This is a genomic window from Acidobacteriota bacterium (genome assembly GCA_020853395.1).
In the GTDB taxonomy this organism is placed as follows: domain Bacteria; phylum Acidobacteriota; class Vicinamibacteria; order Vicinamibacterales; family SCN-69-37; genus JADYYY01.
This window is the reverse complement of sequence record JADYYY010000009.1, coordinates 56,335-111,833: the sequence shown is the minus strand read 5'-3', so window position 1 is coordinate 111,833 and position 55,499 is coordinate 56,335. Positions and strand designations below refer to the sequence as shown.

Annotated in this window: 58 protein-coding genes and 2 tRNA genes (2 of these 60 only partly in view); 33 read left to right on the top strand and 27 right to left on the bottom strand. The window is 70.2% G+C overall.

The window, feature by feature from the left end; genetic code table 11:
* The 8 genes from IT184_08580 to gap all read right to left on the bottom strand — a co-directional run.
* Positions 1-608 carry the 5' portion of an ABC transporter ATP-binding protein gene (locus IT184_08580; GenBank protein ID MCC7008857.1) on the bottom strand. The gene continues 457 nt to the left of window position 1, outside the view, so 608 of the gene's 1,065 nt are visible here — the first part of the coding sequence; it begins with the start codon at positions 606-608; its stop codon lies off the left edge, out of view.
* Between the two features lie 13 nt (positions 609-621).
* Positions 622-1,776, bottom strand: coding sequence for an ABC transporter permease (locus IT184_08575; protein MCC7008856.1), 1,155 nt, complete (start codon positions 1,774-1,776; stop codon positions 622-624).
* A 1-nt stretch (position 1,777) separates the two neighbouring features.
* Positions 1,778-2,746: an ABC transporter permease gene (locus IT184_08570; GenBank protein MCC7008855.1), complete on the bottom strand. Its 969-nt coding sequence runs from the start codon at positions 2,744-2,746 to the stop codon at positions 1,778-1,780.
* 16 nt (positions 2,747-2,762) lie between these two features.
* The gene (locus IT184_08565; protein MCC7008854.1) at positions 2,763-4,274 is read right to left on the bottom strand and encodes an ABC transporter substrate-binding protein; all 1,512 of its coding nucleotides are present in this window, start codon (positions 4,272-4,274) and stop codon (positions 2,763-2,765) included.
* A 515-nt stretch (positions 4,275-4,789) separates the two neighbouring features.
* Positions 4,790-5,260, bottom strand: coding sequence for a preprotein translocase subunit SecG (gene secG, locus IT184_08560; protein ID MCC7008853.1), 471 nt, complete (start codon positions 5,258-5,260; stop codon positions 4,790-4,792).
* A gap of 157 nt (positions 5,261-5,417) precedes the next feature.
* Complete coding sequence (locus tag IT184_08555; protein MCC7008852.1) at positions 5,418-6,197, bottom strand: triose-phosphate isomerase; 780 nt, start codon at positions 6,195-6,197, stop codon at positions 5,418-5,420.
* Between the two features lie 154 nt (positions 6,198-6,351).
* The gene (locus IT184_08550) at positions 6,352-7,524 is read right to left on the bottom strand and encodes a phosphoglycerate kinase (protein ID MCC7008851.1); all 1,173 of its coding nucleotides are present in this window, start codon (positions 7,522-7,524) and stop codon (positions 6,352-6,354) included.
* A gap of 3 nt (positions 7,525-7,527) precedes the next feature.
* Complete coding sequence (gap, locus tag IT184_08545; GenBank protein MCC7008850.1) at positions 7,528-8,535, bottom strand: type I glyceraldehyde-3-phosphate dehydrogenase; 1,008 nt, start codon at positions 8,533-8,535, stop codon at positions 7,528-7,530.
* 74 nt (positions 8,536-8,609) lie between these two features.
* Between gap and IT184_08540 the strand changes: the two genes are divergently transcribed.
* From IT184_08540 to IT184_08500, 9 genes are all read left to right on the top strand, one after another.
* Positions 8,610-9,938: a 3-deoxy-D-manno-octulosonic acid transferase gene (locus IT184_08540; protein MCC7008849.1), complete on the top strand. Its 1,329-nt coding sequence runs from the start codon at positions 8,610-8,612 to the stop codon at positions 9,936-9,938.
* Positions 9,939-10,009: 71 nt separating this feature from the next.
* Positions 10,010-10,918 (top strand): tetraacyldisaccharide 4'-kinase, encoded by a 909-nt coding sequence (gene lpxK, locus IT184_08535; protein ID MCC7008848.1) that lies wholly within the window; start codon positions 10,010-10,012, stop codon positions 10,916-10,918.
* Complete coding sequence (locus IT184_08530) at positions 10,915-11,856, top strand: lysophospholipid acyltransferase family protein (GenBank protein ID MCC7008847.1); 942 nt, start codon at positions 10,915-10,917, stop codon at positions 11,854-11,856. Before lpxK ends, IT184_08530 begins: the two co-directional genes overlap by 4 nt.
* 218 nt (positions 11,857-12,074) lie before the next feature.
* A complete protein-coding gene (gene waaF, locus IT184_08525; protein MCC7008846.1) occupies positions 12,075-13,118 on the top strand; it encodes a lipopolysaccharide heptosyltransferase II in 1,044 nt (347 codons plus the stop codon).
* A 4-nt stretch (positions 13,119-13,122) separates the two neighbouring features.
* Positions 13,123-13,689, top strand: a complete 567-nt coding sequence (locus tag IT184_08520; GenBank protein MCC7008845.1) for an HAD family hydrolase — start codon at positions 13,123-13,125, stop codon at positions 13,687-13,689.
* Complete coding sequence (locus IT184_08515; GenBank protein MCC7008844.1) at positions 13,686-14,744, top strand: bifunctional hydroxymethylpyrimidine kinase/phosphomethylpyrimidine kinase; 1,059 nt, start codon at positions 13,686-13,688, stop codon at positions 14,742-14,744. The genes IT184_08520 and IT184_08515 overlap by 4 nt, the downstream gene beginning before the upstream one ends.
* Before the next feature lie 3 nt (positions 14,745-14,747).
* Positions 14,748-15,266: an adenylyltransferase/cytidyltransferase family protein gene (locus tag IT184_08510; protein MCC7008843.1), complete on the top strand. Its 519-nt coding sequence runs from the start codon at positions 14,748-14,750 to the stop codon at positions 15,264-15,266.
* Positions 15,263-16,273: a glycosyltransferase family 9 protein gene (locus IT184_08505; protein MCC7008842.1), complete on the top strand. Its 1,011-nt coding sequence runs from the start codon at positions 15,263-15,265 to the stop codon at positions 16,271-16,273. The genes IT184_08510 and IT184_08505 overlap by 4 nt, the downstream gene beginning before the upstream one ends.
* Positions 16,273-16,776, top strand: a complete 504-nt coding sequence (locus IT184_08500) for an isoprenylcysteine carboxylmethyltransferase family protein (GenBank protein ID MCC7008841.1) — start codon at positions 16,273-16,275, stop codon at positions 16,774-16,776. Before IT184_08505 ends, IT184_08500 begins: the two co-directional genes overlap by 1 nt.
* A gap of 21 nt (positions 16,777-16,797) precedes the next feature.
* On the opposite strand, the gene IT184_08495 is transcribed toward IT184_08500, so the two are convergent.
* Genes IT184_08495 through IT184_08475 form a run of 5 tightly spaced genes read right to left on the bottom strand, consistent with a single transcriptional unit; the run spans position 16,798 to position 22,851 of the window.
* On the bottom strand, positions 16,798-17,232 hold the full coding sequence (locus IT184_08495; GenBank protein MCC7008840.1) for a hypothetical protein: 435 nt from the start codon (positions 17,230-17,232) through the stop codon (positions 16,798-16,800).
* Positions 17,225-19,696, bottom strand: coding sequence for a hypothetical protein (locus tag IT184_08490; protein ID MCC7008839.1), 2,472 nt, complete (start codon positions 19,694-19,696; stop codon positions 17,225-17,227). Before IT184_08490 ends, IT184_08495 begins: the two co-directional genes overlap by 8 nt.
* A gap of 16 nt (positions 19,697-19,712) precedes the next feature.
* Entirely contained in the window at positions 19,713-20,450 is a 738-nt protein-coding gene (locus IT184_08485) for an SDR family NAD(P)-dependent oxidoreductase (GenBank protein ID MCC7008838.1), read from the bottom strand.
* Positions 20,447-22,141 (bottom strand): sodium:solute symporter, encoded by a 1,695-nt coding sequence (locus IT184_08480; GenBank protein MCC7008837.1) that lies wholly within the window; start codon positions 22,139-22,141, stop codon positions 20,447-20,449. Before IT184_08480 ends, IT184_08485 begins: the two co-directional genes overlap by 4 nt.
* Complete coding sequence (locus tag IT184_08475; GenBank protein ID MCC7008836.1) at positions 22,138-22,851, bottom strand: adenylate kinase; 714 nt, start codon at positions 22,849-22,851, stop codon at positions 22,138-22,140. Before IT184_08475 ends, IT184_08480 begins: the two co-directional genes overlap by 4 nt.
* 101 nt (positions 22,852-22,952) lie before the next feature.
* Between IT184_08475 and IT184_08470 the strand changes: the two genes are divergently transcribed.
* Genes IT184_08470 through IT184_08455 form a run of 4 tightly spaced genes read left to right on the top strand, consistent with a single transcriptional unit; the run spans position 22,953 to position 26,995 of the window.
* Positions 22,953-23,414 carry a RidA family protein gene (locus tag IT184_08470; GenBank protein MCC7008835.1) on the top strand — a complete coding sequence of 154 codons (462 nt, stop codon included), beginning with the start codon at positions 22,953-22,955 and terminating at the stop codon, positions 23,412-23,414.
* A 5-nt stretch (positions 23,415-23,419) separates the two neighbouring features.
* Positions 23,420-24,529, top strand: coding sequence for a D-TA family PLP-dependent enzyme (locus IT184_08465; protein MCC7008834.1), 1,110 nt, complete (start codon positions 23,420-23,422; stop codon positions 24,527-24,529).
* A gap of 15 nt (positions 24,530-24,544) precedes the next feature.
* Positions 24,545-25,888, top strand: coding sequence for a permease DsdX (locus IT184_08460; protein ID MCC7008833.1), 1,344 nt, complete (start codon positions 24,545-24,547; stop codon positions 25,886-25,888).
* Between the two features lie 36 nt (positions 25,889-25,924).
* Positions 25,925-26,995: a membrane dipeptidase gene (locus IT184_08455; GenBank protein MCC7008832.1), complete on the top strand. Its 1,071-nt coding sequence runs from the start codon at positions 25,925-25,927 to the stop codon at positions 26,993-26,995.
* A gap of 8 nt (positions 26,996-27,003) precedes the next feature.
* Here the strand turns inward: IT184_08455 and IT184_08450 are convergent, their stop codons facing one another.
* Together IT184_08450 and IT184_08445 are read right to left on the bottom strand one after the other, a co-directional pair.
* Complete coding sequence (locus IT184_08450) at positions 27,004-29,592, bottom strand: ABC transporter permease (protein MCC7008831.1); 2,589 nt, start codon at positions 29,590-29,592, stop codon at positions 27,004-27,006.
* A complete protein-coding gene (locus IT184_08445) occupies positions 29,589-29,942 on the bottom strand; it encodes a PadR family transcriptional regulator (protein MCC7008830.1) in 354 nt (117 codons plus the stop codon). The genes IT184_08450 and IT184_08445 overlap by 4 nt, the downstream gene beginning before the upstream one ends.
* Positions 29,943-30,145: 203 nt before the next feature.
* Between IT184_08445 and IT184_08440 the strand changes: the two genes are divergently transcribed.
* The 3 genes from IT184_08440 to IT184_08430 all read left to right on the top strand — a co-directional run bounded on the left by IT184_08440 (position 30,146) and on the right by IT184_08430 (position 32,601).
* The gene (locus tag IT184_08440) at positions 30,146-30,943 is read left to right on the top strand and encodes a class I SAM-dependent methyltransferase (protein MCC7008829.1); all 798 of its coding nucleotides are present in this window, start codon (positions 30,146-30,148) and stop codon (positions 30,941-30,943) included.
* Positions 30,944-31,021: 78 nt separating this feature from the next.
* Entirely contained in the window at positions 31,022-32,050 is a 1,029-nt protein-coding gene (locus IT184_08435) for a hypothetical protein (protein MCC7008828.1), read from the top strand.
* Positions 32,051-32,163: 113 nt separating this feature from the next.
* Positions 32,164-32,601, top strand: coding sequence for a pyridoxamine 5'-phosphate oxidase family protein (locus IT184_08430; protein MCC7008827.1), 438 nt, complete (start codon positions 32,164-32,166; stop codon positions 32,599-32,601).
* An 8-nt stretch (positions 32,602-32,609) separates the two neighbouring features.
* Here the strand turns inward: IT184_08430 and IT184_08425 are convergent, their stop codons facing one another.
* Both IT184_08425 and IT184_08420 read right to left on the bottom strand, forming a co-directional pair.
* A complete protein-coding gene (locus IT184_08425; protein ID MCC7008826.1) occupies positions 32,610-33,479 on the bottom strand; it encodes a hypothetical protein in 870 nt (289 codons plus the stop codon).
* On the bottom strand, positions 33,472-34,341 hold the full coding sequence (locus tag IT184_08420; GenBank protein MCC7008825.1) for a tRNA glutamyl-Q(34) synthetase GluQRS: 870 nt from the start codon (positions 34,339-34,341) through the stop codon (positions 33,472-33,474). Before IT184_08420 ends, IT184_08425 begins: the two co-directional genes overlap by 8 nt.
* A gap of 59 nt (positions 34,342-34,400) precedes the next feature.
* Here IT184_08420 and IT184_08415 point away from each other — a divergent pair, with 59 nt between their 5' ends.
* Entirely contained in the window at positions 34,401-34,796 is a 396-nt protein-coding gene (locus IT184_08415; protein ID MCC7008824.1) for a cupin domain-containing protein, read from the top strand.
* Between the two features lie 14 nt (positions 34,797-34,810).
* On the opposite strand, the gene IT184_08410 is transcribed toward IT184_08415, so the two are convergent.
* The 4 genes from IT184_08410 to IT184_08395 all read right to left on the bottom strand — a co-directional run bounded on the left by IT184_08410 (position 34,811) and on the right by IT184_08395 (position 37,425).
* Complete coding sequence (locus IT184_08410; protein MCC7008823.1) at positions 34,811-35,197, bottom strand: VOC family protein; 387 nt, start codon at positions 35,195-35,197, stop codon at positions 34,811-34,813.
* Between the two features lie 118 nt (positions 35,198-35,315).
* On the bottom strand, positions 35,316-36,305 hold the full coding sequence (locus IT184_08405) for a zinc-dependent alcohol dehydrogenase family protein (protein MCC7008822.1): 990 nt from the start codon (positions 36,303-36,305) through the stop codon (positions 35,316-35,318).
* 165 nt (positions 36,306-36,470) lie between these two features.
* Positions 36,471-36,875, bottom strand: coding sequence for a hypothetical protein (locus tag IT184_08400; protein ID MCC7008821.1), 405 nt, complete (start codon positions 36,873-36,875; stop codon positions 36,471-36,473).
* 67 nt (positions 36,876-36,942) lie between these two features.
* Positions 36,943-37,425: an HNH endonuclease gene (locus tag IT184_08395; GenBank protein ID MCC7008820.1), complete on the bottom strand. Its 483-nt coding sequence runs from the start codon at positions 37,423-37,425 to the stop codon at positions 36,943-36,945.
* An 83-nt stretch (positions 37,426-37,508) separates the two neighbouring features.
* Between IT184_08395 and IT184_08390 the strand changes: the two genes are divergently transcribed.
* Entirely contained in the window at positions 37,509-37,934 is a 426-nt protein-coding gene (locus IT184_08390) for a YjbQ family protein (GenBank protein ID MCC7008819.1), read from the top strand.
* Positions 37,935-38,274: 340 nt separating this feature from the next.
* Positions 38,275-38,604: a PilZ domain-containing protein gene (locus IT184_08385; GenBank protein ID MCC7008818.1), complete on the top strand. Its 330-nt coding sequence runs from the start codon at positions 38,275-38,277 to the stop codon at positions 38,602-38,604.
* 186 nt (positions 38,605-38,790) lie between these two features.
* On the opposite strand, the gene IT184_08380 is transcribed toward IT184_08385, so the two are convergent.
* Complete coding sequence (locus IT184_08380) at positions 38,791-39,264, bottom strand: low affinity iron permease family protein (GenBank protein ID MCC7008817.1); 474 nt, start codon at positions 39,262-39,264, stop codon at positions 38,791-38,793.
* 84 nt (positions 39,265-39,348) lie between these two features.
* On the opposite strand from IT184_08380, the gene IT184_08375 reads away from it, so the two are divergent.
* A complete protein-coding gene (locus tag IT184_08375; protein MCC7008816.1) occupies positions 39,349-40,230 on the top strand; it encodes a polyphosphate kinase 2 family protein in 882 nt (293 codons plus the stop codon).
* A gap of 88 nt (positions 40,231-40,318) precedes the next feature.
* Positions 40,319-42,133, top strand: a complete 1,815-nt coding sequence (locus IT184_08370) for an AI-2E family transporter (GenBank protein MCC7008815.1) — start codon at positions 40,319-40,321, stop codon at positions 42,131-42,133.
* Between the two features lie 107 nt (positions 42,134-42,240).
* Here the strand turns inward: IT184_08370 and IT184_08365 are convergent, their stop codons facing one another.
* Positions 42,241-43,104 (bottom strand): alpha/beta hydrolase, encoded by an 864-nt coding sequence (locus IT184_08365; protein ID MCC7008814.1) that lies wholly within the window; start codon positions 43,102-43,104, stop codon positions 42,241-42,243.
* 61 nt (positions 43,105-43,165) lie between these two features.
* Here IT184_08365 and IT184_08360 point away from each other — a divergent pair, with 61 nt between their 5' ends.
* Complete coding sequence (locus tag IT184_08360) at positions 43,166-43,963, top strand: TIGR00266 family protein (protein MCC7008813.1); 798 nt, start codon at positions 43,166-43,168, stop codon at positions 43,961-43,963.
* 64 nt (positions 43,964-44,027) lie between these two features.
* Here IT184_08360 and IT184_08355 read toward each other — a convergent pair whose 3' ends face one another.
* Complete coding sequence (locus tag IT184_08355; protein ID MCC7008812.1) at positions 44,028-45,122, bottom strand: PilT/PilU family type 4a pilus ATPase; 1,095 nt, start codon at positions 45,120-45,122, stop codon at positions 44,028-44,030.
* Positions 45,123-45,410: 288 nt separating this feature from the next.
* Between IT184_08355 and IT184_08350 the strand changes: the two genes are divergently transcribed.
* The 6 genes from IT184_08350 (at position 45,411) to IT184_08325 (ending at position 50,798) form a co-directional block, all read left to right on the top strand.
* Entirely contained in the window at positions 45,411-45,887 is a 477-nt protein-coding gene (locus IT184_08350; GenBank protein ID MCC7008811.1) for an MgtC/SapB family protein, read from the top strand.
* Between the two features lie 159 nt (positions 45,888-46,046).
* Positions 46,047-46,676 carry a hypothetical protein gene (locus IT184_08345; protein MCC7008810.1) on the top strand — a complete coding sequence of 210 codons (630 nt, stop codon included), beginning with the start codon at positions 46,047-46,049 and terminating at the stop codon, positions 46,674-46,676.
* Positions 46,673-47,941 (top strand): hypothetical protein, encoded by a 1,269-nt coding sequence (locus IT184_08340; protein ID MCC7008809.1) that lies wholly within the window; start codon positions 46,673-46,675, stop codon positions 47,939-47,941. Before IT184_08345 ends, IT184_08340 begins: the two co-directional genes overlap by 4 nt.
* Positions 47,942-48,007: 66 nt before the next feature.
* Positions 48,008-48,496 (top strand): CYTH domain-containing protein, encoded by a 489-nt coding sequence (locus IT184_08335; GenBank protein ID MCC7008808.1) that lies wholly within the window; start codon positions 48,008-48,010, stop codon positions 48,494-48,496.
* Positions 48,493-50,076 carry a DASS family sodium-coupled anion symporter gene (locus IT184_08330; GenBank protein MCC7008807.1) on the top strand — a complete coding sequence of 528 codons (1,584 nt, stop codon included), beginning with the start codon at positions 48,493-48,495 and terminating at the stop codon, positions 50,074-50,076. The genes IT184_08335 and IT184_08330 overlap by 4 nt, the downstream gene beginning before the upstream one ends.
* Positions 50,073-50,798 (top strand): hypothetical protein, encoded by a 726-nt coding sequence (locus tag IT184_08325; GenBank protein ID MCC7008806.1) that lies wholly within the window; start codon positions 50,073-50,075, stop codon positions 50,796-50,798. Before IT184_08330 ends, IT184_08325 begins: the two co-directional genes overlap by 4 nt.
* A gap of 22 nt (positions 50,799-50,820) precedes the next feature.
* On the opposite strand, the gene IT184_08320 is transcribed toward IT184_08325, so the two are convergent.
* Positions 50,821-51,486 carry a DUF2911 domain-containing protein gene (locus IT184_08320; GenBank protein MCC7008805.1) on the bottom strand — a complete coding sequence of 222 codons (666 nt, stop codon included), beginning with the start codon at positions 51,484-51,486 and terminating at the stop codon, positions 50,821-50,823.
* A gap of 318 nt (positions 51,487-51,804) precedes the next feature.
* Between IT184_08320 and IT184_08315 the strand changes: the two genes are divergently transcribed.
* The 3 genes from IT184_08315 (at position 51,805) to IT184_08305 (ending at position 53,803) form a co-directional block, all read left to right on the top strand.
* Positions 51,805-52,182 (top strand): hypothetical protein, encoded by a 378-nt coding sequence (locus IT184_08315; protein ID MCC7008804.1) that lies wholly within the window; start codon positions 51,805-51,807, stop codon positions 52,180-52,182.
* A 264-nt stretch (positions 52,183-52,446) separates the two neighbouring features.
* Positions 52,447-52,845, top strand: a complete 399-nt coding sequence (locus tag IT184_08310) for a hypothetical protein (GenBank protein MCC7008803.1) — start codon at positions 52,447-52,449, stop codon at positions 52,843-52,845.
* A 466-nt stretch (positions 52,846-53,311) separates the two neighbouring features.
* Complete coding sequence (locus tag IT184_08305) at positions 53,312-53,803, top strand: hypothetical protein (GenBank protein ID MCC7008802.1); 492 nt, start codon at positions 53,312-53,314, stop codon at positions 53,801-53,803.
* A gap of 6 nt (positions 53,804-53,809) precedes the next feature.
* On the opposite strand, the gene IT184_08300 is transcribed toward IT184_08305, so the two are convergent.
* Together IT184_08300 and IT184_08295 are read right to left on the bottom strand one after the other, a co-directional pair.
* Positions 53,810-53,886: transfer RNA gene (locus tag IT184_08300), tRNA-Asp, on the bottom strand.
* A 29-nt stretch (positions 53,887-53,915) separates the two neighbouring features.
* Positions 53,916-53,991, bottom strand: a tRNA-Val gene (locus IT184_08295).
* A 76-nt stretch (positions 53,992-54,067) separates the two neighbouring features.
* On the opposite strand from IT184_08295, the gene holB reads away from it, so the two are divergent.
* Both holB and pdxA read left to right on the top strand, forming a co-directional pair.
* Positions 54,068-55,063 (top strand): DNA polymerase III subunit delta', encoded by a 996-nt coding sequence (holB, locus tag IT184_08290; protein ID MCC7008801.1) that lies wholly within the window; start codon positions 54,068-54,070, stop codon positions 55,061-55,063.
* A 72-nt stretch (positions 55,064-55,135) separates the two neighbouring features.
* Positions 55,136-55,499: the start of a 4-hydroxythreonine-4-phosphate dehydrogenase PdxA gene (gene pdxA, locus IT184_08285; GenBank protein ID MCC7008800.1), read on the top strand. Its footprint extends 545 nt past the window's final position; 364 of the gene's 909 nt are visible here — the first part of the coding sequence; the start codon lies at positions 55,136-55,138; its stop codon lies off the right edge, out of view.

Below are 55,499 nucleotides of genomic sequence, written 5' to 3'. Positions count from 1 at the left end.
AGCAGCTCGAGGATCTGTGCCTGAATCGTCACGTCCAGCGCCGTCGTCGGCTCGTCGGCGATGAGAACCGACGGCCGGCAGGCGAGCGCCATCGCGATCATCACGCGCTGGCGCATGCCGCCCGAGAGCTGGTGCGGGTACTCGTCCACGCGCTGAGCGGCCGCCGGGATGCCGACCAGATCGAGCAGCGCGATGGCGCGCTCGCGGGCGCGCCGGCGATCTAGCCGCTCGTGCAGCACCAGAGTCTCGGCGATCTGATCGCCGCAGGTGAACACCGGGTTGAGCGACGTCATCGGCTCCTGGAAGATCATCGAGATCTCCTTGCCGCGGATGGCGCGCATCTCCGTCGCCTGAAGGCCGAGGAGATCGCGTCCGCGAAACAGGATCCGGCCGCCGACGATCCGGCCAGGCGGCTCGGGAACGAGCCGAAGGATCGAGAGCGCCGTCACGCTCTTCCCGCTGCCGGACTCGCCGACGACGGCCAGCGTCTCGCCGGCGTGGACCGCGTACGACACCCCGTCCACCGCGCGCACCACGGCATCGTCCGTGTAGAACCAGGTCTTGAGCTCCTCGAGGCGGAGCAGCGGCTCGTTCGGTCGATCGCTCATGACGTGCCGCCGTTCACGACTTGCCGCCCGTGACCCGGCGTGGATCGAGCGCGTCGCGCAGGCCGTCGCCGAGGAAGTTGAACGCCATGACGGTCAGGAAGATCGCCGCACCAGGGACGTAGAGCAGCCAGGGGAACGACGTCAGCGCGCGCAGGCTCCGGGCCTGGTTCAGCATGTTGCCCCAGGACGCGGCCGGTTCCTGCACGCCGACCCCGAGAAACGACAGCACCACCTCGCCCAGGATGTAGCCCGGCACCGACACGGTGGCGGCGACGATGACGAAGGACCAGGTGTTCGGAAGTATGTGCCGCGCGATGATCCGGAAACGGCTGACGCCGAGCGCCTCGGCCGCGGTGACGAACTCGTTGCGCCTGATGGAGAGCACCAGGCCGCGGATGATGCGGGCGAGGCCGGCCCATCCGATGAACGACAGGATCGCGACAATGCCCAAGTACACCTGCTGGCTGGGGAGGTCGATCGGAAACACGGCGCGCAGCGCGATGATGAGGTAGAGCGACGGGATGCTGAGCAGGAGCTCGCTCAGCCTCATGATGATCGTATCGATCCAGCCGCCGAAGTAGCCGGCGATGCCGCCGAGCAGCAGGCCGATCGTGAAGGAGATCGCGATGCCGACCAGGCCGACGGTGAGCGAGATGCGCGCGCCGTAGAGCAGGCGCGAGAACTGGTCGCGGCCGAACGAATCGGTGCCGAGCAGGTACACGCGCGCCGGGCCGTCGACGCCGAACAGCCGACGGCTCGCCGTCAGGCCGAGCAGGCGGTACGGCTCGCCGCGGACGAAGAACCGGATCGGCTGCTCGGCGCCCGGAACCTCCTCGTATCGGAACGTGCGCGCGTCGGCGAGGCGCGTCTGGTGTACCAGCGGACGCCAGATGAAGTGGCCGTCGTGGGTGACCCAGTGCGGCGGCTGCGGCGGGTGGAAGAACCGATCGCGATCCATCAGCTCGGGCGGATACGGCGCGATGAACGGGGCAACGGTGGCCAGCCCGTAGAACACGAGCAGCAGCACGCCGCCGGCGATGGCGAGCGGACTGCGCTTGAACTGGCGCCAGAAGATCCGCGCCGGCGATTGCGGCGGCAGCGCCGGAGCGGCTTCGGCTCGCGGAACGGCGGGATCCGCCGGCGGCACGGGAGCGGCGACGGGCGCCATGTCAGTCGTAGCTGATGCGCGGGTCGGCGATCGCGAGCAGCAGATCGGCGACGAGGTTGCCGAGGATCAGCACGACGGAGGCCATGAGCACCGAGCCCATGACGAGGTACTGGTCCTGCGAGAGGATCGCGTCGAGCGTCAGCCGGCCCAAGCCGGGCCAGGAGAAGATGATCTCGGCGATGAACGAGCCCGAGACGAGGGCGCCGAGCGTGTAGCCGAAGAGCGTGATCATCGGGTTGAGCGCGTTGCGCAGCGCGTGTTTGAACACCACCACGCGCTCGTCGAGGCCTTTCGCGCGCGCGGTCGTCACGAAGTCGAGGCGCAGCACGTCGAGCAGGCTCGCGCGCATCTGCCGCATGCGGCTCGCGAGCGGCACGAGCCCGACCGCGAGCGCCGGCAGCGCGAGATGCCAGAGCAGATCGAGCGCCTGACCCAGCGGCGTCAGGTCGTCGTAGTCGATCGATCGCATGCCGCCGACCGGAAACCAGCCCGTGCGCGCCGCGAGCATCAGCAGCAACAGGCCGGACAGGATCTCCGGGATCGACAGCCACACGAACGCGAACACCGACAGGAGCTTGTCCACCCACGAGTGCTGGCGCACGGCGGCGATCACGCCGAGCGGCACCGCGAGCGCCCAGGTGACGATTGCGGACGCCGCGGCCAGCATCAGCGTGTTGCCGAGCCCTTCGCTGATGACCGTGAAGACCGGCTGATGCCGCGAGAACGACTCGCCGAAGTCGAAGTCGAGCAGCAGGTTGCGGAGGTAGAGGCCGTACTGCACGTACCACGGCTGGTCGAGGCCGAACCGCCGGCGCATCGCCTCGATCGTCTCGGCCGAGATGGCCGGGTTCTCGGCCATCGTGTTCAGGAAGTCCCCCGGCGCGAGGTACAGCAGCAGGAAGCTCAGGAACGAGATGCCGAGGAGCAGCGGGATGGTCTGGAGCACCCGCCGCAGAACGTACGTCCGCATGCGCCGGCGCGAGCGATCAGGACCGCGGCTTCGCGAAGACGCGGTCGATGTTCCACAGCAGCCGGTGCGGGATCGGCGAGGGCTGCGTGTTCCCGAACCGGTTGCTCAACGGCAGCTTGATCTTCTGCGTCGGGAGCCAGAGGATCCATGCCTGCTCGTTGACCGTCTGCTCGACTTCCTTCCAGGCGGCCTGCCGCTTCGGCATGTCGGGCGTGCCGACGATGACGTCCATCAACTGGTCGATGCGGGCTTCCTGCGGCGTCTCCGGTTTCGGCTGGGCCATGTTCCAGTAGTGCGTGCGGCCGCTGGAGCGCCAGACGTTCTGGCCCATGCCCGGATCCGGCGGCACGCCGGTCTGCAACCCCAGCAGCGCCGCCTCGTACTGGAAGTCGTCGCGCAGGTTCGTGACGAGCGTGTTGAAGTCGATCGGCGTGAGGGTGACCCTGATCCCGACCTTCGCGAGGTCGTCGCGGATGAAGTTGGCCATCGAGACGCGCAGCCGGTTCTCGCTGTTCGTCTTGAGCGTGAAGGCGATCGGGTGGCCGGCCTTGTCCTCGAGGACGCCGTCGCCGTTGCGATCGGCGAACCCCAGGCTGGCCAAGAGCTTCTTCGACTCCGCGGGATTGTAGTCGTACTTCAGGACGTCCTCGGAGTACCACTGCTTGCTGCCGGCCGTCTGCTGCGACCAGTTCTTGACGGCTTCGCCGAAGAACACGCTGGGGATCATCGCGTCGCGATCCACGGCCATCGAGACGGCCTTGCGGAACGCCGCGCTGTTGAACCACGCGTACTTCGCGGGATCGACCACGGGATCGCCGACGCGCTTGCCGGCGGCCGGCTTGCGCACCTTGTTGAGGTTGAACCAGAAGAAGTTGGTGCTGAGCGCCGGCCCCGTGTCGTGGAGGGTGAAGTTGCCGGACTGCTGGTTCTGCTCGTACCAGACGTAGTTCTCCGGCTTGACGCTGTCCAGGCCGTCGAGCTCGCCCGCCCGGAACTTCAGGTCCGCCGCGTCGAGGTCGGGGACGACCACGAAGACGACCTCGTCCAGATAGGGCAGACGGTGGCGCTGCTCGTCGACGCCGAACCAGTACGGATTCCGCCCGAGCACGGTCTTCTCGCCCGCGACCTGCTGCTGCAGGCGGAACGGCCCGCTCGTGACGATCTGATCCGGCGGCGTGCTCACGCTGTAGGCTGACGCGAAATCGCCGTTCTTGAAGGCCGGCTCGAGCACGTGCTTCGGCATGATCGGCACCGAGCTGGCCAGCGACACCAGCATGGCGTTCGGCTGCGGCGTCTCGATGACGATGGTGTAGTCGTCGGGCGCCGTGATCTCGAAGCGCTGCCCGTTCATCACCAGCAGATCCTGCACCGACGGATGGAGCGTGGCGTCGTAGGCCACCTGGAAGTTGAACAGCACGTCGGCCGCCGTGATCGGCCGGCCGTCCGAGAACTTGGCACCCTTGCGCAGATGGAACGTCCAGGTGAGCCCGTCCTGGCTGACCTCCCACGACTTCGCGAGGCCCGGCACGGCTTCCTGCGTGCCGTTGTCGAACCCGGTGAGCCGATGAACATCAGGCCCGTGATGTCGGTGGACGAGGTCTCGTTGGCCATCAGCACGTTGAACGTCTTGGGCCCCGAGATCGTGCCGATGACGAACCGCCCGCCGTACGTGCCGACCTCGGGCACGTCGACGACCCACGGTTCCTCGGGCAGCGGGTGCTGGTCCACGAAGGTGGCCGCCTGCCGGCGCTCGCCGCGGCAGGCGGCGAGGCTCAGGAGAACGAGGATCGCGGCCGCGCTCCGCAGCGCACGCGTACGTGTCGGCGTGTCCATCATGCTGGTGGTCTCCGTCTGCTCATGGAGTTTAGTCAGGGCAAAGGGCAGAGGGCAAAGGGCAAAGGTAGAGGGGAAAGGGAAAAGGGAAGAGGAAGGGAAAAGGGAGAAAGGGAAAGGGAAGAGGAGGAAGGGAACCGGGACGGGACCGAACGGCTCGAGGGCCATGGGCGAACTTGCGTGTGCCCATGGCCTGGAGCCATGGACGGGCTATCGTCCTGACGGTCCGCCGGCCGGCGCCGGCTGCTGCACGGGTGCGTTCTGCGCGGGCGACTGCGGCGCGTTCGGCGCGGGTGTGGCGGGCGCCGCCGGCGTACCCTGTGCCGGTGTCTGGCTCGCGCCGCCGGCGGGCGGCGTCGCGGGCGGAGTCGACGGCAGCGTGGGCATCGGCAGCGCTGGGGCGGCCTGCTGCGCCGGGCCGCCGACGCCGCTCACCACCGATCCGCCGCCGCTGCGTCCCATCAACGTGAGCGCGAAGGCGCCCACCAAGAACAGCGATCCAAGGATCGTCGTCGCGCGCGTCAACACCGTGGCGCCCGCCCGGGCCCCGAAGGCGGTCTGGCTGCTCGCGCCGCCGAACGCCGCGGCGATGTCGCCGCCCTTCCCCTGCTGCAGCAGGATCACGACCAGCAGCAGCAACGACACCAGGACGTAGATGGCGACGACGAGGTAGTAGAGCATAGACGAATCAGTATACAGGCGCTTCGCATGGACGGCCGGGGACGTCAGCTCGTCACCGAACGGCATCCGCGGGCCTGGCGCCCGGGCGGGCGCCTACACAGCGGGCGCCCACGCACACGGTCGCCCGGGCGGGCCGGGCACCTACGCAGCCGGCGCCTCAGTGCGTCGCCGCGCGATGCCCGTCCCGGCCGTTCTGCACGATCTTGAAGAAGCTCGCGACCTCGAGGCTGGCGCCGCCGACCAGGGCGCCGTCGACGTCGGGGAGCGCCATCAGCTCCTTCACGTTGTCGGGCTTGACCGACCCGCCGTACAGCACGCGGCAGGCGGCCGCCGCGTCGGGGCTGAACCACTCGCGCAGCCGGCCGCGGACGTAGCGGTGCGCCTCGTCGGCTTCGGCCGGCGTGGCGTTCTTGCCGGTGCCGATGGCCCAGACCGGCTCGTAGGCGATGACGAGCCCGGCGAGCTCGGCCGGCGTGCAGCCGGCCAGCCCATCCTTGATCTGCCGGTCGAGGACCGCCGGCATCTGGCCAGCCTCGCGCTCTTCGAGCGTCTCGCCGATGCAGACGATAGGGATGAGCTCGGCCTCGAGCGCCGCGCGGAGCTTCCGGTTGACCCAGGCGTCCGTGTCGCCGAACATCCGGCGCCGCTCCGAGTGGCCGATGATGACGTAGCCGGCGCCGGCGTCCTTGATCATCGCCGCGCTCACCTCGCCGGTGAACGCGCCCTGCTTCTCGAAGTGCAGGTTCTGCGCGGCGATGCCGATCGACGTATTGCGCGCGGCCTCGACCGCCGTGGCGATCGACGTGAGCGGCGGCGCGACGACGATCTCGACGCCGTCGACGTGTTTGACGAGCGCGCTGAACTCCCGCAGGTAGGCGAGCGTCTCGCGGTTGGTCTTGAACATCTTCCAGTTGGCAGCCAGAACGGGAACACGCATCGTGGGGAGCCTGCCTTTCGGTACTGAAGCCGCGGGACTTTCAGCCCCGCAGGGCGCGCGGCGGGCTGAAGCCCGCCGCCTACTGCGGTTGCGGCCGCCTACTTCGGGTGCTCGGTGCGCGGGCGGGCCGACGCCCGCCCGCCACAGTCGCCGCTCATCCGAGCGCTTCGACGCCCGGCAGTTGCTGGCCGCCGAGGAACTCGAGCGAGGCGCCGCCGCCGGTCGAGATGTGCGTCATCTTGTCCGCGACGCCGGCCTGCGTCACCGCCGCGACCGAGTCGCCGCCGCCGATGATCGTCGTGCCGTGGACGTTGGCGACCGCCTTGGCGACGCCGATCGTCCCGTTGGCGAACGCCGGAATCTCGAACACGCCCATCGGCCCGTTCCAGACGACCGTCTTCGCCCGGCCGATGACGTCAGCGTAGCGCGCCACCGTCTCCGGGCCGATGTCGAGCCCCATGCGGTCGCCGATCGCCGGATCGCCCACGGCGAGCGTGGCCGCCGGCGCGCCCGCCTCGAGCTTCGGCGCGACCACGTGATCGACCGGCAGCTCGACCGTGATGCCGTGCGCGGCCGCGCGCGCGGTCAGCGTCCTCGCCGTGTCGATCAAGTTCTCCTCGACGAGCGACTTGCCGACCGGCTGGCCGGCCGCCTTCAGGAACGTGTAGGCCATCGCGCCGCCGATGACGAGCGCGTCGACCTTCGTGAGCAGGTTCTCGATCACCTCGAGCTTGTCCGACACCTTCGCGCCGCCGAGGATCGCGACGAACGGACGCTCGGGATCGTGGAGCGCCCGCCCGAGATACTCGACTTCGGCGGCCATCAGGAACCCGGCGGCCGATGTCGTCACGTGGTGCACGATCCCTTCGGTCGAGGCGTGCGCGCGGTGCGCCGACCCGAACGCGTCGTTGACGTACACGTCCGCCAGATCCGCGAGCGCCTTCGCGAACGCCGGGTCGTTCGCTTCTTCCTCGGCGTGGAAGCGCAGGTTCTCCAGCACGATCACGCCGCCCGGATGCGCCGCGATCGTCTCGGCCGCCGCCGGCCCGATGCAGTCGGGCGCGAAGGCCACCGGCCGCTCGAGGAGCGTGCCGAGGTGCTCGGCGACCGGTTTCAGGCTGAACTCGGGCTTCGGTTTGCCCTTCGGCCGGCCCAGGTGCGAGGCGAGAATCACGGTCGCCCCCTGCCCGAGCGCGTAGGTGATCGTCGGCAGCGCGGCGCGGATCCGCGTGTCGTCGGTGATGCGCCCGTGCTCGATGGGGACGTTGAAGTCGACCCGGACGAACACACGGCGCCCCTCGAGCGCGAGGTCGCGAATCGTGCGCATGGCCTAGAGCCCTTTCTTCGCCATGTAGAGCAGCAGGTCCACGCAGCGGCTCGAGTAGCCCCACTCGTTGTCGTACCAGGCGAGCACCTTCACGAAGTCGCCGTCCATGACCTTCGTGTAGGGCGCGTCGACGATCGACGAGTGCGGGTTGCCACGGAAGTCGATCGACACGAGCGGCGCGGTGACGTACTCGAGGATCCCCTTCAGCGGGCCGTCGGCCGCCGCCTTGAACCTGGCGTTCACCTCCTCGGCCGTGGTCTTGGTCTTCACCTCGACCGCGAGGTCGACGACCGAGACGTTCGGCGTCGGCACGCGCAGCGCGATGCCGTCGAGCTTGCCCTTGAGCTGCGGCAGCACTTCTCCCACCGCGGCCGCGGCGCCCGTCGTCGTCGGGATGATCGAGAGGGCCGCCGCGCGGGCGCGCCGCAGATCCTTGTGCGGCAGATCGAGCAACTGCTGGTCGTTGGTGTAGGCGTGGCAGGTCGTCATCCAGCCGCGCACGATGCCGAACCCCTCGTCGAGCACCTTGGCGAACGGCGCGAGGCAGTTCGTCGTGCACGACGCGTTCGAGATCACGTGATGCTTCGCCGGGTCGTAAGTCTCGTGGTTGACGCCCATGACGAACGTCGCGTCCGGCTTCTTGGCCGGCGCGGTGATGATGACGCGCTTGGCGCCGGCGGCCAGGTGCTTGCTCGCGCTGTCGCGATCCGTGAAGCGGCCCGTCCCCTCGAACACGACCTCGACGCCGAGGTCCTTCCACGGCAGTTGCGCCGGATCCTTCTGCGCCAGCACCTGGAACCGGTCCTGGTCGACCGTGATCGTGTCGCCGCTCGCCGTGATGTCGGCCTTCAGGTTGCCGAGGATCGAGTCGTACTTGAGCAGGTGGGCGAGAGTCGCGGCGTCGGTGAGGTCGTTGACCGCGACGATGTCGATCTGCTTGTGGGCCATCGCCGCGCGCATGATGTTCCGACCGATCCGGCCGAACCCGTTGATGCCTACCTTGATTGCCATGCTGAGCCACTCCTCTCGAATCGGGAAAACCAACCCACGAAATCGCTGATTCTATCAAGTATCATCGTCACGCCGTGCACGCGCTCTACACCGCCCTGATCCTGCTCCTCGCGGCCGGCCTGTCGCCCTGGTTCGTCTACCAGGCCCTGCGCTACCGGAAGTACATCGGGAGCCTCACGCAGCGCATGGGCCGGCTGCCGGTCGGGTTCAACCTCGACGGCGACGACTCGATCTGGATCCATGCCGTGTCGGTGGGCGAGGCGCTCGCCGCCCGCGCCCTCATCAGCGACCTCAGGGAGCGGTACCCCAAGTATCGCCTGTACCTCTCGACGACGACGCTCACGGGGCATCAGGTGGCGCGCACGCGGCTGCAGGGGCTCGACGGCGTCTTCTTCTTCCCGTTCGACCTGCCGCTCTTCGTCAACCGCACGCTCGCGCTCGTGCGCCCGCGCCTCTTCATCATGATGGAGACGGAGATCTGGCCCAACCTCCTGCGGGCGTGCCGGAAGAAGGGCGTCAAGACGATGCTCGTGAACGGCCGGATCTCGTCGCGGTCGTACCCGCGGTACCGCGTCGCGCGGGTGTTCTTCAGGCGCGTGCTGCTCGACGTCGATCGGCTCTGCATGCAGAGCGACGAGTCGGCTCGGCGGATCGTGGACATCGGCGCCGACCCTGCGCGCGTGCTCGTCACCGGCAGCCTCAAGTTCGACTCGCTCGAGGCGCCGGCCCTGGCGGCCGGGCGCGGCGCCGGCCGGGTCCTCCGCTTCTTCCGCGTGCCCGCCAGCCGGCCGGTGCTCATCGCGGCCAGCACCCTCAAGGGTGAGGAAGGGCCCGTGCTCGACGCCTTCGCCGCGATCCGCCGTGCGCAGCCGAATGCGCTGGCGATCATCGCGCCGCGGAAGCTCGAACGCGTCGCCGACGTCGAGGCGCTCGCCCGCGCCGAAGGCCTGCGCGTCGTCCGGCGGACCGCGCTGCCGATCGACAGCGAGCCGCGCGCCGACGTCGTGATCCTCGACACGATGGGCGAGCTGGCGCACCTGTTCCAAATCGCGACGGTGGTCTTCGTCGGCGGCAGCCTCGTCGCCAAGGGCGGACACAACATCCTCGAACCCGCCGTGTGCGGCCGCCCGATCGTCTTCGGTCCGCACATGCAGAACTTCGCGGAGATCGCCGACACGTTCCTGCGCAATCAGGCGGCCATTCAGGTCCATGGCGACGCCGAGCTGGTCGACGTCCTGCTGCGGCTGGCCGGCGACCCCGTCGAGCGCGCCAGGCTCGGTGCGGCCGCCCGGGCGCTCGTCGAAGCGAACCGCGGCGCGAACGCGCGCACGCTCGACGTCATCGCCGAGCTGCTGCCGCTACCCGGCCGCCGGGGCGTGGTGCGGCCGTTCACACGCAGGTGACGTACCCGGATCGCCCGCCGGATTCCGGCGCCCGTTCCCTCGGCACCCCGCGCCACTCGGCCCGTCCCGTCGTGTCGATCGGCAACATCGCGATGGGCGGGCGCGGCAAGACGCCGACGGTGGCGCACGTGGCCCGACTGCTCGTCGAGGCCGGCGAACGGCCGTCCATCCTCAGCCGCGGCTACGCGCGCGCGCAGCCGCAGGAGGGCGCGGTCGTCGTGAGCGACGGCCGGCACCTGCTGGCCGACGTCGCGCGGAGCGGCGACGAGCCGTTGATGCTCGCGCGCGAGCTGCCGGGCGTCGCGGTCGTCGTCTGCGACGTGCGCGCGATCGCGGCGGCGCTCTCGGCCGACGTGCTCGGCGCCACCGTCCATCTGCTCGACGACGGATTCCAGCACCGGGCCATCGCGCGCGATGCCGACATCGTCATCGTCACGCCCGCGGATCTCGACGGCCGGCGAGTGCCGTTCGGCCGGTTGCGATCGGCCGTCTCCTCGCTCGCCCGCGCCGACGCCGTCGTCGTCGACGCGGCTGCCGCCGACCCGGTCATGGCTCGCGTTCGAGCGCTCGCGCCATCCGCCGCGCTGTTCGCCCTGCACCGTCAGATCGGCGCTCCGGCGCCGCTCGAGCCGGCGCGAGCGGACGCCTTCACCGCGCCTGGCCCCATCGTGGCGCTGGCCGGCATCGCTCAGCCCGACCGATTCATGCACATGCTGAGGCAGGCCGGGTGGGACGTCGCCGAGACGATGGCCGTCGGCGACCACCATCGGTACGACGTCCGCGACCTCGCTCGGCTCACTCGCCTGGTCGAGCGCGCGGGGGCGGCTGGCGTGCTGACGACCACCAAGGACCTCATCCGGCTGCTGCCGCTTCGGCCCCTGCCGATCCCAATCGCGGCGGTGCCGCTCAGCGTGACGATCGAGCCGGCGGAGGCGTTTCGCGCCTGGCTCTTCGCGCGCATCGCGAGTGCGCGGGCGTGACGCTGACCGACGTGCGTCACCGCGCCGAGTACGTGCTCGTCCAGGTCGTGCGGGCGATCGCGGGGTGGTTGCCGGTGTCCGGCGCCCGCGCGCTCGGCACGGCCGTCGGGTGGACGGCGTACGTCGTGGATCGGCCGCACCGCCGGCTGGCCGCGCAGCAGTTGCAGGCGGCCTTTCCGGTGCGGCCGCCGCGCGAGTGCCGGCGCATCGCGCGACAGACCTTCGTGCACTTCGGACGTCTGCTGATCGAAGTGCTCCAGGCGAGCACGCTGCCACCCGCCGCGCTGCTCGAGCGCACGGAGTTCGTGGGCGACGACCACATCCGCGCGGCGCTCGCGCGCGGCAAGGGCGTCATCATGTTCGTGGGGCATTTCGGCTGCTGGGAGATGCAGGGCATCGTGCACCCGCTCCGGCTCCCGCGCATGGCGGTGCTGGCCCGTCCACTCGACAACCCCTATCTCGACGCGCTCCTCGAGCGGATCCGATGTTCGACCGGCAACCGCATCATCCACCGCCAGGGCGCCGTGCGGAAGGTTCTTCGGGCGCTCGCGGCGAACGAGGTGGTCGGCATCCCGATCGACCAGCACATCCAGGACGCCAACGCCGTCATCGTCGAGTTCTTCAACCGGCCGGCGGCGACGACGTCGGCGCTCGCTACGCTCGCGCTGCGCACCGGCGCGCCGATCGTGCCGGCGTTCGCCCTGCCGCTCCCTGGCGGACGCTACCGGTTGATCTACGAGCCGCCCATCGAGCCGCCGGCCGCCGGTGCCGACGATCCGGTGCGGGAGCTCACCCAGCGCTGCAGCGACGTGCTCGAGATGTACGTGCGGAAGTACCCGCACCTGTGGCTCTGGATGCACCGGCGTTGGCGGCCGGAAGGGGAAGCGCCAGACGCTCGTGCCGAGCACGGGTCGTCGCCGGTCGACGAGTCGAGCTGAGGCTGCGCGCGCGGCGGGCCCCGCCGGGTTCGCGCTTTCGCAGGAGCGTGTCCGCTCCGCCGGGTCATCCGTCGATCGCGGAAGCCACTGGAACTCATCGTCGCGCCCTGGACGGCCGCCGAGGCGCCCGCCGAGGACGGCGGCGCGACCTCGAACGGCGCCCTTGTCGTCGATTGTCAATTCAATTCGTGATTTGAAGATCGTAGATTGTCCCTGCCGTGTCCGAATCGATTCAGCGCCTCGTCGTCCGTCCGCCCAACTGGCTGGGCGATGCCGTGCTGGCGCTGCCGGCGCTCGGCGCGGTGCGGCGGCATTTCGCTTCGGCGCACCTGACGATCGCGGCGACGCCGTCGGTGGCGGCGCTGTTCCGCGAAGACACCAACGCGGCACCCGATCGGGTCGTCGAGCTGCCGGCGGGCACGCGGGACGCGGTCGCGGTCCTGGAGGGGGAGGGATTCGAGCTGGGGCTGCTGTTCCCGAACTCGTTCCGGTCGGCATGGCAGCTCTTCCGCGCGCGCATTCCTCAGCGATGGGGGTACGCCAGGTCGTGGCGCCGGCTCCTGCTCACGCACCGCAGCGCGCCGGCACGGCGTGAGGGCGTGACGCACCAGAGCGACTACTATCGCGACCTCGTGCGCGGGCTCGGCATCGAGTGTGCGCCCTCGGAAGCGCCGCGCGTCGAGGCGCGGCTTCCGAGCATCGCGCGCGCCGACGCGCTGCTCGCGCAGATGAAGGTCGCGCCCGAGGCGCGCTTCGTCGGGTTCGCGCCCGGCGCCGCCTACGGCCAGGCCAAGCAGTGGCCGCCCGACCGGGTCGCGGCGGTCATCGCGGCGCTCGTCCGCCAGGCGCGCGTGACGCCCGTGCTCGTCGGCGCGTCGCACGATCGCGATGCGGCCCTTGCGGTAGAATCCTGGCTCCGCGCGCACGCGGCCGACGTCGTGCCGGCGGTGGTGAATCTCACCGGCCGCACGAGCCTCGGCGCTCTGGCCGGCGTCGTGCAGCGCATGTCGGCGTTCGTGTCCAACGACTCTGGCGCGATGCATCTGGCGGCCGCGATCGGCCTGCCGGTGGTCGCGATTTTCGGACCGACGGATGAGCGGGCCACGAGTCCGATTGGAGACCACGACGTGATCACCGAGCCGGTGTTCTGCCGCCCCTGCCACCTGCGCGATTGCCCCATCGATCACCGGTGCATGAAGCGGATCGACGTCGACGTCGTCTACCGGGCGGTCGTCGCGCGCCTCGCCGCGGCGGGTCGCTGATCGCATGCGGCGCGCGGTGTTCCTCGATCGCGACGGTACGATGCTCCGCGACGTCGGCTATCTCAGCCGGCACGAGGAGGTGCACTGGTTCTCGTGGAGCATCGACGCCATTCGGCTGCTCAACCGCGCCGGCTTCCTCGTCTGCGTGACGACGAACCAGGGCGGCATCGGCTTGAAGCTGTACGCCGAGTCGTTCGTCCATGAGGTCCACGCGCGGCTCGCGCAGGACCTCGAGGCGGGCGGCGCGCACGTGGACGGCTGGTTCCACTGCCCGCACCATCCGGCCGCGCTCCTGCCGGCGCTGCGCCTCGACTGCGACTGCCGCAAGCCGAGGCCCGGCATGATTCGGCAGGCGGCCGAACGGCTGGACATCGACGTCGCGCGGTCGTTCGTGATCGGCGACAAGCAGTCCGACGTCGGATTGGCCGTGAGCGCTGGCGCCACCGGCATCCTCGTGCGGACCGGCGCCGGCGACAGCGTCGCGCGCGCGCACGGTGGCGTCGTGCCGGGGGCCGCCTGCATCGCCGCGGATCTGATGGAGGCCACCTCGTGGGTGCTGCTCAGACGATGAGGACGCCGCGGCCTCGCGACACGGCCAGCGGTCGCACCGCCGGCGCGTCGGGCGTTCGAGAGCTCATCCGGCGGTTCTCGCGCGTGCGCATGCTCGTCGCCGGCGATCTCATCGCCGACGAGTTCATCTACGGCAAGATCGACCGCGTCTCCCGCGAGGCGCCGGTGCTGATCCTGAGCTACGACTCGACCGAGATCGTGCCGGGGGGCGCCGGCAATGCGGCCAACAACGCCGCCGCGCTCGGCGCCGGCGTCGATCTCGTCGGCCTCGTCGGCCGCGATGACGCCGGCGCACGGCTGCTGGCCGCGCTGCCGGCCCGCGTGAACACGGCGGGCGTCGCGCGCGCGGCCCGGTACAGCACGCCCGTGAAGACGCGGATTCTCGCCGGCGGCGTCCATTCCGCCAAGCAGCAGGTCGTGCGCATCGATCGCGCGCCGGCGCCGGTGACCGGCGCGCTCGGCGCGCGCGTCGAACGCGCGCTCGCCCGTGCGATCGCGCGGGCCGACGTCGTCGTCCTCTCCGACTACGGCAGCGGTCTCGTCACGCCGCAGCGCTGGCGGCGCGCGCTCGCCGCGGCGCGCCGGCCGGCGCCGCTCGTGCTCGTGGACTCGCGCTACGACCTGGCCGGTTTCCACGGCATGACCGCCTGCACGCCGAACGAGCCCGAGGTCGAAGCGCTGCTCGGCACGACCCTCGACGACGATCGGCAGGCGCTCGAGCGCGCCGGCCGAACGCTGCTCGATCGGCTGCGGTGCCGCGCCGTGCTGATCACGCGCGGCAGCCGGGGCATGGCACTCTTCGAGCCCGGCAGGCCGACGGACCACATTCCGATCGCCGGCTCCGATCAGGTCACCGACGTCACGGGAGCCGGCGACACGGTGATCGTCGTGTTCGCGCTCTCGCTCGCCGCCGGGGCGTCGTTCGCCGAGGCGGCGCGGATCGCGAACCATGCCGGCGGCCTGGTCGTCATGAAACGCGGCACCGCAACGGTCGGCGCCGAGGAGTTGATTGCCGCGTGCGAGGCCGGTGAGCCCGGCGCGCCGGCGGCACGCTGAGCCATGGGGCGGGTCGTGACCGACGAGGATCTCGTCGCGCTGGTCGAAGCGGACCGCCGTGCGGGGCGCACGATCGCGTTTGCGAACGGCTGCTTCGACGTCCTGCACGTCGGGCACGTCCGGTACCTCGAAGGCGCGCGGCGGGAAGCCGATCGGCTCGTCGTCGCCGTCAACGACGACGCGTCGGTGCGCGGGCTGAAGGGCGAGGGGCGGCCCATCGTGCCGGCCGCCGCGCGCGCCGAGATCGTCGCGGCGCTCCGCGCCGTCGACTACGTCGTGACCTTCCCCGAGGCGACCGTCGAACGGCTGCTGCGGGCGCTGCGGCCCGACGTCCACTGCAAGGGGACCGACTACCGCACCGACACCGTGCCGGAACGGGACGTCGTCCGCAGCTACGGCGGCCGCATCGCCATCGTCGGCGATCCGAAGGATCACTCGACGCGCGACCTCTTCGCGAGGATCGACGCGGCCGGCGCGGCGGATTCGCCTGCGCCGGGGGCCGAGCCGCCGAACGATCGATGAGGATCCTGGTCGTCCGCCTCGGCTCGCTGGGCGACCTCGTCCACACTCTGCCGGCGGTCGACGCGATCCGCCGGGCGCACCCCTCGGCGGAGGTCGACTGGCTCGTCGACGCGCCGCACGTCGAGTTCTTGGAGCTCGTGCCGATCCTGACGCAGGTCGTCGCGCTTGCTGGCCGGAACGTTCTCGCCTGGCTCGACGTCCGGCGGCGCCTCCGCGCTCGCCGCTACGACGTCGCGCTCGATTTCCAGGGTCTCGTCAAGTCCGCCGCGCTCGCCAGGCTGTCCGGCGCAACGCGCGTCGTCGGCTTCGACCGCCCGGCGCTGCGCGAGCGCGCGGCCGCGCCGTTCTACTCCGAGCGCATGCCGATCGAGGAAGGCCGCCACGTCATCGACAAGAACCTGCTGCTCGCGACAGCCGTGGGCGCGGTTGCCGGCGAGCCGCGCTTTCCGCTGGCCGACGTCGCGTCAGAGGCGCTGGATCAGGTTCGCGCGCGCACGCCGCGATTCGCCCTCGTGAATCCCGGCGCCGCGTGGCCGAACAAGCGGTGGCCGCCCGATCGCTTCGGCCACGTCGCGCGGTGGCTGCTCGACGCGCATCGGCTGCCGTCGATCGTGCTCTGGGGCCCGGGTGAGGCGCCGCTCGCTCAGCAGGTCGTGTCGGCGTCCGACGGAGCCGCCACCCTGGCGCCGCCCACGCGCGTGGCCGATCTCGTCGCGGTGTCGCGGGCGGCCGCGCTCATGCTGTCGGGCGACACCGGGCCGACGCACGTCGCCGCCGCCGTCGGCACGCCGGTCGTCGCGCTCTTCGGCCCGACGACGCCGCGGCGCAACGGGCCCTGGCACGTCGACGACGTCAGCGTCTCGCGGTACGATGACTGCGCGTGCCACTACGAGCGCCGCTGCCGGCGCGGCGCCGAGCGGTGGTGCCTCGGCGGGATCACCGAGGCCGACGTGCGCGCGGCCATCGACACGCGTCTCGCTCGAGTGGCGGCCGCGCCCCTGCCCTGATGCTCACCCGCCTCGCCCGACTTCGCGTTCCGTTGGGCTTCCTTGCCGCCGCCGTCGCGTTCGGGCTCGCCCGACCGTCATGGCGATCCTGGGCCGCCGGGCTTGCGGTCGCCGTCGTGGGCGAGGGGCTCAGGCTCTGGGCCGCGGGGCACATCGAGAAGGGGAAAGAGATCACGCGTTCGGGCCCCTACCGGCTGGTTCGCCATCCGCTGTACGTCGGCTCGAGCGTGCTGGGCACCGGGTTCGCGATCGCCGCGCAGAGCCTCGTCGTGTCGGTGCTCGTCGTGCTGTACCTCGGCATCACGCTCACGGCTGCCGTGCGGGTGGAGGAAGCGTCGCTCGACGAGAAGTTCGACGGCGCGTACAGCGATTACCGGGCGGGCGCGATCGGCGGGGTCGATCGTCCGTTCAGTTGGCGGCGCGTGGCCGTGAATCGGGAGTACCGCGCCGTGCTCGGTCTGGCGGCGGCGTTCGTCGTGCTGGTGCTGCGGATCGGGCGCTAGGCCGAGGCCGTCCGCCAGACGTCACGGCTTGGGCACGAGATCCGGATGTTTCGATCGGAACTCGGCGGTGGCACGGACCGCCTCCCGCATGGTGTCGATCGCGCCGGCCTTCGACGTGCCGGTGCTGCGCGCGGCGGCGAAGGCGCGCACGAAGTCCGCGACGGCTCGGCCATCGACGCGCCCGCCGGCGCACAGGCCTCCGGCGCGGCCCAGTCCTTCGGTCGGTTCCTCGAACATCGTGTCGAGCGCCTGCAGCGCCGCGACGGTCTCGTCCACCGCGGCGCCCGCCCAGACCGCGTGCAGCGATGCGATGCCGCGGGCTCGCTCGTCGCGGAGCGCCTGCAGCTCCCCGCGCGCCTGACGAATCGCGCGCGCCTCGACGATGGCCACGATCGCCAGCACGAAGGCGATCAGCGCGAGCGAGCGAATCCCCCAGGCCCAGTGCCGGTCAGACATCGCGACCTCCCTCCCGAGCGCCGATCTCGACCGTATAGCTCGACGCGCCGATCCGGCCGTCGGGCGTCTCGAACCAGAGGATCATCCGGTAGCGGCCAGGCCGCGCGTACTGGTGCTCGATCGTCCGCCGGCCGTTCACGCCCTGCCAGCCGGTTGCCTCGCCGTCGCCGTACTCCACCCGCGCGCGAAGGAAGGCCGGTTCGCCGGCCTCACCGTCGGTGACGACGTCGAGCCGCAGCGTGCGCTGCGTCACGCCGAACACCGCGTGGGCGCCATGAGCTGTGTTCGGCACGATGTGTTTCCAGTCGATTTGCGCGCGACGGGTCGAGAAGCAGATCCGGCAGCGCGGCCGATCCAGCAGCCCGTCGACCGCGCGCGCGACCGACGCGTTCTCGCGGAGCAGGTAGGCGTCGGACGTCCAGTCGCCGATCGCGGCGGTGGCCAGCCAGGCGGCCGCGACACCGGCCAGGATCCCGGACGCGCCGCCAGCGGGCAGCCTCGCGGACGGCGGCTGACCGGCGTCGGCTGCTGGTCCGGCCCGCCGCCAGGCGAGCGCGCCGCCGGCGGCCAGCGCGACGAGCGCCGCGGCGAATGCGGCCGTGTTGCCGCTCGCATGGCTCCACACGTCGCCGCGGACGATCGGAAACGCGAGGTTCGGACGCCATCCGCTCGCGCCGGCCGCGATCAGCGGTCCCTTCGTGTGCCACCAGTCGTACGTGAACGCGGCCTCGAACGACAGGACGAGCGCGGCGCAGGTGGCCGCGCGCACCGCGGCGTGCGGCCACCATCGTCGCACCAGCACGGCGGCCGGCCAGATGAGCAGCGGGACTACCGCGACGATGAGCCGGCCGGGCGTCGTGCCAGCGGCGCTGAGCGTGTGGCCGGCGGCCGGCACGACGAGCGCGAGCACGAGGGTCGCGACGAGCCACGCGTGCGCGGGGGCCGAACGCGCGAGCAGCACCAGGCCGGGCAGCCCAGCGCTCAGGATCAAGGCATGTGGCAGCGCCCCCCAGGTGCGATCGATCGCGTAGCCCAGCAGGTTCAGCACGAACCCGACGCGGAGGAACGACACGCTCTGGTCGTTCGCTTCCCACAGCGCGGTCGGCAGGAACGATCCCGAGACGTGATAGGCGAAGACCATCAACGAGAACACCGCCGCGGCGGACGCGGTCACGAACGCGGCGCGCGGCCGGCCCTGGAGGCGCCACGCGCCGGCCGCCGTGAGACACGCCGCGACGAGCAGAAACCTCGGATGGAACCAGGCGAGCGCGCCGATGGCGCCGCCCATCGCGATCCGGCGGCCGAGCGCGGCGTGACGCACGAACAGGACGTGTCGCGTTCCGGTCAGGACGATCCAGAGCGCCGGCAGTTCCGGATACAACTGAAACGCGAAGGCGGCAGCCGGCAGCGTGCACAGGCCGACGAGCGCCCAGACCCACGCGAGGCTCTCGGCGCAGAGCGCGTCGGCGAGCAGCCGGAACAGCGCAACCGCGCAGGCGCCGGCCCAGAGCCACATGGTCAGGGTCGTCAACGGAAACTCGCGCGGGAACTTGCCATCGTCGGTCGAGGTCGTCGCCACGAGGTAGCGATCGAGGACGTAGCCGGGCATCAACGTGAGCGACACGCCAGGCTGGTGCACCTGGTAGATGCCGCCGTGCTTCCCCCGGACGAACCCGTGATCGGCCGTGACGCGGCTCCATCGAAACGTCGCGGGCTGCGTCACGAACGCCGGCAGGTCGGCCGCGAGGTCGCGAACCACTTCGGGCAGCACGGCGGCGGCGTGGCCGAGGTTGCGGAGTAGGCGCGGCGGCGCGTCGATCGGCTGCTCCGAGACGAGCGTCAGCCGGGAGATGTCGAGCCCGCCGCCCTGATACCAGAGCTCACAGAACCGCAAGTACTTCGGCTCGTCGCCGACGACGGTGCCGTGAAGCCGCAGGAGGGGCGTGGAGAAGAACGTCCACGCGAGCACGCCGGCGAACAGCGTGCCTTCGAGGAGCAGGCGCCGCGACGGCGTGGGCCAGTTCCGGATCCCTTCGATGCGTCGGCGCATCGGCGAGCCGAGCAGTCGATCCGCCCGCGTGGCGAGCCACGCGAGCAGCGCGGCACACCACCACCAGCGCAGGTCGTAACCGAGATACGACAGCAGCGCCGCGCGCTCGCCGACTCCCGGCGCGGCCGGCAGGATGCCGAGCGGCGCCAGCGCGACCAGCGTCGCGGGCGCGAGCCAGCGGCCCCCTCGCGCCGCGCGCTCGGCTTCCGGGCGGCCGCGGGCGAGGCGACGCACGCCGGCGTAGGCGCCGATCATCGCGATCGTCGCCGCCGTGCCGGCACACAGGAACGGTGTGGTCTCGGGCCAGACGTAGAGGTACTCGAGCTCGTCCGGATGGCGGAGCGGCACGAAGGTGCCGGCGGCGATCGCCGCGAACAGCCAGGAGGACGCGCAGGCGGCGAGCAGCCAGGCCATCAGGAGGGCGGATGCGTCACGTGCTCAGCGCCCGGTAGTACGCGAGCACGCGGTCGAGCGCGCCCGGCTGCGTGTAGACGTCCTTCTGCTTCGTGTCGATCACCGAGGCGATGATCGCGGCGACGTCCTCCGCGCTCTGCGAGTTCGGGATCAGGCGCGAGTCGGCGCCACCGTGGCGGGCGCGCACGCCGAACTCGGTCCGGACGACGCCGGGCGAGACGATCGAGAAGTGGATGGCCGGATGGCCCGCCTGCACTTCATCCCGGAAGTTCGCCGTGAGCGCGTTGAGGTAGTGCTTAGCGCCGCTGTAGGCCGCCCGCACGGGGACGTACGGCATGCGGCCCAGCTCGGACGAGATGTTGATGACGTGGCCGGCGCCGCGCGCCTTGAAGTGCGGCAGGACCTCCTGCATGCCGTACAGCGCGGACTTCACGTTCGCGCGCATCATCTCGTCGATGTCGTCGTCGGTCAGCTCCGAGGGCAGGCGGCTGATGCCCTGTCCCGCGTTGTTGATCCACACGTCGATCCCGCCGAAGCGGCGCAGCGCCTGGTCGACCACGTGGCGGACCTGGGTGCGATCGGTGACGTCGGCCCCGACCGCCAGCGTGTCGGGGCCGCAGTCGGCCGCCACGGCCTCGAGCTCCGGCCGGCGGCGGCCGACGAGCGTCAGGCGCGCGCCCGCGGGCGCCAGGTGCCTGGCGAGCGCCGCGCCGATGCCGGCGCTGGCGCCCGTGATGACGATCGATCGACTCATGCCTTGACCTTCTCAGGCGTGCCGACGGCCGACAGCATCGTCGCCGTCGCGACGACGACGACGCAGCCGATCACGTTGTACCAGAGGAACGCGATGCTGGTGAAATACCAGCACGCGAAGATGGCGGCCTGGCCGGCCAGCGCGCCCACGAACGCGCTCCGCGCGTTGACGCGCTTGAAGAAGAAGGCGACCACGAACACGCCGAGCATCGTCCCGTAGAAGAGCGAGCCGAGCACGTTGACCGCCTCGACGAGCGAGCCGAGGCGTTTGGCGTACTGGGCGCTCGCCATCGCGTAGAGGCCCCAGAAGACGGTGGCCAGCCGCGACACCGTCAGGTAGTGATGATCGGAGGCCTCGGACCGCACGTGCCGCTTGTAGACGTCGATCATGCTCACCGAGGCGAGCGCGCTCATCTCGCCCGAGATCGACGACATCGTCGCGCCGAAGATGACGGCGAGCACGAGACCGACGAGGCCGGCCGGCAGGTGCTGCGTGACGAACGTCAGGAAGATGTAGTTCGTGTCGCTGCTGCGGCTGCCGCCGTGCTCGACGGCGAGGGCCGCGGCGTCGCGGCGCGCCGCGTCGAGCTGGCGCTGCGCGTCGTCGTAGGCCTGCCGGCCGTTGTCGAACGCGAGGGCGTTGCCCGATCGGCGGGCATCGATCAGCTTGTCGGCGGCCGCACGCCGGTCGGCGAAGGCCGTGTCGTACCGTTCGGCGATCGGCGTGTACGCGTCCCGCAGCGCGGGCTGTTCGACGCGCGCCAGTTCCGTCGGCTGGAAGAGCACGGGCGGCTTCTCGTAGACGTAGAAGACGAACACCATCGCCCCGATGAACAGGATGAACAGTTGCATCGGAATCTTGGCGGCGGCGTTGAAGAAGAGGCCGCGCCGGCTCTCCGCGATCGAGCGGCCGGTCAGGTAGCGCTGCACCTGCGACTGATCGGTGCCGAAGTAGGCCATGGCCAGGAACGCGCCGCCGATGAGCCCGCTCCACAGGTTGTAGCGGTCGTTCCAGTCGACGGTCGTCGTGATGACGTTCAGCCGGCCCGCGACCTCGGCCAGGCCGACGGCGTTGGCGAACGAGACGTGCGGCGGCAGCAGCCAGACCGCGGTCATGAACGCCGCGACGAGCCCGGCCACCATGACGAGCATCTGTTGGAAGTCGGTCCAGGCGATCGCCTTCGCGCCGCCGACGGTGGCGTACGCGATCGCGATGCCGCCCATCAGGCAGGTCGTCAGCCAGTCGGGCCATCCGAGGATGACGGTGAGCACGACGGCCGGCGCGTAGAGCGAGATGCCGAGCGCCAGGCCGCGCTGGATCAGGAAGATGGCGCTCACGAGGGCGCGGGTCCTCGTGTCGAACCGCTGTTCGAGGTACTCGTAGGCCGTGTAGACGCGCGCGCGGTGGAAGATCGGCACCGCGGTGTAGGCCAGGATGGCCATGGCGATCGGCAGGCCGAAGTAGAACTGGACGAACCGCATGCCGTCCACGTACGACTGGCCGGTCGTCGACACGAACGTGATGGCGCTCGCCTGCGTGGCCATGATCGACAGGCCGACGACGTGCCACGGCATGCTGCGGCCGGCGAGCAGGTACTTGTTGACGGTGTTGGTACGGCGGCTGCGCCAGAGCCCGAAGAGCACGACGTACGCGAGCGCGCCGCCGAGCACGATCCAGTCGGCCAGCCTCATGACCGGCGGACGTTCTTGGAGGCGTGCGGGCGGGGCGCGCCGGGATCCGGCAGGAACACCTGACGGCGCGCGTCGATGGCTCGGATGATCGCCCGTGTCACGGCGTCGGGCGCGGGGGAGCCGTCGATGGTCACGAGCGCGCCGCGCTCGGCGTAGTAGGCGAGCACCGGCTCGGTGTCTCGGTGGTACGTCTGCAGCCGCGTCCGGATGACCTCGAGGTTGTCGTCGTCGCGCTTGATGAGCGCGACGCCGCAGCGCGCGCAGGTTTCCGCTTCCGATCCGAGCCGCGTGCCGCTGTGGTACACGGCCCGGCACTTCAAGCAGATCCGGCGCGAGTCGAGCCGCGCTTCGAGATCCTGATCGGGCACCTCGAGCACGACCGCGACCACCGGCCGGCCGCCCAGCATCTCGGCGAGGGCCCCGGCCTGTCCCACCGTGCGCGGGAACCCGTCGAGGATGAAGCCCGCCGTGGCGTCGGATCGCTGCAGGCGCTCGCGCACGAGATCCACCATCATCCCGTCGCTGACCAGACCGCCCGACGCCATGATGGCGCGCAACTCGAGGCCGAGCGCGGAGCCCGATCGCGCCGTGGCGCGCAGGATGTCGCCGGTGGAGATGATCGGCACGTGGTACCGCTGGGCGATGCGGACCGCCTGCGTCCCCTTGCCCGATCCGGGCGGCCCCATGAGGATGATGTTCGTGGACGGCATGCGCGGCGCGTGCCCGCTATTCTCCGCCAAAACGCGGGCGGATGGTGACCGCCGCGCGCCCGTGCGAAGATGTGCGCGGTCTTTCTTCCTCCGGAGCAGCCATGAGTGCGGATGCCCGTCTTGCAGAATTGAAACTGGACCTTCCGCCGGCGCCGAAGCCGCTCGCCGTGTATCGGCCCGTTGTCGTCGCCGGCGCCATGGCGTACGTGTCGGGCCACGGTCCGGTCAGATCGGACGGCTCGTTGATCGTCGGGCGCGTCGGCGAGTCGATGGACCTCGAGGCCGGCGCGCTGGCGGCGCGGCAGGTTGGGCTCGCCATCCTGTCGAGCCTGCGCGCCCATCTGGGATCGCTCGATCGCGTGGTGCGGGTGATCAAGGTGCTCGGCATGGTGAACTGCACGGCCGGCTTCCTCGATCATCCGAAAGTCATCAACGGCTGCAGCGAGCTCTTCGCCGACGTGTTCGGACGTGAGCACGGCATCGGCGCGCGGAGCGCCGTCGGGATGGGCTCGCTTCCGGGCGGCATCGCCGTCGAGATCGAAGCGATCTTCGAGGTGCGCTGAGCGTCATGCCGCGGCCCTGGTACGCGATGGCGGACGTCGAGCGCGTCGCCTCGCCCGCCCTGCTCGTGCATCCCGCGCGCGTCCGGGAGAACGTGGCGCGCATGGTCCGCATCGCCGGCGGCCCGGCGCGCCTCCGGCCGCACGTCAAGACGCACAAGCTCCCGCAAGTGGTCGGCATGCAGCTCGCGGCCGGGATCACGAAGTTCAAGGCCGCGACGATCGCCGAGGCCGAGATGACGGCGGCGGCCGGCGCGCCCGACGTCCTGCTCGCGTATCAGCCGGTCGGGCCGAACGTCGACAGGCTCCTCACTCTTGCCGCGGCGTATCCGGACACGACGTTTGCGGCGGTGGCCGACGACGAGACGGCAATCGGCGCGTTGTCGAAGGCGGCGCAGGCATCGGGGCGGACCGTGCGCGTGTTCCTCGATCTCGATTGCGGCATGCACCGGACCGGCATCGAGCCGGGGCCGCGCGCCGCCGAGCTGTACCGGCTCATCGCGTCGCAGCCTGGTCTCTCGGCGGCGGGATTCCACGCCTACGACGGCCACCTGCACGATCGCGATCTCGCCACGCGCACCGCCAACTGTGACGCGGCGTTCGCGCCGATCCGCCGGCTGCGGCAGGAGCTCGAGGCCGATGGTCTCGCCGTGCCGTCGATCGTCGCGGGCGGCACGCCGACCTTCCCGATCCACGCCGCGCACACCGACGTGGAGTGCAGCCCGGGAACGTCGCTGTTCTGGGACTGGGGCTACACGACGAAGCTGCCCGACATGGACTTCCTGCCCGCCGCGCTCGTCGTAACGCGCGTCGTCAGCAGACCGGGCGGCACGAGGCTCTGTCTCGATCTCGGTCACAAGGCGATTGCGTCCGAGAACCCTCACCCGCGCGTCCACCTCTTCGGCATCGAGGACGCGCGCGCCGTGGGCCACAGCGAGGAGCACCTCGTCATCGAAACGGCGCGGGCGGCGGAGCTGCCCGTCGGCGCCGTGGTCTACGGCCTGCCGGTCCACATCTGCCCGACGGTCGCGCTGTACAGCGAAGCCGTCGTCGTCGAGGACGGGCGGGCCGTCGATCGCTGGCCGATCGCCGCGCGCGCCCGTCGCCTCTCCGTCTGACCGCGCGCGACCGACATGAACGGGCACGCCGGCCTGCTGCTGTTCGCGCTCGCCGCCGTGATCGGCCTGGTGCTGCTGATCGCGCGGTTCAAGATGAACGCGTTCGTCGCGCTCATCCTCGCCGCGGTCGCCGTGGGGCTGGGCGCCGGCATGCCGCTCTCGGCGATTGCGCGCGCGGTGCAGGACGGCGTCGGCGGCGTGCTGGGATCCGTGGCGGTCGTCGTCGGCCTCGGCACGATCCTCGGCAAGATGCTGGCCGAGTCGGGCGGCGCGCGCGTGGTCTCCGAGACCATCGCCCGCGCGCTCGGCGAGCGCCGCGTCCACTGGACGATGATGCTCGTCGGCTTCGTCGTCGGCATCCCGGTGTTCTTCTCGGTCGGGCTCGTGCTGCTGATGCCGATCGCGTTCACGATCGCCCGCGTGACGCGCCGGCCGTTGATGGTCATCGGCATCCCGCTGATGGCGGGGCTGTCGGTCGTTCACGGCCTCGTCCCGCCGCATCCGGGTCCGATGGTCGCGATCGAGATCTTCAAGGCCGACGTCGGCACGACGATCTTCTACTCGCTGCTGATCGGCTTCCCGACGGCCGTCGTCGCCGGGCCGCTCATCGGGCCGTTCCTCGCGCGGCGCGTGCGGGCCGAGGCGGCCGGCGCGCTGGCCGATCAGCTCAGCCAGCAGGGCAGGACGGACGCGCTGCCGGGATTCGGCGTGACGCTCGTCACGATCCTGTTGCCCGTGCTGCTCATGCTGTGCGCCACGATCGCCGACGTGACGCTGCCGCCCGACGACGGGCTCCGGCGATGGGTGGACTTCGTCGGCAGCCCGGTGGTCGCGCTGCTCCTCGCGGTCCTGCTGTCGTTCTACACCTTCGGCGTCGCGCGCGGGTACACGCGCGACGAGATCCTGAAGTTCACCAACGACTGCGTCGCGCCGATCGCCGGCATCCTGCTCGTGGTCGGGGCGGGCGGCGGGTTCAACCGCGTGCTCGTGGAGAGCGGCGTGGGTCAGGCGATCGCCGCCGTCGCGACGGCCTCGCACGTGCCCGTCGTCGTGCTCGGCTGGCTCGTGGCCGCGCTGATCCGCATCGCCACCGGCTCGGCGACCGTGGCGATCACGACGGCGGCCGGCATCATGGCGCCGATCGCCGCCGCCGCGTCCGGCGTCCACGTCGAGCTGCTGGTGCTGGCGATGGGCGCCGGCTCGCTCATCTTCTCGCACGTGAACGACGCCGGCTTCTGGCTCGTGAAAGAATGCTTCAACCTGACCGTGCAGGACACGCTCAGGACGTGGACGGCGATGGAGACCGTCCTGTCCGTGGTCGCGCTCGTGTGCATCGTCCTGCTGGATCTGATCGTCTGATACGCGGCGTGTGAGCCGCCTCCCCCGGAGCTGCTGATGCTCATCGTCGACGGCCACCTCGACCTCGCCATGAACGCGCTCGAGTGGAACCGGGATCTGCGACGCCCGGTCGCCGAGATCCGCGCGCGTGAAGCGGGCCGGAGCGACAAGGTGGACCGCGGCCACGGCACCGTGTCGTTGCCGGAGATGCGCCGGGGCGGCATCGGGCTGACCGTCGCGACGCAAATCGCCCGCTACGTCAAGCCGGCCAATCGCCTGCCGGGCTGGCACAGCCCCGAGCAGGCCTGGGCGCAGACGCAAGGGCAGTTGGCCTGGTATCGCGCGATGGAAGCGGACGGCCAGCTCGCCCAGATCGCCGATCGCGCCGGGCTCGATCGGCATCTCGCGGCGTGGCCACGCGGTGACGCGCCGGCAGACGCTGCGATCGGCTACGTGCTCAGCCTCGAGGGCGCCGACTCGCTCGTCAGCGTCGGTCACCTCGAGCGGGCGTACGCGCAGGGCGTGCGCGCGGTGGGCCCCGCGCACTACGGGCCCGGCACCTACGCGCAGGGCACCGATGCGACAGGCGGCCTGGGCGTGCGCGGCCGCGAGCTGCTCCGCGAAATGGAGCGGCTGAACGTGATCCTCGACGCGACGCACCTCTGCGACGAGAGTTTCTGGGAGGCGCTCGACCACTTCCGCGGGCCGATCTGGGCGAGCCACAGCAACTGCCGCGCGCTCGTGCCCCACAATCGGCAGTTCAGCGACGATCAGATCAAAGCGCTCGTCGATCGCGGCGCGGTGATCGGTGCGCCGCTGGATGCCTGGATGATGGTGCCGGGCTGGGTGCGCGCGACGTCGACGCCCGAGAGCGCGGGCCTGACGCTCGCGGTCATGATCGACCACATGGACCACATCTGCCAGATCGCCGGCAACGCGCGGCACATCGGCATCGGGTCCGATCTCGACGGCGCGTTCGGGATCGAGCAGACGCCCGCCGACCTCGACACGATCGCCGATCTGGCGCGCGTGCCGGACCTGCTGCGCCAGCGCGGCTATGCCGAGCCGGACGTCGCGCTCGTCGCGCACGGGAACTTCGTGAGGTTCCTGCGCGACGCCTGGCGGTAGCCGCCGCGTCAGCGTCTCAGGATCGCTGCCAGGTCGAACCGCGAGGCCTGGACCGCCGGCAGCCAGCCGGCGGCAAGCGCGACGCCGCCCAGCACCGCGATCGTCACGACCATCGTCGTGACGCTGACCGGACTGATGCCGTACAGCAGCGTGGCCACGAGCGGGCCGGCGCCGTACACGCCGATCGCGCCGAGCGCCAGCCCCGCGGCGAGCATGACGACGATGCGGCGGAGCACCTGCCAGGTGACGAGCGTGCGCGTCGCGCCGAGCGCGAGGCGCAGGCCGATCTCCGTCGCGCGCTCGGTCGTGACCTGGGCCACGGTGCCGTAGATGCCGATCGACACCAGCAGGAGCGTGAGGCCGCCGAACACGCCGGCCAAGCGCGCCAGCAGGCGCTCGCGGGCGAGACGCCGATCCACCACCTCGGCCATCGTCACGACGTCGCGCACCGAGACGCGGCGGTCCACGGTCGCCACGGCTCGCCGGGCCGCAGCGGCGAGCGTCGCCGGCGGCACGGCGGCCCGGACGAACAAGCGGTTCGCGGATCCACCCTGCAGCAACGCGAAGTACACGAACCGCTGGATGGGTGCCCGGAGATCCGTGTACTTCGTGTCCTGGGCGACGCCGGCGATCTCGTATTCCTTCTTGTTGAACCAGAACCGGCGGCCGATGACGGCCGTCGTGCCGAAGTAGTAGCGGGCCCAGGTCTCGTTCACGATCGCCACGGGTTGACGATTCGCGTCGTCGGCAGCCGAGAAGTCCCGCCCGGTCACGAGCCGGATGCCGGATGTCTTGAAATAGCCTGGACCAACCCAGTCGGCTCGCGCCCGCAGATCCTCCGGACCGTTCGCGGTGAATCCCGGCACCTGCAGCCCGTTCACGCCGCCGCCCTGCTCGGAGAGCGGACCCGCGGTCGCGACCGTGGCGATCTCCACGCCTGGCAGCGCCGAGACCGCACCGAGCACGCGCGAGAGGAAGTCTGGAGGCGGCCGGTAGCCCTGATCGGGGACGAACTGGAGCGCGAGCACGCGATCCGCGTCGAAGCCGAGATCCTCTGCCTGCAGGTTTCGCAGCGTCTGTACGAAAACCGTGCCGGCGGCGACCAGGACGAACGACACGGCGAGCTGAAAGACGATGAAGCCTTCGCGCGCGTGCCAGCCGCCGGAACGACCGACGATCCATCGGCTGTCGCGCGAGATCAGCGCCACGGCGGACTCTCGGCTGGCCCGCCATGCGGGAATCCCTCCGAAGAGCAGCACGGCGGCGATCGAGGTTCCCAGCGTGAACCACACCGTGCTGGCGCGAAGCTGCACGTCCAACGACAGCGGCTGCACGTCCGCGGCCATCGTGACGAGCAACTGGCTGCCCACCAGGCCGACCGCCAGCCCCGCGGCACCGCCGAGCAGGCCGAGCAGCAGGTGCTCGATCATCAGCGCCCGTAGGATGCGTTCGCGCGTCGCGCCGAGCGAGAGACGGACCGCGATGTCTCCCCGGCGCGCGGCGGAGCGCGTCAGGAGCAGCACCGCCAGGTTCACGCACGTGACGAGCAGGACGAGCCCGACGATCACCGTCAGCACGGTGAGCGGCGCAGCCCAGTGCGTGCGCGTCCGCGACAGGCCTCGGGCGCCAGGCTCCGCCGCGATGCGCAGGCCGACGCTGTCGCCGCGACTGATCGTCCGGCCGCCGGCCGCCATCGCCGCCGCGAGCTGTTCCCGCGTGGCGGGCGGCGAGATGCGGCCCATCACGTACAGCCAGGTGAAGCCCGGCTCGTTCCGAATCGCCGCCGGCCGAAGGACGACCGACGCCCACACGTCGGGAGCTTCACCGACCGTTTCTCCCGTGAACCAGCTCGGGGCGACGCCGATCACCGTGAAGGGGACACCGGCGATCGTCACCACCTTGCCCACCACGTCTGGCGACCGTGCGAACCGCCGGGTCCACCAGGCCTGGCTGATGACGGCGACGGCGCGCTGTTCGTCGGCGGAATCCATGATGCGGCCCGAGGCGGGCGGCACGCGCAGGACGCTGAAGTAATTGCCCGACACGAGCTTCACGTCGAGCGGCTCGACCGAGCCGGCGGCGTCGACGTTGACGTTGATGACCGATGAGGCCGCGACGAGATCCGCCATGCCTTCGACGTGCTGGCGCAGCGCGACGTAGGCGGGATAGGAGAAGTTGCCGTCGCGCTCCTCCGTCACGGTGACGAGCTCGTCGGGCGCCGCTACCGGCAGCACGCGGCGCAGCAGCGAACTGCTGACGTTGAAGACGGCGATGTTGGCGCCGATGCCGAGCGCCAGCGAGAGCGCGGCGACCGTCGTGAAGATGGGCTGCGACGTCAGGTGGCGGACGCCGCTCCCGACGTCGCGCGCGAGGTCGTCGGCCCAGGTCCAGCGAGCCTCGTCGCGGATGTCTTCGCGGACGCGCGTGGGGTTGCCGAACGTCCGATAGGCCGCGCGCGTGGCGTCGGCCTCGGACAGGCCCTCGTCGCGCTGCGCCTCGATCTCGAGCTCCAGGTGCGACTGCAGCTCGCGGGCGACGTCGTCGGGCGCTGGCGTGCGGCCGGCGCGCCGTCGGCGCCAGGGCGCGCGCACGGTCATTCGGCGCCTCCGCGGGCTGCCGCCGCGACCCGGGCGATCGCGGCGACGAGCCGGGCCCAGCGCGATTCCTCGCGTGCGAGGTGGCGGCGCCCGGCGGCGGTGAGCCGGTAGTACTTGAGCTCGCGGTTGCGCTCGCGCTTTTCCCACGTGCCCGCGACGAGGCCGCGCCGCTCCAGCCGATGCAGCGCGGGGTACAGCGATCCGTGCTCGACCTGCAGCACGTCGTCGGTCGTCCGCTGGATGTGCGTCGCGATGGCCCGGCCGTGCACCGGGCCGAAGAGCAGCGTGCGCAGGATCAGGAGGTCGAGCGTGCCTTGGAGCAACTGGGTCCGGTCGGAACGTCGTGGCATGGTAGTCAATCTACCATGAGCGAGGCTGCGATGGTAGATGTTCTACTGCCGCAGCTCATCGGCCCGGGGCCGCCGGGCTGACGGCCGGGTCACGGCACTGTATCGAGCCCGTCCGCGCTACACTGGGCCGGCACTGCCGGCCGAGCCAGTGTCGGGGGCAGCACGTCCCTTTCGGCTTCGCCGTCGAGCCAGAGGAGCCAACCATGGATCCGTTTGCCAGCTTCAAAGCGATCCAGCGTCAGAGCTGGGCCTGCTTCGCACCGCTCGAGGTCTGGACCACGCCGCCGGCCGCCACGCTCGTGGACCACGCGCGCATTCGGGCCGGCCAGCGGGTGCTCGACGTCGGCTGCGGCACCGGCGTCGTCGCGGTCACGGCCGCGCGGCGGGGGGCTGCCGTGACCGGCCTCGACCTGACGCCCGAGCTGCTGGCGCGCGCGCGGGAGAATGCGGCCATCGCGAACGTGACGGTGGACTGGCACGAAGGCGACGTCGAGGCGCTGCCGTTCGAGGATGCCGGCTTCGACGTCGTGACGAGCCAGTTCGGCCACATGTTCGCGCCTCGGCCGGAGATCGCGATCGCCGAGATGCTCCGCGTGCTCGCGCCGGGCGGCACGATCGCGTTCTCGACGTGGCCGCCCGAACTGTTCGTCGGCCGCATGTTCGCCCTCGTCGGCCGGTACGCGCCGCCCCCGCCGCCCGGCGTCGCGCCGCCGCCACAGTGGGGCGACGTCAACGTTATCCGCGAACGGCTCGGCAGTCGCGTCCGCGACCTCGTGTTCGACCGTGCCACCATGGTGGTGCCGTGCCTGACCCCTGCGCACAACCGGGCCGTCGTCGAGAGAACGGCCGGTCCCGTGCTGAAGCTCGTCGAGTCGCTCGGCACGACCGATCCGGCCAAACTCGACGCCTTCCGGCACGAGTACGATGCGCTCGCCGCGGAGTACTACGCCGACAACGTCCTCCGTCAGGGCTTCCTGATGACCAGGGGAATCAAGAGCTAGAAAGGCCGGGCCGGGGCGCCGCCTTCGGGGGATAATGCGCGTCTCGATGCCGCGTCGTCGACGCCCAAGGAGGCAGGTATGAAACGCCGAGAGTTTCTCGTGAGCGCCGCAGCAGGAGCGGTCGCGGCCACCGGCTTCGCCCGCCCGGCCCGAGCCGCCGGCGCCGGTCAAGCGAAGAAGCAGGCGGCGCTCGACCGCATCTCCATCATGAGCTTGAACTTCCAGAGCATCCTGCAAGTGCCCGACGTGCCGAGCACGCCGGAGCGCACGCTGGACTTCTTCGACTACGCCACGATGATCGCGGACACCTACGGCGTGCACAAGGTCGAGTTCCAGCACTATCACCTGGCCTCGCTCGAGACGTCGTACCTCAGGGAGCTGCGCTCGCGGGTGGAGAAGGCGAAGTCGCAGGTGCAGCAGATCAACCTCGAGTTCAACGACCTGCACTTCTCGGCCCCGCGGGTCCGCGATCGGCTGCTCGCGATCGATCTGACGAAGATGTTCGTCGACCACGCCGTGACGCTCGGCGCCAAGCGCGTGATGGTCAACCAGGGTGGACCGCAGGGGCAGCCCACGCACGAGAACAAGGTCTACGGCATCCCGACGCTGAAGACGATGGTCGACTACGGCAAGTCGAAGGGGATCATCGTGTCGGTCGAGACGCGCGGTGGTGGTGGCGGGGGCCGCGGCCGGGCCACGGGCGCCGGACGGGCCGGCACGCCTGGCTCGCCCGTGACGCCTGCGCCGGCACCAGCCGCTGCTGCCCCTGCGCCGCAGACGCCCGCCGCGCCGCCGCCGCTGACGGGCCGGGCGGCCTGGACGCTGCTCGCCGAGATCATCCAGGCGGCCGGCTCGTACTCGAACGTCGACGTCGGCGGCGCCGGCGCACCCAATCAGCAGGACCTGCACGATTGCCTGAAGATGATGGCGCCCTTCACGGCGGGCACGATGCACACGCGCGTCAACCAGAACTGGGATCTCGCGACGGCGATGTGCTATCTCGAAAACGACCTCAAATGGCACGGCCTCTACACGATCGAGACGGGCCAGGGGCACGCGGGCACGAAAGAGATCTACGACGTCGTCGTCGAGACGCTCACGGCGTGAGGGACGCGTCGGCTGTGGCGCGACGCGCGCCGGACGACAGGGAGATCGGGCGCGCGTCCCCGCATCGTGTCTTGCGCGTCTTCCTCCGCCCGATTTTGTAGTAAGAAGGTCTCGTGAAGCCTGTCGAGCTCCTGCAGTTCCTTCGTCTCCATCGTTGGGCGGTCGAAGCCTCGTCGTCTCCAGACCGCACGCCGCAGGCCGCGCTCATCGGCGTCGCCGTGACGGACGCGTTCGAGATCGTGTTCGACACGATTCTGTCGACGCGCAAGGCGCACAACCTGCGCGCCAATCCCGCCATCGCGCTGGTGATCGGCGGTTGGGGTGAAGACGCTCGCACCGTGCAGTACGAGGGCATCGTCGACGAGCCGAAGGGCGAAGAGCTCGAGCGGCTGAAGGCGGCGTACTTCAAGGTCTTTCCGGAAGGGCCCTCTCGGCAGGCCCTGCCAGGACTCATGTACTTCCGCGCGCGCCCGGCCTGGATCCGCTACAGCGATTACAACCAGCGGCCGCCGCTCGTCGTCGAGTTCTCGGCCGCGACGCTGGGCGAATAGCGGTCGGCTCAGAAGCCTGCGGCCCGTAGCACCCGCTCCGCCGTGTCGTCGTCGAGCGCGACGATGAACGGCTGCTTGCGGACGTGCCAGCGAGGCGGCCGGCGATCCGGACCCCACACGGTGCAGCCGGCTTCCTCGGCGATCACCTGCGGCGGCACGAGGTCGAGGTCTTCACCGGCACCGAAGTTCGCGTAGAGGTCGTGGCCGCCGAAGAGCACCCACATCACGTTGCCGCCGGCGCCGCCCGTGCCGGTCGTCGCGCCGATGACGCCGCTCTCGTGGACCCGGCGCGCGATCTCGCGTTCGCCCGCCGACATCTTCGTGCTGTACGGCACGCAGCCGATGATCGCTCTCGTGCGCGATGCCGTGCGCCGGCGGACTCGACGGGCCTCGCCGAGCAGGAACCGGCCGCCGACGAGCTCCGTGCGGCGAACGAACGCGCCGGCGCCGTGGATCCCGCTGACCAGGCGGCCCGTGGGTCGATCGGTTTCGGCCAGCGGCAGGAACACCTCCGGCTGGAAGACGACGCCGATGGTCGCCACGCCGTCGTCGACGTAGTGTGCCTGCACGGAGTAGAGATTGCCGCCGGCCGCGAAGTGCGACGTGCCGTCGAGCGGATCGGCGCCGATCCGTCGCGCACCGCTGGGCCCCGTGTGGCCTGATTCCTCCAGGCGAAACGACAGAGACGCATCGATCGCGGGGCATTCGCGCTCGAAGATCTCGCGCATCGCCGCGTCCGATTGGCGGTCCGCGTCGGTCACGAGCTCCGTCGCATCCTTGTAGCCTGCGCCGATGGCGCCAGACTGCCGGACGGCCAGCACGCGCTCGGCGCCGGCGAGCACTGCGGTGCAGAGAAGATCGTGAATCCGGTTATGCACGCAGGTCCCTCCCGGTGAAGAGCGTCGCGACGTCGCTCGCCGTCACCGGTTGAGGGGCGGCGAGCAGGCCGACGGCGGCCGCGGCCTTGCCGATGACGTCGGCGGGCGACCAGCCCGTCTCGCGCAGCGCGCGGATGCCGGCGTCGCCATCCGACTTGCTCAGCTTCCGCGCGGGGGTTTTCATCACGAGCGGATGATGGGCGAACGTCGCGGGCCGCGCGCGGCCGAGCAGGCGCGCGAGCTGCATCTGGAGCGCCGTGGACTCGAGCAGATCGCGGCCGCGGACGACAACGTCGATGCCTTGCAGATGGTCGTCCACCGTGACGGCGAACTGGTACGTCCAGTTGCCCGCGCGGTCCCGGATCACGGGATCGATGAGGTCCGGCCCCGGCGTCTGGTGCTGCGGGCCGAGCAAGAGATCGTCGAAGACCTCGGGCGCTGGTGTGAGCCGAAGCCGCCAGGCCACGTCGCCAGCCAGCCCCAGAGCGGCGTCGCGGCACGCGTGCGTGCCACCGCTGACGTGCTGGCGCTGCCGCGAGCAGCGGCAGCCGTAGAGGAGCCCGTGGTGATCCAAGGCGTCGGCGGCCGCCGTGTAGACGGCGCGCCGATCGTTCTGGCGCGACTCGCACGCGCCGGCTCTGAATGCGCGCGTCGGAAACCGCGCCGGCGCGAAACCGAGCCAATCGAGATCATCGAGGAGCGCCGCTTCGTACTCCGGGCGTGAACGTTGCCGATCGTGATCCTCGATGCGCAGCAGCACGTCAGCGCCGTACCGGGCGGCCACGCCCCACACGTAGATCGCATTCGCCACGTGGCCGAGGTGCAGCAGCCCGGTCGGGGCCGGCGCGAAGCGCGTCAGCATCCGACGCTCCGCCGTGCGATCTTGACCGTGGCGCGCGGGCCGGTACACGATCCTCGACCATGGCCACTCAATCCGAAAGCGTCGTCTCCGTCGCCACCGATGCGCCGAAACTCGCCGACGGCGTGCTCTCGATCGAGGCGCTGCCGGCCGACTACGCGAACGGCTGCCGCGTGTTCACCCACTACAACGGCCCGACGGACCAACTGCAGGGCGTCTGCACCGGCATGGCCGTGCTGGACCCCGGAGCGAGCCCGCATCCGCCGCATCGCCATCCCGAAGAGGAGTTCCTGATCGTCGCGGAAGGCACGGGCGAGATCAGCGTGGACGGGAGCGTGACGAAGGTCGGGCCCGGCGCCATCCTCTACTGTGCCGGCAACACGCTGCACGGCATCGTCAACACCGGCAAGGTGCCGTTGACGTTCTACTGGTCCAAGTGGATGGCCCACGGGGCCTGAGCCGGACGTTCGCGTCACTCCGGCCTGGCCACCTGCTCGGGGAGCACTTCGAAGACGAAGCCGTTCACCGGATCGCGAAAGAAGAACCGCTCGAAGGGCGTCGCGCGGAGCGGCGCGAAGACCTCGGCGCCTTCACTCCGCAGCCGCGTCTTCAGCGCGTCGAAGCCGGCCAGCGGATAGCGCACCGCGACGTGCCGGCCGAACTCGCCCTCGAACGGCGAGGCTTCGAACTCCGCCACGCGCACGACGTGGACCTGCTGATCGCGCCCGAGATCGAGCCACTGGGCGTCCACCGGCGAGTTCGCGGGCGTCTGCCGGCGCGCGTAGCCGAGCGTCTTCTCGAAGAACCGCGCGGTGCGCTCGACATCGCGCGTGGGCAGCGTCAGGTGCGCAAAGCTCATCAGCCGAGCATCGTAAACCAGACTCGGCGAGTCGGGCGCGCTGTGTCGTCGATCCCTGCGGCTGGCCGGCACATCGGCACGACTCGCTGGCCGCGAGCATGGGCTGTCGCCGCCAGGCTCAGGGCGTGACGAGCACGGCGGCGCCAGTGATCCGGCCGCCCCGAAGATCGGCCAGCGCGTCGTTCGCCTGCGCGAGCGGATACGGCCGCACCGTCGTGGCGATCGGCACCCGCTCGGCGAGCGCGAGGAACTCGCGCGCGTCCTGTCGCGTGAGGTTCGCGACCGATCGAACCACCCGCTCGCCCCAGAGCAGCCGGTACGCAAAGCCGGGAATGTCGCTCATGTGGATGCCGGCGCAGACCACGACACCGCCCGGCACGACTCGCGCGAGAGCTTCGGGAACGAGCGCGCCGTCCGGCGCGAAGATCAGCGCGGCATCGAGCGGTGTCGGCGGCGGCTCGTTGGACCAGCCGGCCCACGTGACGCCTCGAGCCCGCGCGAACGTTCGGGCGCTTTCGTCGCCTGGCCGGACGAACGCGTACACCTCCCGGCCGGTTCCCAGTGCGACCTGCGCGACGATGTGCGCGGCGGCGCCGAAGCCGTAGATGCCGAGGCGCCGGGCGTCACCCGCCATGCGCAGGGCGCGATAGCCGATCATCCCCGCGCACAGGAGCGGCGCGGCGTGCAGGTCGCTGTAGGACGCAGGGAGCGGGAAACAGAATCGCGCGTCCGCCACCGCGTATTCCGCGTAGCCGCCGTCGATCTGATACCCGGTGTAGCGCGCCTGCGGGCACAGGTTCTCGCGGCCCGCACGGCAGAACGCGCAGCCGCCGCAGGACCATCCCAACCAGGGAACGCCGACGCGATCGCCGGGCGAGAACACCGTGACGCCAGGGCCAACCGCGTCCACGCGCCCGACGATCTCGTGGCCCGGCGTGATCGGGACAGGGACGTCGGGCAGCTCGCCGTCGACGACATGGAGATCCGTGCGGCAGACGCCGCACGCCGTCACGCGGATCCTGAGTTGGTCCGGACCCGGCGATGGACGCAGGCGAGCCACGGCCTCGAGGCGTCCCGCGCCTCGCCGGACGAGCTGCATCGCCCGCATCGATGAGATCTCCATCGCGGATTCGGCTGCCGACAGTGTACGGCGGTCAGCCACCATCCTGCTCGCCACAATCGGCGTGCGCGCTCGGCGCGCTCAGCGTCGAAACGGCGTCCGTTCGTCTGCGAAGAGGGACTCGCGGCGGAAACGTCGGAGCGCGACGCCTGGCTACGGGCCGAGCGCGCCTGAGATGGACGTGGGAGCGGGCGTGTCGCTCACGTTGAACGGCACCTCGACGATCGTCGCGCCGTCGAACTCGCCGATCGCCCAGTAGATGCCCGGTCTGTCGAGCGTGAGCGTGAACTTCAACGGCAGCACGGCGAGCTCGCCCGTGTCCTGAATGTCGGTGTCGCCTTCGCCGACGTACTGAATCTCGTCGTCCGGGCGCCGGACGCCGAGCCGGCAGCGCACGCGGCCGGGTCCACCGGCATTCCAGAGGCCGATCGCCAGCGTCAACTCGACGGTGGGCGGCGTCTCGGCCGACCATCCGCCGATGCCCGTCGCCATGTGGCGCAGATCCGTCGGGTGTTCCGGATCGTACTGCTGACAGAACATGGCGAAGGCAACGGTCATGCGCGGGGGCATCGTCACGGGAACGCGCGCCAGGGCGCGCCGACGACGAGTGTAGTCGAGGCGCGCGTCAGGTGTCGCGTGACGCTGCCATCGCTGGCGTCGCGGACGCTCGCGCGACGCGCCATCGAAGCGTCACGGACACGTGGCACGAACGGCAGAGCAGGCGGTAGTTGTCGAGCCCGCACTCGCCGCCGCCGTCGGCGACGGGGACGATGTGATCGGCTTCCCACCGGGGCCGAGACCGCCGCCAGGCGCGCCGGGCGGCGCGGTCGCCGGCAGGCGGCTTGGCCTTCGACCACTCGCGATGCGCCTTCATGACGTTGAATCCGCAGATCCGACAGACGCCCTTGTCGCGCTTCTTGAGCTGCTGGCGCACGTACCACGGGCTGCTTCGGATCTTCCACTCGTGCACGCAGGCGTCGCCGCAGAACGTCCGTCTCGGCTTCAGGACCGGCCCGCCGCACCAGCGGCAGATCGGATCGCCGGCCGCGTTGCGGCGCGGCTTGCCCCAGTCGTCTGCGGTGACGCCGCGGCGCCGGACGGTGCTCACGCGCGTAATATCGGCGGCGGCACGTATTCAGTTCAGCCGCGTCCCGCTTGGCGCGCGACGCGGCCGCGAGTACCATCGCGGCGATGATCGCGCACTCGGCCCGCTTCACCGTGCGGACCCATGGCCAGGGCACGATGGAGATCACCGACGAGGTCGCGAAGATCGTGCGCGAGAGCGGCGCACGCACCGGCATCGCCACCGTGTTCGTCCAGCACACCTCTGCGTCGCTCGTCATCTACGAGAACGCCGACCCATCGGCCCGCGTCGATCTCCACGCGTTCTTCGACCGCCTCGTGCCCGAAGACAGCGAGTACTTCATCCACACTGCCGAGGGGCCGGACGACATGCCATCCCATCTCAGGATGGTCCTGACCCGCACGAGCGAGACGATCCCGATCGTCGACGGCCGGTTGGCGCTCGGCACCTGGCAAGGCATCTTCCTCTTCGAGCATCGTCGCGCCCCGCACGCTCGGACGGTGGTCGTCGCCGTCCTCGGCGCCAGGGGATAGAGTCGGCCCGCCACCGGCCGATAGACGTTCAAGATACCGGCGGTTGCCGGTAGCACTCGGCCGCGCCTCGCCTGTTGCAGGCCCGGCGGTGTGGAACCGCGGGCTGCAGCCCGGGACGACAGCGGCCAGTCGGTGACGAGTTCAGAGGCATGGCGCAGGCCGTCGTGCGCCGCCGCGTGCAGTCCTGTAATCGCGGTTGCCGGAGTGCGGGCCGAGCTCGCAGTTACGGTGCCGTCAATGCGGCCGGTCCCGTCGCGGGAGCGGGCGAGCTTGCGGTCCGGGAGGGTCGATGATGCCTGCGGGCGCACTGGCCGGAGAAGGACGGCGTACCGGGCGAGTGGTGCCGAGCCAGGAGATCCACGTGCAGGTTCAGGGGTCCGACCTGCGAATGGAACTGCACGACGTCAGCCTCGGAGGATTCGCCATTCGCTGCACCCGGCCCTTTCACACGGGGATGACGCACCGATTCGTCTTCACCGTGCCGTCCGATGGACGAACCGCGACGCTCGTCGCCAAGGCCGTGCACTCCCACGCGTCGAACGGCGGCGGCGACCTGTCGTTCGTCACCGGGTGGGAATTCATGTGCGCGAGGTCCCAGGACGACCAGGCGGCGATCAGCCGTCTGTTCCTCGCGGCGACCGAGCCAACCCGTCCGGAGCGCGTCGCCTGACCGCAGGCGCGCGACGCCTTCTCTGAGAGCCTCGCCCACCACGTCCAACGGCTACCCATCCTGAGCACGGCACGCGCCAATGGGCTGCGGAAGATCACGGCACGAGCCGGCGCCTTCCTGGCTCGATGACGGACCGGCAGGTGTCCCATGCCGACCACGCTCGCCGCGAGTCAGTCGCGCCGCGGCTCATTTCCCGGTGGGCTGCGTTGATGCGATCCGCTGGAGCTTCCTCGCGTGCCGCTGACGGGCCTCTTCCACTGAGTGCGACTGTCTCGTGTGGCGTTCGGCTCGCGAGAGCTTCGCCAGCTCGCGATAGTGAGAGCGCAGCACCTGCAGCTCCTCTTCGGAGAGCGCTTCGACGTCGATCATCCGGTTGCTCGCGCCCTGCAGCGCGGCGACCAGCTCGTTCAGCTTCAAGTGCAGCGCGAGCGCGTCCTTGTTCTGCGCCCGCTGGATGAGAAACACCATCAGAAACGTCACGATCGTGGTGCCGGTGTTGATGACGAGCTGCCACGTGTCCGAGAAGGCGAACACGGGGCCGAGCACCGCCCAGATGACGACGATCGCCGCGGCGGCGGCGAAGCCGGCGTTGCTGCCGGTCCACTGCGTGACGCGCTCGGCGAGGTGCTCGAAGTATTGATTGAGGCCGGAGTGGCGCATGAGGTCCCCCGTGCCGGCGCCGTGCGAATGTCGCGCCAGCCCGACGCGCACAGCGGACCACCGGCCGCGTGGTAACGTCGGCCGATGTCCAGCCGCTACGCCCGTTCCCGCAGTCCGTATCTCGTGCCGTTCGACGGTGGATTCCGCGTGAAGCACGCGCCGACCCGCCCGCCCGACGGCGTGGTCAAGGCCGATAGCGAGCGGGCGCTCGACGCGGCCATCGCCGAGATGCGGAAGCGCCAACGCCGGCTGTTCGCCAACGACCGCAAGGCGTTGCTCGTCATCTTCCAGGCGCTCGACGCCGCCGGCAAGGACGGCACGATCCGCGCCGTGATGTCGGGGATCAACCCGGCGGGCTGCGAGGTGCACACCTTCAGGCGGCCCAGCGAGACCGAGCTCGACCACGACTTCCTGTGGCGCGTCGCGAGCCGCGCGCCGGAGCGCGGGCGCATCGGGATCTTCAACCGCAGCCACTACGAGGAAGTGCTCGTGGTGAAAGTGCACCCGGAAATCCTGGACACCCAGCGGCTGCCCGATCGCGCGCCGACCCCGACGCTCTGGGAGGAACGGTACGAGTCGATCCGCGACTTCGAGCAGCATCTCGCGCGCAACGGGACGACGATCGTGAAGTTCTTCCTCAACGTGTCGAAGCGCGAGCAGAAGAAACGGTTCCTCGATCGGATCGACGACCCCGAGGAGAACTGGAAGTTCCGAGCCGGCGACGTGCGCGAGCGCCGGTTCTTCGGCGACTACCTGCGGGCTTACGAGGAAGCGCTGAACGAGACGTCGCGTCCATGGGCGCCCTGGTACGCGATTCCGGCCGACGACAAACCGTTCATGCGCCGGACCGTGGCCGAGATCCTGGTGGAGACGTTGCGCGCAATGGACCTGCACTATCCGGTCGCCAGCCCTGCCGAGCGCCGCGCGATGGCTGTGGCCAAGCGCCAGCTTCGCGCGGAGACGTAATCGCCTCCGGCATCACGTTTGCTGTCGGGACTGAACGCTCCCTCAGCGCCACGGGCGGCCGCAACGACGGCGTCCGGAAGGGGGGACCGTGCGCGATGCGTTCGCGAGCGTCAGACCGTGGATCACCTTCGCGGGCTGCGTCCTCGTCGTCGCGGTCCTCTACTGGGCGCAGGCGATCCTGATCCCGCTGGCGCTCGCCCTGCTGATCACCTTCGTGCTCGCGCCGCTCGTCGCGCGTCTTCAGAGCTGGATGGGACGCGTGCCGGCCGTGCTGGTGGTCGTCGTGCTGCTCTTCACCGGCCTTGGGGGCATCGGCTGGGCGCTCGCGAACCAGGTCGCGCACCTGGCGGCGGACCTGCCCGGGTACCGCGACAACATCCGGGAGAAGATCGCCGACGTGCGCGCCGCGAGCCGCGGCGGCTCGGTCGAGAAGGTCCAGGAGACGCTGAAGGACATCCAGACGGAGGTCGTCCGAACAGAGGAGCGAAAGGGCACGCCGGCGCAACCGGTGATCGTACGGTCCGAGCAGGTCGCGACTCTCTGGGGATTCCCTGATTGGCTCAGCCCGCTCTTCGGTCCGCTGTCGACGGCGGGCTTCGTGGCCGTGATGGTCATCTTCATGCTGCTCGAGCGCGAAGATCTGCGAGGGCGGGTGATCGGCCTCATCGGCCACGGTCATCTGGCCGTCACGACGAAGGCGTTCGAGGAAGCCAGCAGGCGGGTGAGCCGGCAATTGCTGATGCAGGCGCTGGTGAACACCATCTACGGTGCCTGTGTGGGCGCAGCGCTCGCGTTCATCGGGGTGCCCTACCCGCTGTTCTGGGCGGCGCTCGGCGCGGCGCTCCGCTTCATTCCGTACGTGGGACCGATCATCGCGGCGGGCGGCCCGCTGCTCGTCGCGCTCGCCGCGCTCCCGGGCTGGCGCCAGCCGCTCGAAGTCGTCATCGTCCTCGTCGTCCTCGAGCTGTTCACGAACCTCGTGCTGGAGACGATGCTGTATGCCGGCGCGGCGGGCGTCTCGCAGGTGGCGCTGCTCGTCGCGGTCGCGTTCTGGACGTGGCTGTGGGGCCCGATGGGACTGCTGATGGCGACGCCGCTCACCGTCTGCGTGGTCGTCCTCGGCAAGCACGTCCCCGGGCTGTACTTCCTCTCGACGCTGATGGCCGACGCGCCGGCGCTCTCGCCCGAGTTCCGCTATTACCAGCGGCTGCTCGCACGGGATCAGAGCGAGGCGGCCGAGCTGGTCGACCGTTACGTTGTCGATCAAGGGTTCGATCGCGTGTTCGACGGGTTGCTGCTGCCCGCGGTGAGCTACGCCGAGTACGACCGGGGGAGAGACCGGCTGTCGGACGAGGACGAAGCCGCGGTGGTGGAGGCGACCCGCGACCTTCTCAGTGACCTCGGCAGCCGGCCGCGCGGTCCTGCAGCCGCGGCGCGGGACGCCGCGTCGGCCCTCGCGCAGGAACCGTCCGGCGCCCCGCCGCCGCTGCGCGTGCTGGCCTACCCCGTGAGCGGCGCACCGGACGCCGTGGCGGTCGCGATGCTGCAACTGCTGCTGCCTGGCACCGGCATCACGCTCGACGTCGTCGCGGCGCCCACGCTCGTGGCCGAGGTGGTCGCGCTGGCGCAGCGGGGCGGATACGCGGCCGTCTGCGTCGCGGAGCTGGCACGGAGCGCGCCCTCCAAGTCCCGCTACCTCGTCAAGAAGCTGCATGCCGCGCTGCCCGACGTGCGGATCGTCGTGGGCCGCTGGGCGCCGCCCGATCTGGCTGACGACGGCACGGCCGCGCTGATGGCGGCGGGTGCGACACACGTCACCTCGACGCTCATCGAGACGCGCGACCGGCTGTCCGAGCTCGCCCGCGTGGCCGCTGCCGTCGCGCCCGTGCGCGCGACGGCGTAACGCGTCTGGGCGGAGTCGTCAGAGGCGAGGGAGCCCGTGCTCGATCGAAACGCCCGGCTACCGTTCGATGCCCCTCGTCCCGCGGCGCCAGGCTCATCGCTCACAACTCATGACTCGCGTTGGTCATGACCCGTCGCCGGCGGCGCTGAGGACTGCAGTCCCAGCCAGTCCGCGATGGCACCGATCACCTGCGGACCCCACATGAGCACGTCGTCGTTGTGGCCGGCGTCGCGGACGATGACGAGCCGCTTTGGCGCTGGTACTCGGGCGAAGAGGGCCTCGCTGTCCGCGAGCGGCACGATCTCGTCGGCATCGCCGGCGATGACGAGCGTCGGCGACACGATCTTCGCGATCCGGTCGATCGACGCGAACCGATCGCGCAGCAGCCAGCGGGCGGGCAGGAAGGGATAGTGATGCGCCGCGACCTCGACGAAGGACGTGAACGGCGATCGCAGAATCAGCGCCGCGGGCGGGTCTTCGGCGGCAAGACGCACCGCGACGCCCGTGCCGAGTGACTCGCCGAAGAAGACGATCCGCCGTGGATCCACGTCTGTGCGTTCTTTGAGATATCGGAGGGCTGCGCGCGCATCGCGCGCGAGGCCGGCCTCGAACGGCAGTCCCGGGTTGCCGCCGTAGCCGCGATAGTCGAAGAGCAGCACGGCGGCGCCGAGGCGCGACAGGCGTGCCGCGAGCGGCGCCCGGTGGCCACGATTGCCGGCGTTGCCGTGGCAGACGAGCACCGTGTAGCCCGACGGTGGACCGGCCGGCTCGACGAACCAGCCGGCGAGATCCAGGCCGTCCTCCGTGCGGAACTCGACGGCCTCCGCGCCCGGCAATCCCACGTCGGCCGGAGCCGGCAGATCGCTCGACGGGAAGTACATCAGCGAACGCTGGCCGAACCAGATGACGGCCAGGACCACGAGCAGGATCAGCGCGAGCGACGACGCAGCCACGAAACGAGTGTCGCGCATGTGGGACAATCTGTGGCCGGACGATCGCCGCGCGGTGCGGATTCGATCAGGAGACCGACGCATGGCAGGAATGCACGAGATCGACTACCGGATCATCGGCGAGGACCTTCAGTACGTCGAAGTGGAGCTCGACCCCAACGAGGCCACGGTCGCCGAAGCCGGCAGCATGATGTACATGGACGACGGCATCGAGATGGAGACCGTCTTCGGCGATGGCTCGCAGAAGCAGAGCGGGTTCATGGGCGCCCTCATGGGTGCCGGCAAGCGCCTGCTCACGGGCGAATCGCTGTTCATGACGGTGTTCCTGAACCGCACTGCCCAGAAGCGCCGCATCGCGTTCGGCGCGCCGTATCCCGGCCGCATCGTGCCGGTGCACCTCTCCGAAATCGGCGGCGAGCTCATCGCGCAGAAGGATTCGTTTCTCGCCGCCGCCAAGGGCGTCAGCATCGGCATTGCGTTCCAGCGGAAGCTCGGCGTGGGATTGTTCGGCGGCGAAGGGTTCATCATGCAGCGCCTGCAGGGGGATGGGTGGGCGTTCGTGCACGCCGGCGGCATGCTCACCGAACGGACGCTCGCGTCCGGCGAGCTCATCCGCGTCGACACCGGCTGCATCGTCGCGCTGCAGCCGTCGGTGAGCTATGACATCGAGTACGTGGGAAAGATCAAGACGGCGCTCTTCGGCGGCGAGGGTCTGTTCTTCGCGACGCTGCGCGGTCCGGGCAGGGTCTGGCTCCAGTCGCTTCCGCTGAGCCGGCTCGCCAACCGGATCGTCTCGGCCGTGCCGGGCATCACGCGCGGCGGCCGGGAGGAAGGGTCGGTTCTCGGCGCGCTCGGCGGCTTGCTCGACGGCGACAACTGACCCGGGCGCGCGTGGCCGCGCGCTCGGCGTCCTCCGCCGGCCGCTCGACGCGCCGGTGAGCCGGCTACGACGCGGCGGCCCGCGCCTCGCGTTGTTCGTCGAGATAGTCGGCGATCTCGAGCCGGAGATTGTGCGGGTTCGTCGCGTACGTCATCGCCACGTCGGCCGACACGACGCCGGCGCGGATCAGCCGTTCGAGCTCGCCGTCGAAGTGCTGCATGCCGTCCTCCTGGCCGACGCGCATCGCATCGAGCAGCGTCTTGCCGTCGCCCTCACCGTTCTGGACGTACTCGCGCGTGCGCAGCGTGGCCTTGAGGATCTCGACGACGGCCACGCGTCCCGGCCGGTCCTGCCGCGGGACGAGCCGCTGCGAGAGGATGTACTCAAACGCCTTCGACAGCCTCGTGCGGATGCCCTGCTGGTCGCCCAGAGGGAACACGCCGACGATGCGCTCGATCGTCTTGGAGGCGTCGATGGTGTGCAGCGTCGACAGCACGAGGTGCCCGGTCTCCGACGCCTCGAGGGCGATCTCGATCGTCTCGCGGTCGCGCATCTCGCCGACGAGGATCACCTTGGGCGCTTCGCGCAGCGCGGCACGGAGCGCCGTGCTGAACGACGGCGTGTCGCTGTAGAGCTCGCGCTGGTGAATCGTGGCCTTCTTGTGCGCGTGGAGGAACTCGACGGGATCTTCGATCGTGATGATGTGAATCGCGCGCTCGTCGTTCATCCGATCGATGATGGCCGCGAGCGTGGACGACTTGCCGGAGCCGGTCGGCCCGGTGACGAGCACGATGCCGTGGCGCAGGCCGACGATCGCGCCGAGCTGCTCGGGAAGCCCGAGCTCCGCGAAGCCTGGAATCCGCATCGGGATGACCCGCATGACGATCGCGAACGTGCCGCGCTGGCGAAAGATGTTGACGCGGAACCTGGCCACGCCGGGCAGGACGTACGACAGATCGGCGGATCCGTCTCGCTGAAGCTGCTCGGCCGCGACGGGATGACCGGCGATGAGATCGCCGGCGAGCTCCGCGATCTGCTGCGGGGTGAGCTGTTCGAACCCGCGGAAGCGCAGCTCCACGAGCTCGCCCCGCACTTCGACCTGCGGCGCTCGTCCCGGCGAGAAGATGAGGTCGCTCACGTGCTCGCGGCCGTGGAGCATGGACGCGATCAACTGCTGAGTCGGCACGGCCGGCGCGGTGGGATCGGAGGATGTGGTCACGGGTTGCCTCGTAGGGCTATCGGCCCGACGCGCGTGAGACTGAAGGGCGGCCCGGTCTCGGGCGATGTCGGGCGCGTTCGCGTGATCGCTGGACGAGTGCGGGATAACTCAGGCCCGCCGGCACGCTCCGCCTCGCCCGACGAGGCGGCAGCGGGGCGCGCCTGCATGCGGGCCCTGGCACATCGCGTGCTTCTACGAGGCCAGTAGGACGCGATCGGCCCGACCGACATGGATGAAATCTCGCTTCCCGCCGATGTGTGGGCGCTCGCCGGCCGGCTGGTCATTGCGACGCTGCTCGGCGCGGCCGTGGGCCTGAACCGGGAGATGTCGCTGAAGCCGGCCGGGTTGCGCACGCACGCGCTCGTCTCGCTCGGCGCGGCCCTCATGATGCTGACCGGCTTGCTGCTGACGTCGGCCGAGCAAGGCGATGCGGCGGCGCCCGGCCGCGTCATCCAGGGCATCGTCGCCGGCGTCGGCTTCATCGGCGGCGGCGTCATCCTCCATCGCGCCGACCTTCGAGGCGTGCACGGGCTCACGACGGCCGCGTCGATCTGGATTGTCGCGGCGACGGGGATCGCGGTCGGCGCCGGCCTCTGGCGCGCGGCCGTCATCGCCGTGCTGCTGTCGCTGCTGATCCTGACGTTGGGCGGTCCGATCGATCGCGTCGTGCGTCGCACGCGCGGCGATCGATCGGACGACGACTGACCCGCCGGCCACGGCAGGCGCCGCGGCTTTTTCCTTCATCCCCGGCAAAATCGCTTTCAGCCGCACGCCCGTCGCGCGAGGTGATGCTGTTCGATCACCCAACCGCGGCGGATCGCGTCGTCGCCGCAGCGGCATCGCTCTTGCTCAATCCAATGCCGCATGGAGTCGCTGGCCACCGTCGTGCCCCGCTGGGAATGGCGCGCGTTCGCCAACACGTTCGGCGACGTCGACGATCGCATCCGCGCTCAGGCGTCGGAGATCCGATCGAGCGCCGAGACGTACGTCCTGTGCCGCGACTCGGACGCCAACGTGAAGATCCGCCACGGCGTGCTCGACGTGAAACGTCTCCAGCGCGCAGAGCACGGCCTCGAGCTGTGGTCGCCGATCCTCAAGGTCGCGTTTCCCATCGACGCCGGCACGATCGCGGCGGTCTTCGCCGAATGGGGGCTCGTGCCGCCTGAAACAGGATCGCGGGCGCTCACGATGGACGAGTTCCTGTCGGATGTGGTCGCGCCGACGACCGCACTGCGCGCAGTCGCGGTGCAGAAGGAGCGTCACGGGGCGCTCATCGGCGGCTGCGCGGTGGAAGTGGCCGCACTGCTCGTGGACGGCCGTCCAATTCGCACGATCGGCGTCGAGGCGGAAGCGGCGGATCTCGTGCGGCGCACGGTGCACACGCTCGGCCTCTCGGCCTTCCGAAATCTCAACTACGTGACGGCGCTGAAGGAGCTGACCGGCATCGCCGCCACGTCCCCGTACCACCGCGCGCCGGGAGGGCGCTTGTCATGAAGACGTTGCGAATCGTGCTGGGTCTCGTTCTTGTCTCCGCTTGCGCCGCCGGCATCGCCCATGCGCAGGCCCCCGCGCCGCCGGCCGATGAGCAGACGCCGCCCGAACCCGTGAACGTGTTCCAGGGCGCCGGCATCCTCATCGCGCAGAGTCCAGACCAGCGCTTCAAGTGGTGGGTGGACGGGCGGCTCAACCTCGACTCGGCGTACTACTTCAACAGCGACAACACGCTCGCGAACGGCGTCGAGCTCCGCCGCGCGCGCTTCGCGCTGAACATGCAGCTCTGGCGGACGTGGGTGTCGCAGTTCGACGTCGACTTCGTCGAGAACGCCGTGGACGTGAAGGACGCGTGGGTCGGCTACTCGGGGCTGTCGAACACGCTCATCCGCGCCGGCAACTTCAAGACGCCGTTCGGCCTCGAGACGCTGACCTCGTCACGTTACATCACGTTCATGGAACGCTCGCTGCTCGACAACTTCTCGCCGGACCGGCGCATGGGCGTTGGCATCTCGCACTGGCGCGATCGGTGGCAGGCGTCCGGGGGCGTGTTCGGTCCCGAGCTCGGCGACACCATCGACGAGATCGGCCAGGATCAGACCTACAGCGTCGTCGGCCGCGTCACCGCGCTGCCGATCGGCGGAGAGACGACGTTCGTGCACGTCGGCGTCGCCGCCGCGATGATGAAGCCGACCGCCGCCGTGAACGAGGATCTGTCTGACGCGAACCGCTGGCGCGTGCGGGCCCGTCCCGAGACGCACGTCAATCGCGGGCGGTTCATCGACACCGGCAACGTGAGGAACGTCGACCATGCGAGCCTCTACGGCGCCGAGCTCGCCGCGGCGGCCGGCTCGTTCTCGTTCCAGAGCGAGTACAACCGGGAAGTGCTGCGCCGGACGCAGGCTGGGCTCGCGGAGCCAACCTACGACGGCTGGTACGCGTTCGCGAGCTGGTTCCCGACGGGCGATCGGCGGCCGTACGATCGGACGGCCGGTGAGTTCTCGCGCATCGTGCCGAAGAGCACGCGCGGCGCGCTGGAGCTGGCGGTCCGCTACTCCACCATGGACCTGAACGACGCCGGGGCGAACGTGCTCGGCGGCAAGCAGGAGATCGTCACGTTCGGCGTCAACTGGTACGCGAACGCGAACGTTCGGCTCATGGCGAACTACCTGTACGTCAAGGGCGACGGGAACGCGGATGGCGACCGCGACTACGTCACGGGCGACACGTTCAACGTGTTCCAGATGCGGCTCGGGTTGATGTTCTGAGCCGCGGCTGTCCCTGCGCATGACGCCCGGGAGCCTCACGGCTCCCGGGTCCGATCGGAGGACGTCATGGCCCGCGAGATCGAGCGCAAGTTCCTCGTGGCCGGCGGCGAATGGAAGGCCGGCGCGGCCGGCGTGAGATTCCGCCAGGGCTATCTGTCCACCGTGAAGGAACGCACGGTGCGCGTGAGAACGGAAGGGCCGCGCGCGGTGCTGACGATCAAGGGGCTCACGACCGGCGTCACGCGCGCCGAGTTCGAGTACGAGATCCCCGTCGCCGACGCCGACGAGATGCTCGACACGCTCTGCGAGCGGCCGCTGATCGACAAGACGCGCTATCGCCTCGACGTCGGCGGCCGGACGTGGGCGGTCGACGAGTTTCACGGCGAGAACGAAGGCCTCGTGACGGCCGAGATCGAGCTCGACGCCGCCGGCCAGGCGTTCGATCGGCCGGCCTGGCTCGGCCCCGAGGTCTCTGCCGATCCGCGCTACTTCAACGTCAACCTGATCGCGCGTCCCTACCGAACGTGGAGCGCTGGCGAGCGACAGTCCTCATGAGCGGTACCCGGCTCACCGACGCGCCCGACCGTGCGCTGACGCCGTCAGCCGAGCCGCAGGCTTCGACGGCCGTCGAAGACCCGCTCGACATCGAACGCCACAAGCTCTCGGTTGTGGTGGAACGTCCATCCGGGCCGGCCGAGCGCTGGATGAAGTACCTGGGGTTCCCGCTGGGGCTCGCGGCATTCGGCGCGATCCTCGCGATGCCGGCGCCGGTCGGGCTGACCGGCAACGGCCAGGCGGCGCTGGCCGCCTTCGCGCTCGCACTGATCTGGTGGATCGCCGAACCCATCCCGACGCACGTCACCTCGCTCGTGCTGATGGTCGTGCTGATCCTCACCGGCGCCTGGAGCGAGGCGAACGTGCTCGGCGTGCTGGGGCTCGACGTCATCTGGCTGAACGTCATGGCGTTCATCCTGAGCGCCATCCTGATCAAGACGCATCTCGCGAAACGGCTCGCGCTGCTGCTGCTCGTGCGCTTCGGGCACCGCGCCGGCACGACCCTGCTCGCCCTGCTGGTCGTGCAGCTCGCGCTGGCCCCGCTCATTCCGGCGACCGCCGCCCGTGCCGTCATGACGCTGCCGCTCATGCTCGTCGTGGCCGCCATCTACCAGTCGACGTCGCAGTCGCCGACGAACTTCGGGCGCAACCTGTTCCTCCAGAATCTGCTCGGGATCAACATCTTCTCCTCGGGATTCATGACCGGTTCCACCGCGAACCTCATCGCGGTCGGTTTCATCCTGACGATGGGCGGCACCCGCGTGTACTACACGGACTGGATGTTCGCCAGCTTGCCGGTGGCGCTCGTCGCGATGGCCATCGCGTGGTGGATCGGCCCGCATCTGCTGATGAAGATCCCGAGCGAGCAGTCAGTGCCGCGGCTGGCGGGCGGCCTCGACTCGCTGAAGAGCCAGCTCGCCCGAATGGGACCGCTCACCTTCGGCGAGAAGAAGGGCCTCGCGATCTTCGGGCTGGTCGTGTTCCTGTGGGTGACGGATCGCTTCCAGATGGCGTGGTTCGGGTTCGGGATCTCGGCCGTGGTGGCCGCGATGCTCGGCGGTATCCTCGCGCTCACCCCGAGGCTCGGCCTGCTGAAGTGGAACGACACGGACATTCCGTGGCACCTGCTGATCTTCAGCGCCGGCGCGTACGCCGGCGGGCTGGCGCTCGATCAGACGGGCGCCGCGCGTTGGGCGATCCAGCGCGTGTTCGAGAGCGTGCACCTCGGCCGTGACATGAGCTTCTGGACGGTCTACGTCGTCGTCATCGCGCTCAACATGTACGCCCACTTCTTCTTCACGTCGAAGACCATGCGCACGGTGATCATGATCCCCATGGTGATCGGCATCGCGCAGTATCTCGGCTACCCGGTGCTGTCGCTCGCGCTGCCGGCGGCCTTCACGATCGACTGGGTGATCGGCCTGCCGATCAGCGCCAAGCCGAACCTGATTCTCTTCACGACCGGCCAGTATTCGGTGCTCGATCAGCTCAAGTACAGCCTCGTCATGACGACCATCGGCGTCGTGCTGCTCGTGGTCGCCGGCATGACCTGGTTCCGGTTCCTGGGGATCACGCCATGAAAGCGGCCATCCTCCTGTCGGGGCTGCTGTGGACGCACCTCGCGCCGTCGCGGGCGGACGCGCAGGTGATCGACCGCTACCTGGAAACGGTGGACGTCGATCGTCAGGGCGACGCGAGCGTGACCGTGACGCTCGAAGTCGCGGGCGGCGCGGGAGGACTGTCGGTGCGTATTCCGGCGGCCGGCCGGCGGCCCGGCCCAGTCAGCGTTACCGGCGATGCACGGCTCAGCGTCTCCGTCGTGACCGACGGCCCTGCGTGGATCGTCGTCGAAGGCGGTGACGAGGTGGTGAGGCCCGTCACGATCGGGCTGCGCTATCGGACGGCCGGTATCGTGGACTTCGGCGGGCCGGCGCTCGCGCACGGCAACCGGCGCCTGTCCTACCGATTCGTGAACACGCACGACGCCATCATGCGCCGCGTGGAAAGGACCGTCGTGCTTCCCGAGCCGCAGATCGTGTCGAGCGTGGACGACGTCGTGCCTGCCGCTGGCGAGACCTCGGTCAGCGTGCCGTATGCGCTCGAGACGCGCGGCGGGCGCGCCGCCGTGACGATCGGCACCGCCGAGCTCGCGGTCGGCGCGGAGCTCGGCGCGACCGTCGTGTTCAGATCCAGACCGTCGTGGCTGCCGCTGCTGCTGGTGCTGGCCGCGGCCGCGGCGGCCTACCTCTATGCCTTCCGCGACCTCGCCCGTCCGGGCCGTCTCACGCCTGAGCGGCCCTGACGGGACGCAGGCGCGACGTGCCTCATGGCGCGACGACGGTGAAGGGCAGGGAGCCCATCGAGCGGTCCCACATGATCGCCATGCGTCCGCCGGTCGGCGTCATGTCGGCGAACTGCCAGGTCAATTGCTCGATGCGGTACGGCAGCGTCTCCACCTTCATCGGCGCGCGGACGACGTCCTTGTCCGGCGTGTAGTTGAACGCGCCGTACAGCGCCTCCTTGTTGTTCGGATCGTATTTCGTCTGCGCCGGCCAGTTCGACACAATGAAGGTCCACTGGGTCGGCTGCTCGAGGTGGATGAAGAGCGTGTGCTCGCCGGCCGGCACCGTGACGCCGCCGATGACGAGCGGGACCTCGGAGCGCAGGCGCGTGGTGAAGTTCGCGCCGGCGCGCCACACGACCGCGTCGGGACCGTTCGTGGCCTTGCCGTAGTCGGCGCCCGTTCCCGTGAACGCGTCACGGCCGCGCAGCAGCGGGCGGCCGTAGAGGATGTCGATCCACTTGCCGCCGACATACCGGGCGCCCCCCATCGTGTAAGTTTGCCGATCGGCCTGCTCCCACTTGCCGAGCACCTGGACCGACGCGATGCCGTCAGGGCTGAGCGGCCGCGCCGGCGTGCTCTGCTGTGCGATGACGCCGACGCCACCTGCGAGCAACGCGACGGCCGCGACTGCCAGACGAATCCTCATGATGGAACCTCCAGAGCGAGCGCAGCGTTCCGGCACGCGGACGTTCCGCGGTGGGCGCTCGATCCTGCCGAGAATACCACCGCCGCACATCGGGTCGTGCGGACCGGTCGTTCGCGCGACCGCACGGAGACCGTCGCGGTGCAGGCAACGGGCACATCCGGTCTCCTGCGCGTCAACTGCAACCGACGTGGAAGATCGGCTGTGTAGCCGATGTATAGGTCTCGAGCGAGAGGGAGTGTGAGAGAGACAAAGGCGAGCGCGCGCCATGGAACCGATCCTGCATCGACGATCCTCACGAGCTCCCGAGCGGAGGACTCCATGCGCTTTCTTCAGCCACTCGCCCTTGCGTTCGTGCTCGCCGTCGCCGGTGCGCTCGCGACCGGGATGCGGCCAGGCTGGCCGTTCTCCACGCTTCTGATCGGTGCGACGCTCGCCGCGGCGATGACCGGCCTCGTCGCGTCCGTGTTGCAGTTCCTGCCGGAGCGGCTCTACCTGCCGTTCGCGATTCTGGCGGGCGCCGTGGTAGCGCTCTTCGTATCCGCGTCGCTGCAGGCGATCGAGGTCATGGGGTTTGGTTCCGTCCGCGACACGACGGTCTACGTGTGGCCCGTCGCGGCGATCGTCACCCTGCTCGTCAGCCGCGCGTCGGGCATGCGGCTGCCGTCGCTCAGACGCCGCCGGTCACTGTCACGTTGATGCGCGAGAAGAGGGCGGCGGCTGCACTCTCGGCGGGGCGCCATCACGCTCGCCCGAACCCGCGGCCGCGACATCGGTCGTCGACGATAGGACTTCGCAGGAGCTCCACTCCTAACCAGATCGGATCTCGGCGCACCCATCCGGCCGTCCGCCGAGCCGGGTCTCTGTCCATTTCGAGTAAGTAGTCTGGTGCGTGTTTCTACGAGCGTGTGTTCATCCTGCTTATTTCCGCACTGCGGGTATACTCTGTCGAGAGGTAACTACGTGGCCAAGAAGCGACGAGCAGGGGCACTCGAGTACACGGCGGAGAACATCGGTGCGGCGTTGGGACAACTGGCGCGACGTTTCGACGCGTTGAAGCAGCAGCGCGCCGAGTTGAACGCCGAACTGCAGCACATCGTGAAGTCGACGCGCGACATCGTTGTCGACGGCGTCAGCGCCGCCTGGAGCGCCTCGCTGCCCACGATGGCGACCAACCGCAAGGGCGGACGGCCGAAGGGCTACACCGTGTCCGACGCGACCCGCGCGAAGCTCCGCGCCGCCTGGGAGCGACGCCGCAGCGAAGCGCAGAAGAAGGACGCGGGCTCAGCGCGCGACGAGCGCGCGGCGATCCGCAAAGCGTCCGGCAGGAAGTTCAGCAACCGGCAGCGCGGGAAGGGCTGATCACGCGAGGCGAGGTCCTGCGCCGTGCTCCCGCGATGCAGTCGTGCGGCAGGCGTCGGCCGCCTGCCCGGCTTCGCTTCTCTCGCAGCCAGTGCCGATCCTGGGCGCGCGCAAGCGTGGCCCAGTCGCGCGTCACGCACCGGACGAGATCTCGGCGGGAGACATGGGGCAGATGGCCATTGTGCGCACCTGACTCGTCGGCCCGGAGTTCGCACGCGCCGATTGGGATCATGCTGCACGGGTGAAATGCGGAGCCACCCGGGCGGTTACTGGAGAGGGCCGTACGTCGAAGTTCGAGGCGCAGGGTAGGAGCAGGAGCGATACGCCCGAGTCGTGCCAGCCCCGGACCCGGTATCGGCGTGGCACTCACCCGAGATCAGATCGGCAAGGACCCACTCGCGCAACCTGGTTCCACGAGCCCGGAGCTGCCGCGGGGTCATCGATCGCGCGCGCACCCGTTTCGAACATGGCCCGTGGCAGTGGCGCGCACCGCATGTTGCTGACAGTCAACGACTTCACTGGTGCGACCGAACCCAGTGATCGGGCGAAGGAACGGCGCACGCTGGCAACGATTCCCGGCGATCTGGTTCGGATTTCGCGCGATCGGCTCGCGGGATCGCGCGATCTGGTCGTGCCGGCCGGCGATCTGGCCGCCGAATCGATCGTCCGCTCGTCAGAAACGCGCGATCGACCGGCGCGGCGACACGATCTGGCCGCGCATTCGGGCGCGCTGGTCCAGGGAGTGTCATCCCATCTCGTGATCGGGCGGATCCTGGTCAGCCCTGCGGTCCAATTGTGTCCGGACGGCGCGCGGCACCAGCCGGGGAGATCCCGCGCGCACTTCGCAGATTCTTCTGGAAAACGGCGGGGCCGACCGGACTCGTACCCGAAAGGCGAGCGAGCCGCTCACCGAGAGCGCCCGAGCGCGTCGGAACCGGCGTCGACCGAATGGACCTGAGGGAAATGGCGGGGCCGACGGGACTCGAACCCGCGACCTCTGGCGTGACAGGCCAGCGTTCTAACCAACTGAACTACGACCCCGCGAGACTCGCTGCGTCCTGCCCGCCGCGTGGTGGGCGGTACAGGGCTCGAACCTGTGACAGCCGGCGTGTAAAGCCGGTGCTCTACCATCTGAGCTAACCGCCCCGGCCGCGAACACGCGATTATGGCACTCGGCTACCCCTTGGCGCAACCTGATGGGTGTCTCGATTACGATCGTCACGTGACGTTTGCGTCCGTCATCGGGCACGCGCCGATCGTCGACCTGCTGCGGCATGCCGCGGCGCGCGGCCGCGTTCCGCAAAGCCTCATCTTCGCCGGGCCGGACGGCGTGGGCAAACGCGTCGTCGCGCTCGCGCTCGCGCAGGCCGTGAACTGTCCACACCGCAGGGACGGCGACGCGTGCGGCACGTGCGCGACCTGTCTTCGCATCGCGCGCGGGCAGTATCCGGATGTCACGACGATCGACAAGGGGAGCGAGGCGTCGATCAAGATCCGCGTCGTCCGCGAGCGTCTGCTCGACGCCGTGGCCTATCGGCCGTTCGAAGGCGCGCGCAAGGTGTACATCATCGATCAGGCGGAGGAGATGACGCTCGAAGCGCAGGACGCGCTGCTGAAGACGCTCGAGGAGCCGCCGTCCGCCGCGATTCTGATCTTGATCACGGCATTCCCCGACACGTTGCTGGCCACGATCCGGTCACGCTGTCGGCGGCTGCGCTTCGGATGGCTGACCGAAGAAGACGTCGTCCGCGTCCTCGTGGAGCGCGAGGGCCTGGAGCCGGCGGCGGCGCGTGGCCTGGCGGCGGCATCGGGCGGCAGCGTGGCGCGTGCGCTCGCCGAGCAGTCCGGATCGTTCGACGACGACCGTCGCGCGGCGCTGGCCCTGCTGGCGGCGGCGCAGGGCGGCGCGATCCCGCCCAGGCTCAAGGCGGCCGGCGCGCTGGCACAGCACGGGTCCAAGCGTCGCGATCGCGACGCGACGCAGGAGCGCCTCGGGATCGTGCTGTCGCTGCTGCGGGACCTCGCGGCGCTGGCAGCCGACGACGGCCGCGTGCCGCTGGCGAACGAGGACGTGGCCGGCGACCTTCGCGACCTCGCGCCGGCTTTTTCCCTTCCGCGCGTGTCGGCCGCCTACTCGTCGGTCGAACAGGCGAGCCGTCACTTGGATCGGAACGCCAGCCCGAAGATCGTGGCGGACTGGCTCGCCGTCGTCATCTGACGCGATGCCTGGCCGGCCGTTGGCTCATCGCGTCAGTCTTCGGTCGACGGTTGGCCGTCGCGGGTCCACCTAGTGTCGTTGCCCATCGTTGCCATCACCACCGGGGACCCTTCGGGGATCGGTCCGGAGATCGCCGTGAAGGCTGCGGCGCATCCGGGCGTGCTGGGCGTCTGCCGGCCGGTGCTCTACGGTCCCCATGACCTCGCCGAGGTCGCAGCCTTTCCGCGAGGACAGGTGAATGCCGCGGCGGGCCGTACGGCGTACGAGACGGTCGTCCGCGCCACGATGGATGCGCTCTCGGGCCGAGTCGATGCGATTGCGACGGCGCCGGTGAGCAAGGCCGCGTTCGCCGCGGCCGGGCTTCCGTGGAAAGGCCACACCGATCTGCTCGGTCATCTGTGCGGCGCGCCGGAGGTCGCGATGATGTTCTGGTCCG

Excerpts from the sequence above, each read along its gene's own strand:
- IT184_08575 (MCC7008856.1), bottom strand. The coding sequence starts at position 1,776 with ATGGCGCCCGTCGCCGCTCCCGTGCCGCCGGCGGATCCCGCCGTTCCG.
- IT184_08570 (MCC7008855.1), bottom strand. The coding sequence starts at position 2,746 with ATGCGGACGTACGTTCTGCGGCGGGTGCTCCAGACCATCCCGCTGCTC.
- secG (MCC7008853.1), bottom strand. The coding sequence starts at position 5,260 with ATGCTCTACTACCTCGTCGTCGCCATCTACGTCCTGGTGTCGTTGCTG.
- IT184_08555 (MCC7008852.1), bottom strand. The coding sequence starts at position 6,197 with ATGCGTGTTCCCGTTCTGGCTGCCAACTGGAAGATGTTCAAGACCAAC.
- IT184_08550 (MCC7008851.1), bottom strand. The coding sequence starts at position 7,524 with ATGCGCACGATTCGCGACCTCGCGCTCGAGGGGCGCCGTGTGTTCGTC.
- gap (MCC7008850.1), bottom strand. The coding sequence starts at position 8,535 with ATGGCAATCAAGGTAGGCATCAACGGGTTCGGCCGGATCGGTCGGAAC.
- IT184_08520 (MCC7008845.1), top strand. The coding sequence starts at position 13,123 with ATGCGGCGCGCGGTGTTCCTCGATCGCGACGGTACGATGCTCCGCGAC.
- IT184_08515 (MCC7008844.1), top strand. The coding sequence starts at position 13,686 with ATGAGGACGCCGCGGCCTCGCGACACGGCCAGCGGTCGCACCGCCGGC.
- IT184_08510 (MCC7008843.1), top strand. The coding sequence starts at position 14,748 with ATGGGGCGGGTCGTGACCGACGAGGATCTCGTCGCGCTGGTCGAAGCG.
- IT184_08505 (MCC7008842.1), top strand. The coding sequence starts at position 15,263 with ATGAGGATCCTGGTCGTCCGCCTCGGCTCGCTGGGCGACCTCGTCCAC.
- IT184_08500 (MCC7008841.1), top strand. The coding sequence starts at position 16,273 with ATGCTCACCCGCCTCGCCCGACTTCGCGTTCCGTTGGGCTTCCTTGCC.
- IT184_08495 (MCC7008840.1), bottom strand. The coding sequence starts at position 17,232 with ATGTCTGACCGGCACTGGGCCTGGGGGATTCGCTCGCTCGCGCTGATC.
- IT184_08490 (MCC7008839.1), bottom strand. The coding sequence starts at position 19,696 with ATGGCCTGGCTGCTCGCCGCCTGCGCGTCCTCCTGGCTGTTCGCGGCG.
- IT184_08485 (MCC7008838.1), bottom strand. The coding sequence starts at position 20,450 with ATGAGTCGATCGATCGTCATCACGGGCGCCAGCGCCGGCATCGGCGCG.
- IT184_08480 (MCC7008837.1), bottom strand. The coding sequence starts at position 22,141 with ATGAGGCTGGCCGACTGGATCGTGCTCGGCGGCGCGCTCGCGTACGTC.
- IT184_08475 (MCC7008836.1), bottom strand. The coding sequence starts at position 22,851 with ATGCCGTCCACGAACATCATCCTCATGGGGCCGCCCGGATCGGGCAAG.
- IT184_08470 (MCC7008835.1), top strand. The coding sequence starts at position 22,953 with ATGAGTGCGGATGCCCGTCTTGCAGAATTGAAACTGGACCTTCCGCCG.
- IT184_08465 (MCC7008834.1), top strand. The coding sequence starts at position 23,420 with ATGCCGCGGCCCTGGTACGCGATGGCGGACGTCGAGCGCGTCGCCTCG.
- IT184_08460 (MCC7008833.1), top strand. The coding sequence starts at position 24,545 with ATGAACGGGCACGCCGGCCTGCTGCTGTTCGCGCTCGCCGCCGTGATC.
- IT184_08455 (MCC7008832.1), top strand. The coding sequence starts at position 25,925 with ATGCTCATCGTCGACGGCCACCTCGACCTCGCCATGAACGCGCTCGAG.
- IT184_08450 (MCC7008831.1), bottom strand. The coding sequence starts at position 29,592 with ATGACCGTGCGCGCGCCCTGGCGCCGACGGCGCGCCGGCCGCACGCCA.
- IT184_08445 (MCC7008830.1), bottom strand. The coding sequence starts at position 29,942 with ATGCCACGACGTTCCGACCGGACCCAGTTGCTCCAAGGCACGCTCGAC.
- IT184_08440 (MCC7008829.1), top strand. The coding sequence starts at position 30,146 with ATGGATCCGTTTGCCAGCTTCAAAGCGATCCAGCGTCAGAGCTGGGCC.
- IT184_08435 (MCC7008828.1), top strand. The coding sequence starts at position 31,022 with ATGAAACGCCGAGAGTTTCTCGTGAGCGCCGCAGCAGGAGCGGTCGCG.
- IT184_08420 (MCC7008825.1), bottom strand. The coding sequence starts at position 34,341 with ATGCTGACGCGCTTCGCGCCGGCCCCGACCGGGCTGCTGCACCTCGGC.
- IT184_08415 (MCC7008824.1), top strand. The coding sequence starts at position 34,401 with ATGGCCACTCAATCCGAAAGCGTCGTCTCCGTCGCCACCGATGCGCCG.
- IT184_08410 (MCC7008823.1), bottom strand. The coding sequence starts at position 35,197 with ATGAGCTTTGCGCACCTGACGCTGCCCACGCGCGATGTCGAGCGCACC.
- IT184_08405 (MCC7008822.1), bottom strand. The coding sequence starts at position 36,305 with ATGCGGGCGATGCAGCTCGTCCGGCGAGGCGCGGGACGCCTCGAGGCC.
- IT184_08400 (MCC7008821.1), bottom strand. The coding sequence starts at position 36,875 with ATGACCGTTGCCTTCGCCATGTTCTGTCAGCAGTACGATCCGGAACAC.
- IT184_08390 (MCC7008819.1), top strand. The coding sequence starts at position 37,509 with ATGATCGCGCACTCGGCCCGCTTCACCGTGCGGACCCATGGCCAGGGC.
- IT184_08380 (MCC7008817.1), bottom strand. The coding sequence starts at position 39,264 with ATGCGCCACTCCGGCCTCAATCAATACTTCGAGCACCTCGCCGAGCGC.
- IT184_08375 (MCC7008816.1), top strand. The coding sequence starts at position 39,349 with ATGTCCAGCCGCTACGCCCGTTCCCGCAGTCCGTATCTCGTGCCGTTC.
- IT184_08365 (MCC7008814.1), bottom strand. The coding sequence starts at position 43,104 with ATGCGCGACACTCGTTTCGTGGCTGCGTCGTCGCTCGCGCTGATCCTG.
- IT184_08360 (MCC7008813.1), top strand. The coding sequence starts at position 43,166 with ATGGCAGGAATGCACGAGATCGACTACCGGATCATCGGCGAGGACCTT.
- IT184_08355 (MCC7008812.1), bottom strand. The coding sequence starts at position 45,122 with ATGCTCCACGGCCGCGAGCACGTGAGCGACCTCATCTTCTCGCCGGGA.
- IT184_08350 (MCC7008811.1), top strand. The coding sequence starts at position 45,411 with ATGGATGAAATCTCGCTTCCCGCCGATGTGTGGGCGCTCGCCGGCCGG.
- IT184_08345 (MCC7008810.1), top strand. The coding sequence starts at position 46,047 with ATGGAGTCGCTGGCCACCGTCGTGCCCCGCTGGGAATGGCGCGCGTTC.
- IT184_08340 (MCC7008809.1), top strand. The coding sequence starts at position 46,673 with ATGAAGACGTTGCGAATCGTGCTGGGTCTCGTTCTTGTCTCCGCTTGC.
- IT184_08335 (MCC7008808.1), top strand. The coding sequence starts at position 48,008 with ATGGCCCGCGAGATCGAGCGCAAGTTCCTCGTGGCCGGCGGCGAATGG.
- IT184_08330 (MCC7008807.1), top strand. The coding sequence starts at position 48,493 with ATGAGCGGTACCCGGCTCACCGACGCGCCCGACCGTGCGCTGACGCCG.
- IT184_08325 (MCC7008806.1), top strand. The coding sequence starts at position 50,073 with ATGAAAGCGGCCATCCTCCTGTCGGGGCTGCTGTGGACGCACCTCGCG.
- IT184_08320 (MCC7008805.1), bottom strand. The coding sequence starts at position 51,486 with ATGAGGATTCGTCTGGCAGTCGCGGCCGTCGCGTTGCTCGCAGGTGGC.
- IT184_08315 (MCC7008804.1), top strand. The coding sequence starts at position 51,805 with ATGCGCTTTCTTCAGCCACTCGCCCTTGCGTTCGTGCTCGCCGTCGCC.
- IT184_08305 (MCC7008802.1), top strand. The coding sequence starts at position 53,312 with ATGGCCCGTGGCAGTGGCGCGCACCGCATGTTGCTGACAGTCAACGAC.